The following is a 57,671-nucleotide window of genomic DNA, read 5'->3' as shown; positions in this document are numbered from 1 at the left end:
TCTGACAGGGGATATTAACGCTTATTAACGTATGGCCGTCGCAGCCTGGCTGCGATGGCGCATTGTTATGCCATTGTCAGGTGAAAAGGAGAATGACTGATGAGTATTTTTATCCTTGGTAGCTATGCCAAAGCGCTGGTCATGACGGCTGAACGTATTCCGCTGGCGGGCGAGACATTAATCGGCACCGACTTCCGCCAGACCTGGGGTGGAAAGGGGTCGGATATGGCCGTACAGGCGGCCCGACTCGGAGCCCACGTGGCCTATGCAGGTGTGGTCGGCGACGATACGTTTGGCCATGAATTCGTCGCGTTAATGCGTGAAGAAGGCGTCAATATTGAGGCGCTGACCTTAACGCCCGAGCTGCCCACCGGCGCTGGATTGATCATTAAAGATAATCAGGCCCGTAACGTGATCGTCGTGGATATGGGGGCCAATAAGCTTTTCACTCCGGCGCGGGTGGACGAAGCGCAAGTGCAAATGGCGCAGAGTAAAGTTGTGCTGGCACAACTGGAAATCCCGCTAGAAACCGCACTCTATGGCCTGACACTCGCCAAACAGCTTGGAAAGATTACCATTTTGAATCCGGCGCCCGCCTGTGACCTGCGCGGCGTGAATCTTCGCCATATCGATTACCTGACGCCGAATGAAACCGAAGCGCGCGTTGCGCTAGGACTGGCTCCGGACGATGGGCGCAGTAACCGTGAAATTGCCGATCTGTTGTTGGAAACCGGCTGCAGCCATGTGGTGATGACGCTGGGGGATGCCGGTAGCGCGGTGTTTACCCGTACCGACACCCTGAAAATCCCGTCCTGCAAGGTCGACGTGGTGGACAGTAACGGCGCGGGTGACAGCTTTAACGCCGGGTTGGCAGTCGCCTTAAGCGAAGGTCAACTTATTGATAAAGCCGCATATTTCGCCAATGCCACCGCCGCACTGTGCTGCTGTGACTGGGAAACGGTCCCTTCCTACAAAACACGCAAAGACGTTGAAGATTTTCTCGGTTGTTAATTATAAAAATTCCATTCGGAGAGATAACAATGAGACCTGAACGTATCCTACATCCTCAACTGGCAGCAGCGCTGTCTACCCTGGGCCACACCGATATTATTCTGGTGACCGATGCTGGTTTCCCGATCCCGGCGAACGCTAACCGTATCGATCTTGGTTTTTGGCCAGGTATCCCGGACGTGACGGATATTCTCCGCGTCCTGCGCCAGGAGGTTTTTGTCGAAGATATTCAGTTCGCTCGCGAAGTGCGCGACTGTAATCCGGATCTGTACCGTCAGGTACAGGATATTTATACCGGTTCCGGCGCGGACTTTAGCGAAGCCAGCCATGAAAGACTGTGCAGCGAGATTGCCCACCAAGCCAAAGTGATTATCCGTTCGGGATCGTTTAACCCGTGGGCCAATTTCGCGCTGGTGGCCAGTACTGACCCCTTCGCCTGGTTTTCCGAGGGTTCGAACGTGCAGCCGCTACCCGCCTACGTAACACGCCGTCAGCGGATTAAAGAAAATTACGTACCACAACTTAAATAATGTGGCGGCTGTTGCGTTTCGCAACAGCCTGGTCATTAGCGGATTATTGCAGGCACACGACAAGGCGATATGGGCAATGTTCTCTCCTCATTAAGCCCGTATGCTGGTAAGGATTGTGACGATGAAATATCCATTTTATTTGTACTTTAGCTGCTGCACGGCTATTTTTGGCGGGATCATGTTTGGCTTTGATATCGCGATTATTGCCGGTGCTATTCCTTTTATTCAGACTTACTTTAACTGGAATGAACTCCAGCTTGGCTGGGGCGTCAGTTCATTATTAGTTGGCTGTATTATCGGTTCGTTCAGCTCGGGGTATATCACTAATAAATTTGGCCGCAAACGTGTTTTAATTATTTCTGCCATTATCTTTGGTCTTTCCTGTGTGGGCACCGGCATCGCCACGAATGAAACCACATTTATCCTGAACCGCTTGCTGGGTGGGATTAGCGTGGGAGCGATTTCGGTTTTGTCGCCGATGTATGTCGCGGAAATGGCCCCTGCCTCCATGCGTGGGCGGATGACTGCGATATATCAACTGTGCATCATGCTGGGTATTTTACTTTCCTATCTGACCAACTATTTTCTTAAGGATCTGGAAAATAACTGGCGGTTGATGTTTATTTCCGGCGTTGTCCCGGCGGTCGTATTCTTTGTCGGGCTGCTGTTTATCCCAGAGAGCCCACGCTGGCTTACCCTGAAAGGCCAAAAGCAAAAAGCGCTAAATATATTGCAACGTTTTTATTCTGCTGATGAAGCGCAAAGAATGACCGCTGATGTGGAGAAAAACCTCGCGGCCCATCATGCTACTCAGTCCAGCACGCTGTTTCATAAAGACGCGCGCAGCAGCATTATGCTAGGCCTGATTCTGGCTGTGCTGGTGCAGTTGATCGGCTGTAATGCCGCCCTCGATTATGCGCCGAAAATTATGATGGCTGCCGGGTTCTCAATAAGCTCCGCGCTCTATTTCAATATCTTTATGGGCATTATTAACCTGACAGCCACCGTGGTTGGCGTGGTGTTAATTGATCGAGTAGGGCGCCGCCCGCTTTATCTCTATGGCTCGTTGATTATGGGTGTGTCGCTGTTTTTCCTCGGCTTCTCGTTCCATCATGCCTTGCCAGCGGGGGTGACGCTGTTCTTTTTGTTCTCGTATATCGCCTGTTTTTCTGCCTGTATCGGCCCGGTTTTCTGGACGTTGGTTTCGGAGATGTTTCCTAACGCGATCCGCAGCAAAGCGGTGGCGCTGGTCTCCTTTACCCAGTGGATCTTTAATTTCCTGGTGGTCTGGCTGTTTCCTTTTACGCTCGCCACCTTTGGCGGTAACAACACATTCTATTTCTTTGCCGTGATGTGTCTGATCCAACTGATTATCACCAAACGGATGTTGCCGGAAACCAAAGGCAAATCGCTGGAAGAAATTGAACAATTCTGGTTGCAAAAACAGCGGAGTGCTGCACCACAGCGAGAGCGTTCGGTGGTGAAAGGCCGTGCGCTGCACTAAACAACAGCGGCGAGGTGATCCTCGCCGCCAACGCATATCATCATCAACGGGGGCATCATGGATTCGTTAGAACGCTTATTAGAACAGGCGACTCGTCCGGCGTTACCGCAGAGAAAAGATTATAGAATCGGTATTATCGGGGCCGGCTTTATTGTTGAGCACTGCCATCTGGTGGCGTATCAGAAAGCCGGTTTTACGACCTACGGTATCACTTCGCTGGATACCACCCATAGCCAGCGCCTGTCCGACATGTTTGCCATCCCGAAAGTGTATGCATCCTGGAAGGAGATGGTGTGTGATCCGCAGATTGAGATTATTGATATCGCTGTACCGCCGCATATTCAGTTAGAGATCGTGCGCTTTATCTGCGCTAAAGATTCCCCGGCGAAAAACGTGAAAGCCATTCTTTGTCAGAAACCGCTGGCGATGTCGCTGGAGGCCGGGCGTGAAATCGTGCGATTGAGTCAACAGAGCGGTATTCCCATCGCAGTGAACTCCAATATGCGCTATGACCCATCAATGCGGGCGCTGAAGTACATTCTCGATAATCAACTCATCGGCACGCCGGTGATTGCCAGTATTGATATGCGCGCTATACCCGACTGGCAGCACTTCCTGCAGCAATACAAAAAGCTCGAGCTGTATGCGATGGCGATTCACCATATCGATGCCTTCCGCTTTTTATTTGGTCATCCGATAAAAGTGACCGCTGTGTGCCGCACTGATCCGCGAACCACCTTTGAACACACCGATGGTATTACGCAATACACCTTCCAGTATGCCAATGGCCTGATCGCGACCAGCCTGGATGATGTCTGGGCCTGGCCGGGGGAACCCTGTGCCAAAAACAACTACATCAACTGGCGTGTGGAAGGAACCGATGGGCTGGCAGAAGGTGATTTCGGCTGGCACCGCCGACCGCCGGAGTATTGCGGCAGCACGTTGAAACTTGCATCGCGCGACTACCCGGATCGCTGGGTGATGCCGCAATGGGAACGTCAGTGGTTCCCGGATGCGTTTATCGGCACCATGGCGAACCTGATGTGCGCCCTGGAGCACGGCGTCGAACCGGACATCAGCGCAAAAGATAACGTAGGCACGCTGGCCTGTATTGAAGCCTGCTACCTCTCAATACAGGAAGAACGAACGGTTTATCTCAATGAAATCCTTCAGGAGAATACAAAATGATTAACGTCGGCATCTTTACCGGTTATTACCCTTACACGCTGGAAGAGACCATTGCGAAGATTAAGCAGGCGGGCATGGGCTGCGTACAGCTCGACCTCGAATTCACTGATATTGATCTCAGCCGTGGACACATTACCAAACAGAAAGCGCACCAGGTGCGTGACGCGTTTCGTCAGGCGAATCTGCCCATTGTTGCCATTTCAGCTTATACCAATCTCGTGCATCCTGATCCGGTAAAACGCGCGGAGAACATCGCGGCGGTAAAAGAGATCCTTGCGCACGCAAGGGATTTTGGTACGCCGTATGTGATCAGCGAAACAGGGACTTATAACGTCGACAGCGACTGGCTATACGATCCCCAAAACAGCACCGAAGAGGCGTATCAGGAATTCAAAAGTATCGCCCGAGAGCTGGCTACCTTTGCCTGGGAGCATGGGGCGGTTTTCCTGGTGGAAAACTACGTCAACAACATCATCGGTTCGGTAAGCCAGGTTGCGCGGTTGATGCGTGATGTTGAACATCCAGGGCTTGGGCTGGCGTTGGATCCCACCAACTATTTCGACGACAAAAACATTGATGCTATTGATGAAACACTACACAGCATCTTCAACGTGCTCGACGGTAAAATTAAAATTGCCCACGCCAAGGACTGCAAAAAAACTGATGTGGTTATTGAGAAATTCGGTGACGGTGCCGCGGAGCATAATAGCTTCCGTGGGGCCGGTTCGGTGGAACTGCCGGCTGCCGGCCTCGGGTCACTCAACTATCTGCTGTATGTGGAACTACTCGCTAAAAACCATCCGAATATTCCGCTGATTATTGAACATGTGGATGAGTCGGATATTCCGCGCGCCAAAAATTTTGTCGATGACGTACTGATGGTGACCGGGACGTAATGCTTCATCTGCAACCGGTATTCCGCTGTACTGGCGGGGTACCGGCAATCGTTATTTTTTGCGGTTACACGTAATCAACGGAAAAGGATCTAACAAAGTTAATGAATTTTTAACAAAAGCTGGTTATGTTGACGCATCATTGTTTTTACTCAGGAAGTGTTATGGGGAATAAGTATTCTGGCCTGCAAATTGGCATCCACTGGCTGGTTTTTTTATTGGTGATTGTGACCTACTGTGCCATGGAACTCCGCGGATTTTTCCCGCGCAGCTATCGCCCCGGGTTCAACATGGTACACGTGTCCTGCGGCATCACGATTTTAGCGCTGATGGTAACGCGCCTGCTGGTCAGACTTAAATATCCGACGCCGCCGATTGTGCCAAAACCGAAGCCAATGATGACCGGTATGGCGCATCTTGGGCATCTGGTTATTTATCTGTTGTTCATCGTCCTGCCGATAATTGGTCTGGTGATGATGTACAACCGAGGGAATCCGTGGATCGCCTTTGGCATCGTTATGCCACATGCGACAGAAGCCAACTTTGATATTGTGGATATGCTGAAGTCCTGGCATGTGACGCTGGCAAAACTGGGCTATTTTGTCATTGGTCTACATGCCGCCGCCGCCCTGATGCATCACTATTTTTGGCAGGATAATACCCTGCTACGCATGATGCCGCGCAAGCGTTCGTAATGTCGATAATCAACGCCCCGCATTATGCGGGGCGTGTGTTTTGGGCCACTTATTTTTTGATGCTCTGCACCTGAGGGGACCGTTTTTTCAGACTGACGATCGCCAGCGCCACAACAATCAATACAATCCCGCTCCCTTCAACTACGCCGGGCTCTTCACCCAGCAGCCACCAGGAAAACAGGACCCCGCAAACGGGTACCGCCAATGTGCTTAAACTGGCAATACTGGCAGGTAAGTTACGCAGGACAAACAGCCATAAACTCCATGCCAGCGCCGTTGCCAGTATGGCGCTATAGCCTAACGCCCAGAAGACCACCGGCTGCCAGTCAGGGCTGCGCTGAGGGACCAGGAAGGCCACCAGGCTCATTACCAGTGCGGCATACAGCATCTGCCATGAGGTTAGCGCGAGCAGATCGATATTCGGATGACGGGCATACATGCGCTTGGCGACAATGGCGCTCGCCCCCCAACTGATCCCCGACAGGATCGCCAGCAACGCACTTTTCATTGAGGTGAAGTCCATCTGCCACGGCTGTAAAACCAGCAGCAGTCCGGATGCCGCTACCGCAATCGCAGCATACTGTATACGCCGCATGCGTTCGCCCAAAAACATGGCCGCCATAATCACCACCCAGAATGGCATGGTATAGCTCAGGATCGCGACCTTACCAGCCCCGCCGCTGACCAGCGCCCATTGCGACAGCCCAACCATGCCGCAGGTCTGCAACAAAGCAATTGCCAGCGTATAGCGGAAAGGCGTCGGGCGCATCCCTCGGCCTCGAAGTATCAGGACAATAAATAAGACCAGTGCGCCGAAAGTGCAGCGTAGGGCAGTGAAGTCGAACGAGCCGATGTACAGCGTGACCTGTTTCATGGCGATCCAGCTGTAGCTCCAGATGAGCGTCAAGGCGACCAGGCCGCCAATCGCCAGTGGGTTACTTTTCCCTGCAGTGCTCATGGTGTATCCGTTTTAATGATTTTATGGCGCCACTATACCCGGTTTATGACCGCGATACCGTTTATCGAAAAATCATTGTTTTTTATTACCTCCTTTCTAATCAATAGACTACTAATCATGCATGCACTTTTTTATAAACAATATTGATATGTTTAAAATTGTAAAAATATTGTTTTTTTTAACTGCGTCTTTCATCAATTTGTTTCCTATACTTTTTTTTCCGCTAATGAAAGGAGTTCCACCATGCTCAAGACCGTTCCATTTAAGCGGACAGTGTTGGTCAGTATGTTTACACATGCGGGATGGTGAGTATGAACAAGGTACTGCTCATTTTTTTGATGTGTTTTATTAGCGCTCTGGCTTTTCCCTCATTCGCGGCGGAGCCCCGACAGCAGCCATCGGAACAGGAACGTGCGCGGACGGTGTATATCTTTCACCAGCCGATTGTGATGCTGCAGGCAAAATTTGGCTTAACCACGCCAGAAGAGCGGGTGTTGCGCATCCGTAATACGCTGCGTAATTTTACGCAGGCGGACCTGCGTGAACCGCTGAAAATTGTGCCGATAACCCGCTACAACCAGCCGGGAAGGCTGATCGTCATGAACGGCAAACCGCTGCTGCTGCTGGCGCAAGCCGATCTGGATGAAGGCGACGATCTGACCCTCGATCAGGCCGCTCAGCGGGTGCTGGTGCGCATGGAGACCCAGCGGACGGCGTTGCGCGATCAATTTGACGGCGGTTGGCTGGCGCTGTCTGTGGTGAAAACAGCCGCGGGATTGCTGGGGCTGATTCTTTTTTTCTATGGCGCGTACCGTTCATGGCGATGGGTTCGCCGTTATTACCGGCGTCGAATCATTGCCAACAGAAGCTGGCTCCCCCAGCGCTGGCGGCGTTTTACTGGTGCAATCGAGGCACGTTTGTATGCCTTATTGATGATTCTGCTGGGCATAGTCGCGTTGTATGTCTGGCTCAGTTGGGTATTTAGCCTGTTTCCCTGGACGCGTGTCTGGGGGACATCTTTGGGTGATTGGTCGATACGGGTGCTGCGTGAAATCGCGCTGTCGATTGCGTCGGCATTACCGGGGCTGATGATTGTCCTGATTATTGTTCTTATCACCGCGTTTATTCTTAAGCTGCTTAAAGTTGTACTTAATCAGGTAGAAGCAGGGCGCTTACAGCTTCCCGGTATTCACCCTGAAACCGTGGGGGCGACGCGTAAGCTGATTTCCGTGGTGGTGTGGTTGTTCGCCCTTTCAGCAGCCTATCCCTTCCTTCCTGGTGCCAATTCACTGGCGTTCAAAGGGATTAGCGTGTTCTTTGGTCTGATGCTGACACTCGGGTCGGCAGGGGTAATGAATCATGCCATGAGCGGGCTGGTGCTGATCTACTCCCGCGCCCTGCGTAAAGGTGACGTTATTCGCGTTGCGGATAACGAAGGACTGGTGAGCGAGATAGGCATGCTCGCTACCAAAATCATTACCCGTGAAAATTACGTCGTCACGGTGCCGAACGCGGTGGTGGTCAGCGGCAAAATTACCAATCTCAGCGCACAAAACTCGGGGGGCGGTATCAATCTGACCGTCGGTGTCACCATCGGTTATGACACCCCCTGGCGGCAGGTGCATGCCATGCTGGAACTGGCCGCCAAGCGGGCAAAAGGAATCGATCTATCCCAGCCGCCGCTTGTGCGCCAGTTGGCGTTAATGGACTGGTATGTCTCTTATGAATTGCAGGTCAGGTTACTACCGGGGCAGTCATTGGCTGAGGCGCGCAACGCGTTGTACAGCCATATTCAGGATGTGTTCAACGAATTTAACGTACAGATCATGTCGCCGAATTTTGTGTTGCAACCCGATGATGCGGTGAGGGTGCCGAAAGAAAACTGGTATGCCGCGCCTGCTATACCGCCGGAAGGAACCGCACCATGAAAAAAACCTCCCTTTTGCTGCTGATTTTCTGCGGACAAGCGCACGCCGTTGGCCTGATCGATCCTGAAGATGGGATGCTGGATATGAGCCGCTATTTGCAAGAAAACCGGTACGGCTTTTTACCCATCCCTGTGGTGATTACAGAACCTGCCGTGGGCTATGGCGGCGGCGTGTTTGGTTTATTTCTTCATGGAAAAGGCCAGCAGGTTGACGGGCAATTCATTCCCCCGGCCATGACCGCGCTGGGCGGCGGTGCGACGGATAACGGTACCTGGTTTGTGGGGGGCGGCCACCGGCATACCTGGACGGACGATCATATTCGTTACTTTATTGCGGCAGGTTACGCAAATATCGATCTGGATATCTATTCGGGTGACCTCGCGGGTTTCGGCAACAATCGCGCGATTGAAACTGAGACCAAAGGTTATGGCGGGATACAAAAGTTATTGTTTCGTGTCGGTGATTCTCCGGTGTTTTTAGGGGCCTCACAGTTTTGGGCAAAAATGGATATTTCTGCGCGAAACAACCCGGTTATCGACCGCGTCTGGAAACACGTCCTCGGTGACAGCAGCACGTCATCGGGCTTAGGGATTGTCGCAGAATACGACACCACCGATAACTTTTTCTGGCCGGGACACGGTATGTCGCTCAGCGGTGAATATCAGTTTTACGGTCACTACCTTGGGGGCGATTACCGCTACGATTTACTGACGCTTGATGGCAAATTTTTCTTGCCGCTAAGTCGGGACTGGACGCTTTCTCTGGCAACTAATTATCAAATGCTGTCCCGACATGACCAACATCTCCCGCCGATGACGCGTCCTTATATCGCGCTGCGTGGGATCTCCCGTTATCGCTATCAAGGCAATGATGTCAGCACCGTGCAAACACAGCTTGCCTGGCAAATGACGTCGCGCTGGATTGTTCAGGGATTCGTAGGCGCGGGGAGTGCTACCGACAATGCAGGCGATCTTTACTCCAGCACCGAAGTTGGTTGGGGCGCGGGATTCCGCTATTTAATCGCCCGTGAATACGGTCTGCATACCGGCATTGATGTTGCCCTTAGTGATAACGAAGAGGCGGTTTACTTCAATGTGGGCGCTGGCCTGTAACCAATGAAGCGAGACATAAATGAGGATAATAATGAGATGGACTAATACGATGGTGCCGCTTCTGCTGGTTTCTGGTGTGGCGTGTGCCGCGGATACGGAAGAGCGTACCTTTCCCATTTGGGGAGAAGAGGCCAAAGCCCGTGGATACTCGATTCCGTTGCCGTTTGGCGTCAATCTCAGCTATATGAATATGCGCCAGAACATTGACGTCGACAGCATTGGTTTTTCAGGGCTGGCGTTGGGTAACCATGCTATCCCGACCGATATGTTTAATATTGATGCCGGGCATACCCGTGAGCAAAGTAAATCAGAAAACCTGCGTATCGATATGTGGGTGTTTCCGTTTCTCAATATCTACGGGTTAGTGGGACATACGCGCGGTTCATCGGTATCGAACGTTTCCGTCGATGCCGATCCGACACGCTATACCGGTATTGACAGGGTGATTGCCTCGTCGGTGCATCAGCTTTATCAGAGTGGTGAATTGCAGGATATCGATTTTACTCTCGACTTCAAAGGCACGACCTGGGGAACCGGGATCACGCTGGCGGGCGGATATGAAAATTGGTTTGCGTTGGTGGACACCAACTACACCCGTACTGATTTCGACATTCTGGATGGCAAAATTTCGGCGCTAACGGTGTCACCTCGGGTGGGATACCGTTTTCGTTTCCAGGGGCCCGTCGGAGAGTCTCACCTTAGCGTCTGGCTGGGGAGTATGTACCAGAATGTTCAGCAGGAGTTCCGGGGCAGCCTTTCCGACTTGCATATGCCCGCTGCACTGCAACCGCTCATTGACACCGTGAACCAGAATAATGAAGGGCGGTTTGATGTTAAACAGAAGCTAACATCACCCTGGAATATGCTGATTGGTACCCAGTTTGAAATGACGCCGCAATTTAATGTCCTCACAGAATTCGGTTTCAATGAGCGTAACAGTTTCTTCGTGGCGGGAGAGTACCGTTTCTGATGAGACCCCATCGCATCATGCTGACATTGTCACTGACGCTGACCGCCTGGCCTTCGGCGGCAGTAGCGCTGGATCAAAAATCAGTAGATAAACTGCTTTCCGGCCTGGGGGCCGATAACCACTATGATCCGCAGAAGGGCGTTAACTGGAGCGTGTTGCCGGGCCCGTTTTATACCCCTGAACTCAGGCTGGGTCTGGGGATGGCCGTGGCGGGAATTTATCGGGTCGATCCCAATGATAAAACCACCCAGAACTCGTCGCTGTCTTTTACCGGCTATGTCAGTAGCAGCGGTGCACTAGGGATTGGGTTAAGCAGTTACACCTTTTTTACTGACGATCGTTGGCGACTGTTTGTTGACGGTTCGGTGAACAGAGTGCCGACTGGTTTCTGGGGCATTGGCTACGATGCGGCGCAGGGCAATGAGCAGGAGTACACCAATAACGCCATCCGCGTGCATCCGATTATTATGCGGGAGGTCGTTAAAAATCTTTATCTTGGCGCCGGTTGGGACTTTTCAACGTTGCACGCGACTATTGATGATCCCCGCGCGGATGACACCTTTACACGCTATGACGCGCAGTCCTCCTCACTTGCATCGGGTGCCAGTATCAGCCTGAATTACGATTCTCGCGATGCGATCACTCGCCCGCAACGAGGACAGTTCTTTAAAGTGGAATACACCTGGTTCGATCCATCGGTAGGGTCTGACACCCATTTCAACGCAACCGAGTGGCAATACGATTACTACCACTTACTGAATGAAAAAACGGTACTGGCCTTTGATCTCTGGGGCCGTTTTACGCGAGGGGATGTTCCCTGGGATCGGTTGTCGATGGCTGGCGACGATCGGCGGATGCGTGGCTATTATCAGGGCCGCTACCGGGACAACGATGTTGTCAGTGGGCAGGTAGAGTACCGACGAAAGCTGAACTGGCGACACGGATATGTATTGTGGCTGGGTGCCGGGACGCTGGGAAAAAACATCAGCGCGCTGGACGATCATCCGTTGTTACCCACGGCAGGCGTGGGATATCGGTTTGAAGTGAAGCCCGCGATGAACGTGCGTCTGGATCTGGGGTTTGGTAAAGAAAGTGCCGGTTTTTATTTTCAGGTTGCGGAGGCTTTCTGAATGCGTAAAGGGTTAATGTTTTTGTGGTTGGTGGCGGGTTTGGCCTGTGCAGAAGGGGACCTGTTTCCGATAAAGCACGCGCGCCAGGTTTACCCGGTCGTCAGTCAGCTTTCGCCGCCGGAGTCGTTACGTCCTTGCTGTGCGTTTGGCTATGATCTTCACGTCCGAGCGGTTGGGGTCCCGATTCCGGTTTACCAGATTGGCAACGTCCTGACTCTGGATACGCTGGGTAGCCATCATTATAACGATAGTGCGCTGGGTGCCGTGAAGAATATTGTCGGGCTCAGCGCAGAAAAAAGCGGTCTTATTTATACCCATCGCGGTGGGTTTATTGATATCGCCCATGTTCGCGATACGGCGGATAATACGTTCTATATTTTCTCGCGTATTCTTCCCAAACTGGGTCAGCGCTGGCGTTATTTCTACAGTGAAGAGTTGGGCGTTCGCCGAGTGCAGCTCTTGGCATTTACGCCGCCGTCTTCACTGTCCCAGCGCTATACCCTGGCGGCCTGGCTGGCAGGCCATCTGGCGTTTCAGTTGGCACAGTGGCACGAAATTGCACAATGGTACGGTTTTCAGTCTGTTCCCGGATTTTCCGAAGAGATATCTGCATTTTCACCGGAAGATTTATATTCAAATCTTTTGGGGGCACGGCTTGCCATCAACGTGATTTTGCAAGGAAAAGCAGAAACTATCGATGCTTATAACGCCGCGATGGACGGTGAGCTGCGCCATGCGCTATTGCAGCTCGGGGTGGTCACCGGAACCGAAACCGAAAGAAAGTTTCGTGAGTTGGACGGTGACTGGTGGAATAGCAAACGCAGGGTGCCTGATAAATTTCTGGTGCTGAAGCGTAATTATAATCTCGACCACAATCGCTTACCGACCCCGGTCTCTTACGAAAAAACGGCACCTTATATGCTCACAATGCCCGCCGTGGTGTTGGGGTATCAGTTGTCTCGACTGGGGGAATTGCAAATATATCCGGGAACGTCGATGGAATCACTTCCTTTACCAAAAGTATTTTATGGTCCGGCTCAATTCCAGCCGTTGGCAAACCAGGCAGAAGAGGCGGATAAAACACAACGTGAACGGTTTCAGAAATAGTTAAATTCAGCGCAGCGGTGGTGTGGTTGGCTGAAAAAACGTCAACATTTGGGCCTCCCGAAATAATTTACAAAACCGATATTTTTAACCGCAACCCATACTTACACGTGAGGTGGTTAAGCAATAAACAGCGCCCGTCTTCCCATCACTTGATTGCATGCTTCACTACAACTACTGTATATAAAAACAGTATGTGAGGGATGCGTCATGATGTTGTACAGACCTTCAGAACCGCGCGAGGCGATCGCGCTACCCCTTTTCAGTGATGTTGTCGCGTGCGGGTTCCCCAGCCCGGCACAGGACTACGTGGAGCAGCGTATTGATCTGAATGCCTTGTTGATCAAGCACCCCAGCGCGACCTACTTTGTGAAAGCGGCAGGCGATTCGATGGTTGATGCCGGGATCAATGAGGGCGATCTGTTGATTGTTGACAGCGCCAGAACCGCCGCTCACGGGGATATTGTGATTGCCGCGGTGGACGGTGAGTTTACAGTAAAATGTCTCCAGCTCAGACCTACCGTGCAGCTTAATCCGATGAACCGCGCCTGGTCACCGATTCGGATCAGCAGTGAAGATACGCTCGATATCTTTGGTGTTGTGACTTTTATCGTCAAATCGACGGGGTGAGAATGTTTGCGCTCTGTGATGTAAATGCATTCTATGCCAGCTGTGAGACCGTGTTTCGCCCGGATTTGAAAGGCCGCCCGGTGGTGGTTCTATCGAATAACGACGGCTGCGTCATTGCCCGCAGCGCCGAAGCCAAAGGGCTGGTAACAATGGGCGCACCTTATTTCAAACAGAAAGAAATTTTCCGCCGGCACGGGATTGTTACCTTCAGCAGCAACTATGAACTGTACGCCGATATGAGCCAGCGGGTGATGACCACCCTGGAAGAGATCGCGCCACGGGTGGAGATCTACTCAATTGATGAGGCGTTTTGCGATCTCTCTGGAGTCAGGAATTGCTGCAATTTGGCGGCGTTTGGACGTGAAATTCGACACACGCTGCACAAGCGCACACATCTGCTCGTCGGCGTAGGTATTGCGCCCACCAAAACCCTCGCGAAGCTGGCGAACCATGCGGCCAAAAAGTGGCAACAGCAGACGGGCGGCGTAGTGGACCTCTCGAACAGGGAACGCCAGCGTAAGCTGATGGCGGCGCTTCCGGTCGATGATGTTTGGGGCGTTGGTCGCCGTACCAGCAAGAAACTCGACGCGATGGGTATCAAGAGTGCGCTGGATCTGGCGGATACCCACACTGACGTTATCCGCAAGCATTTCAGCGTGGTACTGGAGCGTACCGTACGTGAACTACGCGGTGAACCCTGCCTGGGTTTTGAAGAGTTTGCAGCGGTGAAGCAGGAAATCATCTGCTCAAGATCGTTTGGTGAGAGGCTCACGGATTACAACGCCATGCGGGAGGCGATTTGCGCTTATGCCGCGCGTGCAGCAGAAAAATTGCGCGGGGAACACCAGTATTGTCAGTTTATCTCTGCGTTTATTAAAACCAGTCCATTTGCCCCGAATGAACCTTATTATGCTAATAGCGCGTCGACCAAATTGCTGATCCCCACCCAGGATAGTCGGGATATTATCAATGCGGCAACACGCTGCCTGGACGTTATCTGGCGGGACGGACTGCGCTATCAAAAAGCGGGCGTGATGCTGGGGGATTTTTTCAGTTCAGGCGTGGCACAGTTGAATCTGTTTGATGACAATGGCCCTCGACGCAACAGCGCGGAGTTGATGACCGTGGTGGATCGGCTCAATAAAGAAGGGCGCGGAACGCTCTGGTTTGCCGGGCAGGGAATAGAACAGCAGTGGAAAATGAAACGAGGAATGCTATCCCCACGATATACCACGCGTTTTGCGGATTTGCTGCGGGTGAGTTGATTGTATAAAACAGGGAGATGTTATTTATTTTCTGGAGACGCCTCGCATTTATTTAATTACCCGATACTGGTGGTCAATGGCGCCTCTCCTCATGACCCCATAAATTTCACCGTTTACACGGGGCTATTAAATGAAATACCATACCCCCCTATAGTAGAGGGTGAGTCTCTCAGGTTGCTGATTCTACTCGTTTATTTTTATGATTTTTCTTTCCTGGGGCGTATTGGGGGCAAACCCTAAACGCTGGTTTAGCAGCTCGACCTGTTCGCCGTCGAATTCCTTGATCCAGGCTGAGTACACGCGGTAGACCATTTCTGCATCTTCGTGCCCGAGCTGGCTGGCGATGAACGACGGGTTTGCGCCTGCGGCCAGAGACCAGCATGCAAAAGTATGTCGGGACTGATACGGAGCCCGGCGGCGAATGCCCGCTTTCTCAACGCAAACATCCCATCGGTCTGATATCGACTGCGTGGAAAAAAATTTCCCCGGGTTTTTTGTTTTCAGGCCAGGCAGAAAAACGAAGCGATGTTTCTGAACTTTCGTGCTTCCGTACTCTCTGAAATGTTGTACGATTTCGGTTTCTGGCAAATGGCCTGTGAGCGCATATTGTGCACGCAGCGCATCGAGAGCAGGGGCGATAAGGTTGAGCACCCGGTCGCCTGCTTTTGTTTTGGGTGGGACAAAATCGCCCTGTGCAGTCAGGTTGCGCTGGATATGAACCTTACCTGATTCAAGATCAACATCATCCCATGCGAGCGCAGCAATCTCACCGTGGCGCGGTCCGGCGTTCATCGCGAACTGCCAAAGATTCCGATCCTGTCCACTTATCGCCAGCATCATGGTGGCGTATTCATCCCGCTGCAACGGGTCAGGCTTTTTCCTGTCTTTGTGCAGTTTCGTGATGTGCTCGAAAGGCTTATCGGTAATGAACCGGCTGCGATGAGCAAAGCGCAGCATCTGGCAGACCACAGAGATATAGTCGTTAACTGTATTAACACTGCGGCCCGTTTTTTTCCGTTTGTTTCCTTCCGCGTAAAAGCTCTCTCCCCGTAAAAGTTCCTTCCTGTACCGCAGCATGTCGCTGTGGGTTATGTCTGCAATCAGCGTATTCTCCCCGATAATTCGATTTATCGTTCTGAGCTGGGCAAGCAGTCGCGTCATAGTATTCCTTGAAACGTCCTCCTCTTTGGCGGCCAGCCACATTTCGTTGAGATCGCCCCAGGTATACGCCACGCGGGTAGACGTAAATTTCTGAACGGCTTTCGACTCAGGGAACCGCCGGGAATAGTCAAACTCTCCCATCTGGATTTCGCTGACGATCAGCGCTCGCAGGTTTCCGGCCTTTTTGATGTTTGCAGGGGTGTTCACCCAACCTTTCAGCACCTCGCGACAACGCTTGCCGCGGTAGGTGAAAGTTATACGGATTTTGCCGTTATGGATTTCAACACCAGTTGGAAAAGACATTACAGCTCCTGCACTACCTGAATGCGAAAGCAAGCCAGTAACTCGGTGATGGATAGGTGGGCAGGAGTTATCCAGAAGAACGCAAATAAACGATGCGTAGTGTCACATTTCATAATAGCTAATAATATAGTGACGTGATTTGTTAGCATATAGTTGAAGTTTTATAAATATAGATGATACTTATTTTGAGGATGTTATATCCTCAACAACTATTCACAGCATATATCATAAAATTCTGATAAGAGGGCGTCCTATGCCGAGTATGAAGGATCGTGTTGATAAAATTAACTGGAAAATGATGTATGACCCAAAAAAAGTCACAGAAATTATATCAAGCAAATCAATAACTAATTGGGCAAAATTACACCCATTAACTGTCATACCTAATCGTATTGATAAATCTCTAATCCCGATAGATTTTAAAATGTTTAGATTGCTTTCTGTTACGACTGTGGCTCCAGGTGTGAAGGTCGTACCACACTCACATGATGAGCCTGTATTTCGTTTTTTCTTGAAAGGATCAGTATTATTAAATGGGGTTAAATACGAAGAGGGTGACTGGATACTTATACCTGAAGGCGTTGAGTATGAGTTGACAACTGAAGATGGATATACAGCTTTAGTAGATTATGGTGTGCAATGCGGTGCGCCTCATAATGGCGATGTTCTCTCACCTCTTCGAAGTAAGCCCGAACATGATTAGCTAATAAAGTTAGTGATACTCAACAGATTGTATTTGTAATAATGAATTTTGTGCAGTTCATAGAACACTTGCGGACGTTTGGCTGAATCTGTCCATAATTTTGAACCCGCTTCTGCGGGTTTTTTTGGTGGTAGAGGATATCTGCCGGCAGTTCATATGTGAACTGACTAACCCCTGCATGGGCGAACAGTATAGATTGGCTGTTAGCGATTAATGGGAAGCGATCAACGCGGCAGGTTGCTTCGACCATCCTGCACTTCTCCGCGCCGCCGTATGAGCGTTCACGTAAACACGACTATGTAAAGGAATTACCGATTCGACTGCCAGGCTATGTCCCGCGCACAAAGCTATTCGCCCAAAAAGCTCTCCACGGTTTCGATGCATGGTCTGATCATGTGAATCTCCTGTTGTGGCTCTGAGCCATGCTCGCTCCATAAACACTGATGAAGATTACAAAATGTGATTTTTGTTAACATAATGAATTCTAGTAGTTTTATTTATTTATTTTAGGAGTATTCTGAATTTTTGAACTTTAATGATAGGAAAAGTCGATGTGTGACAATGGTATCACCGATGAAGATCTCATGGGTCAAATTGCAAGCAAACTCACTGACTATCGACATCCGCCACAAAGCGGTATGAATATTGCGCATGTGAGTCGCTGGATCCAACAATTCGATCCAGCCGATAGGCGGTTTGTTTTAGAAGAAACTGATCGGTTATTGGAGCTAGCTTATATTCGCGAGAGCGATTATCACAACGCAGCGAGTCATACAGCTAATAATCATGGAAACGAACAAATTTTCAGCGACGCAGCTTTTCTCGATATCCAAGTGCAGGGCTCAAGTCAGCATGAATACTTGGATTTGCTTCAATCTTATCGAGAAGATGATATCAACATCGTATATAGAAATTCCAACGAACAATGGGTTCACTCTTTTAGCGAATTTGTATATATAGATGACGTTTCCTTCTCAGGAGCAAAAGCGATACATGATTTATCTTGGTTTATAGAGCATTTCAATTTAGAAAATATAAGCATATATGTTTCTTTTATGGCGATGCACACATTTTCCGAATGGAAAATTAAAGATCAACTTGAAAGTGATTTTTCCGATAGGAATATCCGGATTGGTGTCGTTGAAGCGGATTTCGTATGCATAGAGAATCAGCTTCGTAACTCCTATCGGTCGGGAGTTTTTTGGCCAAAAGCAGAAAGTGTTTCTTTGCCTTTATGGGCAACACAAACACAAAATTATACAGGGACCTATCGGAATGGATATGAAGCAAATAATATCTTTCCAGATGAAAACCGACGTGACAGGTTTGAAGCTATTCTAACTAGAATAGGATTTACGATCCTTGGATACAGCCAAAATCCAAGGCCTGTGATAAAACCTTTAGGTTTTTCAACATTTAGAGGTGTTGGGTTTGGCGGCACAATATTTACTTTCAGAAATTGTCCAAACAATGCACCGCTGGCTTTTTGGTGGGGTACTTATCAAGAAACCCGGCAACCAGCATTGGATTGCTGGTATCCACTTATGAGACGTAATGGGTATAATGTGTGACATGAGCTATAGATTATACCCACTGAAGAACACAGTAGCCTTCAGGAAAACCACCGAAAAATGGGGTGGTCTTTCCAACATGGCTAAAGGTTACCCATTGTTAATCAATGGGTTGCCAATCCAATCGAGTGAAATACTGTATCAAGCATGCCGGTACCCAGACTACCCGGAGATCCAAAAAGCCATCATTACTCAAGGCAACCCCTACGAAGCCAAGCAGACTGCCAGATCCTTTGAAGCTAAGACCCGTTTAGGCTGGGAAAAGAATCGAGTTTCGATTATGAAGTGGTGCGTTTGCGTTAAGCTTTGCCAGAACTGGGAAACATTTTTCGCTCTTTTGGATAGCACTGGTGAACATGACATCGTTGAACACTCAGAGAAGGATCAATTTTGGGGGGCGAGTAAAGACTCCGAAGGTAACTTTTATGGCATGAACGTGTTAGGCCGTATCCTTATGGACGCGAGAGACGTTGCAAGAAGGAAGGGGCGCGCAGGTTTTGCTACCATACCGCCGCTCTCCTTGGATAAGTTTCTTCTGCTCGGGGATCAAATTCGCGTCGTCACTTTCACTCCACCACCAGTGGACACTGGGCAAAGCTTATCGCTTTTTTAATATGGCTTTTGTTCCTCTTTTGGTCGCGACTGATCGGCAAACCCGCTTTAGCGGGTTTTTTTGGGTTGCCCCTTCAAAATTCTAATGCTGTGATGAGCTAATGGCCGAGACTAAGTATGTGTAGTCGCTGATGATGACGTTAAAGTTTTCCGGCATATGGTCGATAATTTATCTTGTTAATTTAACTCTACTGAAACGCTGAGGCTATTAATCAAATGAATATTATCAACGATATTGCAACTATCGAAGGTCAAGAGCATGGGTAATCCCCCCATTTTTAACGGAGGCAATAAGTAGAGTCAGGCCATGCGTTGTATATGCTGCATCGGTGTGTAGCCATTCAACGCCATATTTGGTCGTTCGTGATTATAAAACCATTGCCACTGCGTGGCATAGCTCTGCAATTCATCCAGCGATGAAAACAGATGCTGCCCCAGCCAGTCATAACGCACTGTCCGGTTATATCGCTCAATATAGGCATTCTGCTGAGGTTTGCCGGGCTGAATAAAACGAAGGCTTATATTCTGCTGTGCGGCCCATGACATCAGTATCCTCCCTGTATATTCCGGTCCGTTATCACACCGAATGGCTGCGGGCTTTCCCTTCCATGCGATGAGTTGCTCAAGTGTTCTGACTACCCGACTGGTCGGCAGAGAAAAATCGACCTCAATCGCCAGTGCCTCACGGTTAAAATCATCGATAACATTCAGCAGACGGACTGAGCGACCATCCGATAACTGGTCGTGCATGAAGTCCATCGACCAGCATTCGTTGCTGCTTTCAGGCACTGCCAGCGGTTCAGGTTTATCCCGTTTCAGTCTTTTTTTCGGCTTGATGCGCATGTTCAGCGATAGCTCGCAGTAAATCCGGTACACCCTTTTGTGGTTGAAGCGGAAGCCTTTTACGTTGCGCTGACTGCCCGTAATGCGCAGTAGCCAGTCGGCAATGACCTCATTTTCCTCATTCAGTTGAGGCTGATAGCGATAGCAACTTTCGCTGACAACAAACAGGTGACAGGCAAAACGTATGCTGACATTCCGGCTCCTGACCGCATCCTGCGCCATCAGCTTTCGACGCGATGGCTTCACCACTTTTTTGCCATGGCTTCCTGAATGATTTCGGCTTTGAGGCGCTCTTCAGCATACATTTTTTTGAGGCGGCGGTTTTCGTCTTCCAGCTCTTTCAGACGGGTCATCATGGAGGCATCCATCCCGCCAAAACGCGAACGCCACTTATAGAAACTGGCGTTGCTCATGCCATGTTCACGACACAGTTCCGCCACCGGTGTTCCGGCCTCGGCTTGCTTCAGAATGGACATGATCTGGCTGTCAGTAAAACGTGATTTTTTCATAGAGATCTCCCCGGTTCAGATTACGAGAAAATTCTACTTATGAACACACCGGTTTTTCGGGGGGATTACCGTGTCATGCTTAATATATTTAGAGATTTATCTAAAAATAGATATAACTCTATGTTGATTAGTTTACCGCACTTAGCAGGAGGATACCTGATATTATTACAGGGTTAAGGGAAAGCCTCGATTAACTCGGCTCCCTGATTTCTCGGATTTCCAACGGCGCGCGTCACAGCATGCCAGACAAACTTGTCGGCTGGCACTGAGCCGTCGGCTGCTAACTCTTCAGCTTCTTTTCCGCCTATATCCTGCCGCATCCACTCACGTGCCGCTTCTGGCGACAAAACCAGCGGCCGACGATCATGAATGTCAACAAGACCTTTGTCGGCTGCAGACGTCACAATGAGAAAGCCTTCCGCTTCATCGCCGCGTTCGAAAGGCGTGCTGCCGATCGCCGCCATGAATATGGGTTGGCCGTCGGCACGGTGGATGAAGTAGGGCTGTTTCTTGTCGCCTTCCTTTTTCCACTCAAACCATCCATCCGCAAAGCAGATTGCCCGGCCATGATGCCACAGAGCCTTGAGCATTCGGCTGGTAGCCGCCGTCTCGACACGCGCGTTAATCAGTGGGGGTTTATCCCACCACCCGGGCGCGTAGCCCCAGTAAACAGGATCGATGTGCAGTTGCTCATCGCGTTCGCTCAACAGCAAGACTTTTGTTCCGGGCGCTACGTTGTACCGGCCAATTGGTTCCGGGTCATACGCGATATTACGATCGGCTTCGTCGGCTAGATAAGCCAGATATTCTTCGCGGGTTTGGGCTTGTGCAAAACGTCCACACATAGAAACCTCCAGTCGGATGTCAGACTGAAAGTATAGGGTAGAGAGAAAAAGTAGCGCGCGCTGGTTAAGTCTTACAAACGGATTCGTGGTGATTATGCTGATCAGCTTGAGATGCGTAAAGAGGCGTGTTGTGAAACTGGAAGGAGCTACGCAATAGCGTGAATTTTGGGGGCAAATTTGGGGGCAAAATACGGTTTGGGGGCAATTTGGGGGCAGTAAAAAGTCTCTTTATGTCCGATAGTGCCTTTTGTGTATACCGCGTAAATGCCTGATAACCATGTAAAACTTAATGTTTACATAAAGTTGCCTTAAGAGATACAATACCCCCCTATAGTATCCGGAGGGCGTATGCCGCATTCACCTGAAGATAAAAAACGCATTCTCACTCGTGTACGACGTATTCGTGGGCAGGTTGATGCGCTCGAGCGCGCGCTGGAGTCAGGCGAACCCTGTCTGGCGATCCTGCAACAAATTGCCGCCGTACGCGGTGCATCCAACGGCCTGATGGGCGAAATGGTTGAGATCCACCTGAAGGATGAACTGGTCAGTGGGGAGACCACCCCGGACCAGCGTGCCGTGCGTATGGCTGAAATCGGCCATCTTCTGCGCGCTTATCTAAAATAACACCATCACCTCGCAATAATGGGAAGAGACAAATGAAATCACGTGCTGCAGTTGCATTTGGCCCCGGCCAACCGTTAAAAATTGTTGAAATCGACGTCGCGCCGCCAAAAAAAGGGGAAGTGCTGGTTAAAATCACCCACACCGGTGTGTGCCATACAGACGCATTTACGCTCTCGGGCGACGATCCGGAAGGTGTATTCCCGGCAGTACTGGGCCATGAAGGCGGCGGCATTGTGGTTGAAGTGGGCGAAGGCGTCACCAGCCTGCGACCGGGCGACCATGTGATCCCGCTGTACACCGCCGAATGTGGCGAGTGTAAGTTCTGTAAATCGGGCAAAACCAACCTCTGTCAGGCCGTGCGCGCGACCCAGGGTAAAGGTCTGATGCCAGACGGCACAACGCGTTTTTCTTACAACGGCGAGCCGATTTATCACTATATGGGCACCAGCACCTTCAGTGAATATACCGTGTGCGCAGAGATCTCACTGGCGAAGGTCAATCCACAGGCACCGCTGGACAAAGTCTGTCTGCTGGGCTGTGGCGTTACCACCGGGATAGGCGCCGTCCATAACACGGCAAAAGTAAAAGAAGGCGACACCGTGGCGGTGTTTGGTCTGGGCGGTATCGGTCTGGCGGTGATCCAGGGCGCGGTACAGGCGAAAGCCGGGCGCATTTTAGCGGTCGATACCAACCCGGAGAAATTCAAGCTGGCCGGTGAAATGGGTGCGACCGATTTCATCAATCCGAACGATTACGATAAGCCGGTGCAGGACGTGATTGTTGAGCTTACCGACGGCGGCGTGGACTTCAGCTTTGAATGCATCGGTAATGTGAACGTGATGCGTGCTGCGCTGGAGTGCTGCCACAAAGGGTGGGGCGAGAGCATCATCATTGGCGTGGCGGGAGCTGGGCAGGAGATCAAAACACGTCCGTTCCAGCTGGTGACCGGACGCGTCTGGCGCGGCTCCGCATTTGGTGGTGTGAAAGGGCGTACGCAGCTGCCGGGCATGGTCGAAGACGCAATGAGCGGGAAAATTCAGTTAGATCCGTTTATTACGCATCGCCTGCCGCTGGAGCAGATCAACGAGGCGTTCGATTTAATGCATCAGGGTAAGTCTATTCGTACTGTTATCCACTTTGGCGATAACTGATCCATCCGCCAGCGGAACTCTCCGCTGGCACTTTCCTGAATTTTTTAGAATGATGTTGTGAAAGTGTGACGAAACCGGCGCTTTTCGCGGTAAGCAATCCTGGCGGATTGCCGATGACTATCTATCGGGCGTGTTTTCACGCATAAACCCTACAAGAGAGTCGACGGTCATGGACAACACAACATCGATGCAGGCCCAGCATAAACTGGGCTTCCTGCATCAAATCCGACTGGTTCCGCTGTTTTCCTCCATTCTCGGTGGCATCCTTCTGCTGTTCGCCTTAAGTTCCGGGCTGGCGAGCTATTTTCTTATGCAGGCCGACCGCGATCAGCGCGATGTGACTGATGAAATTCAGGTCAGGATGGGGTTATCGAACAGCTCTAACCACTTGCGCACCTCGCGTATCAATATGATCCATGCTGGTGCGGCGAGTCGTATTGCCGAAATGGACGATATGAAGGCCAATATCGCGGAGGCGGAAAAGCGGATTAAGCAGTCGCAGGAGGGCTTTAATGCCTATTTGTCTCGGGCGGTGAAAACGCCGGCAGATGAAGCGCTGGACGCTGAACTGAGCGCCAGTTTCAAAGCCTATATCGACGGTTTGCAGCCGATGCTCAAGTACGCCAAAAACGGCATGTTTGAAGCGATCATTAACCATGAAAATGAACAGGCCAGACCGCTGGATACCGCCTACAACAAAGCGCTGCTGAAGGCCATTGAGATCCGCACCGCAAGGGCAAACCAGCTCAGTGAGCAGGCCCATCATCGGACACAAATTGGCATGGTCTTTATGCTGGGCGCATTCGGTCTGGCACTGGCATTGACGCTGATGACGTTTATGGTGCTGCGTCGTACCGTGATCCATCCGCTGCTGCGCGCCGCCCAACGCATTGAGCAAATCTCAGCGGGCGATCTGACCATGCAGGATGAGCCCACCGGGCGCAGCGAGATTGGTCGTTTGAGCCGTCATTTGCAGACTATGCAGCATTCACTGGTGAAAACCGTGGGAACCGTGCGTCAGGGGGCAGAAGAAATCTATCGCGGGACCAGTGAAATCTCTATGGGGAATACGGACCTGTCATCGCGTACAGAAGAGCAGGCTGCGGCGATTGAACAGACGGCGGCCAGTATGGAAGAGCTGACGGCTACGGTGAAACAGAACGCCGATAATGCACATCATGCCAGTAAACTGGCGGAAGATGCTTCCGGAAAAGCCAGTCGGGGTGGTCAGATGGTTTCTGGCGTGGTGCATACCATGGGCAACATTTCGACCAGCTCGAAGAAAATCTCTGAAATTACCGCCGTCATCAACAGCATTGCTTTCCAGACCAACATCCTGGCGCTGAATGCGGCGGTGGAAGCGGCGCGAGCAGGCGAGCAAGGGCGCGGCTTTGCGGTGGTGGCCAGCGAAGTGCGTACACTGGCAAGCCGTAGTGCCCAGGCAGCAAAAGAGATTGAAGGATTAATCAGCGAATCCGTACGGCTGATTGATCAAGGCTCCGGGGAAGTGGTGGCTGCAGGCAATACCATGACGGATATCGTCGATGCGGTAAAACGCGTGACCGATATTATGCTGGAGATTGCTGCCGCCTCCGATGAGCAAAGTCGGGGCATCGTGCAGGTGAGCCAGGCGATTTCAGAGATGGACAAAGTCACGCAGCAAAACGCTTCGCTGGTCGAAGAAGCGTCTGCTGCCGCGGCCTCGCTGGAGGAGCAGGCTGCACGTTTAACCCAGGCGGTTGGCACCTTTCGCTTGCAGGGCGGCAGCGTGAAAAAACGCGCGCCCCTTGCTGCCACACCGGTTTATTCGTCGCCGCAAACGTCGCCATCCCACGGTGAGAATTGGGAAACGTTTTAACGATAAAGGGACCCGCGGGTCCCTTTATTTTTGGCGGCGGGAAAGATCAAAACGGGACAGTTTTGCGGATCGCGGCGATGAGGATCTGTGCGGCGGTAGAAAGCTGAACGTCACTACGGGTCAAAATGCCAATGGGTTCGCCGGATCCTTGCGACGGTATCGGTAATGACACCAGTGTGGCCTGGCGTAAATCTTCCCGCACCGCGCCTGACGGCACAAACCATACGTAGTCGTAATCCACTGTCAACTGGCGCGACAGCGATGCCGACAGCGTTTCAATACAACCTCGCGGCAGTTCACACCCCTGGCTTAGCAGCAGGGCTTCCGCATGCTGCCTCGGCGCGGTACCTTTTGGCGATACCACGACCGGCCACTCCATCACCCGGCTTAGCGTGATGGTTTCCTGCAACAGCGGGTGGTTAGGGCGTACTACCAGCTTGAGCGACTCGAGAAATAATAATTCGTAGTTTAGCCCGACCATGAGTTCCGCATCGGCCATCCGGCCAATGCCGAGATCGATTTCCCCGGATTTTAACCCAGCGAGGATCATCGGGTTACTCATGGTGGCAACTTGCAGCGTGGTCTCCATTTGCTGCTTGTGGAACGGACCAATGACGGCGGGAAGAATACCCAGTGCAGCCGTCGGTAGTGCCCCGATGCGCACGACATCATTATGTGCTTCTACCCGACGATTTAATGCCTGACCGGCCGTATTGAGTGCGTCCAGCACTCTTACCGCATGGGTAAGAAACTGTTCGCCGGGTAGCGTTAACTGCGCACCAAGGCGACCGCGCTCGAAGAGGCGTGTCCCGGTCAGTTGCTCCAGTTCGTTGAGTGTTTTGGAGAGAGCCGGTTGACTCAGGTTTAGGGTTTCAGCCGCGCGCCCCAGCGTCCCCTGTTGGGCAACGGCGACAAAAGTGTGAAGATGGCGCAAGCGAATACGCTGATTGAACAGAACATTTTTTTCCATAAGCGATGTTAAAAACAGAGCCGTATCGGTAGCAAGTAAAGTTGTTGGTTTTTGATAACCTGATAGCAAAATATTATTAACATTTATCGTATTTTACTTACAACTGATTTATTTTGCTTATGTTTTGTACTGCCTGACTGCGCAGCGGGATCATGGAAGGGAATGTACCCGATCGTTATACTTTGGTTATTGTTCTCTTCACATTACAAGGCACTGATTAATGATACATGTCATAGGGCACCTTAATCCCGATAGCGATGCCATCTGCACCGCCGCGATGACTGCGCGCTGGTTAACCTTACGCGGCCAGCAGGCGACGGCATGGCGCGCGGGTGAACCTAACCGTGAAACACAATTTATCTTTGAGCACGCGGGACTCTCGATGCCCGAACTGCTGACGTTTCCGTTGACCGACAGAGATGTCTGGCTGGTGGATTTTACTGAACCCGCTCAGGGTCCAGACTCTCTGGCTGAGAGTAATGTCGTTGGTATTATCGATCATCACCGCCTCGGGGGTTTGATGACGAGTTTACCGCCGGAAGTGTGGGTGAAACCGGTCGGCAGTAGCGCGACGCTGTTATGGCAACTGATGTCGGAAGAGGAGCGTCGCCAGATCTCTTCCTCCGAGGCCGTGTTGCTGCTGGGGGCCATTTTGAGTGACACTGTCACGCTACGCTCACCTACCACTACGGCAGATGACCGCCAGGCGGTAGACGCGTTGGTCGAAAAAACGGGAGTTGATCGGGAGGCATTCTGCCGCGACCTGCTATCAGCTAAAACCAGCGTGGAGGGGATGAGCGCCCGGCAACTTCTCAATAAAGATTGCAAAACGTTCACGATTCATGGGCACCAGGTCTGCGTGGCGCAGCTCGAGCTTTACGCACTGGATCAGGTGGCGCCGGTGTTGGACGATTTGCGTGCGGAAATGGTGCGCTATGCTGAGGAACGCCACGCTGCGCTGGTCGTGCTGATGCTGACGGATATCAACAAAGGCGACACCAGCCTGTGGTTTGCCGGAAAAGAACTGACAGATATCGCGCAGCCCTGCAAGGTTGAAGGGATGCTGAGTCGTAAAAAACAGATGCTGCCGTGGCTGGAAAACCATTTGAAACCACGCCAGTAAGCACCGTTCATCGTCTACGCGGGTGGGGGGAATTCATGCGGGATCACAGTTTGTAAATTCTTCCCACCGGACTCGGTAGCGTTCTCTACACTCCAGGTAATATTCACTGGAGGCATGACATTATGGCGAACACCATCACGGCAGATGAGATTCGGGAACAATTTTCGCAGGCAATGTCAGCAATGTACCAGCAGGAAGTCCCGCAGTACGGCACGTTGCTGGAACTTGTCGCTGATGTGAATCTGGCGGTACTGGAAAATAACCCGACGCTGCATGAAAAACTGGCCAATGCGGATGAGTTAGCGCGTCTTAACGTTGAGCGCCACGGTGCGATCCGGGTAGGGACCGCGCAGGAATTATCCACGCTGCGGCGGATGTTTGCCATTATGGGCATGTACCCGGTCAGCTATTACGATCTCTCCCAGGCGGGCGTTCCCGTCCATTCCACGGCGTTTCGCCCCATCGATGATGCTTCGCTTTCGCGTAATCCGTTTCGGGTGTTTACCTCGCTATTGCGCCTCGAGTTGATCGATAACGTAACATTACGCCAGCGGGCTGCGGATATTCTCGCAAAACGCGATATTTTTACGCGCCGTTGCCACGAATTACTGGATGAGTTTGATGCGCAGGGTAGTTTTACATCTGCCCAGACTCAGGAATTTGTGCATGAAGCATTGGAAACCTTCCGCTGGCATCAGCACGCTACGGTAGATGAAGAGACCTATCACGCGCTACACAACGAACATCGACTGATTGCTGATGTGGTGTGTTTCCCCGGTTGCCACATTAACCACCTGACGCCACGCACGCTGGATATCGACCGTGTGCAGTCGATGATGCCGGAATGTGGCATTGAACCGAAAATCCTTATTGAAGGGCCGCCGCGGCGCGAGGTGCCTATTCTGCTGCGCCAGACCAGCTTTAAAGCGCTGGAGGAGGCGGTGCTGTTTGCCGGTGAAATGCGTGGTACGCACACCGCACGTTTTGGCGAGATTGAACAGCGTGGCGTGGCGCTGACCCCAAAAGGCAGGCAGTTATATGATGAACTTCTGAGTCACGCGGGAACGGGTAAAGACAACCTGACGCACCAGCTGCATCTTCAAGAGGTGTTTAAAGCCTTCCCTGACAGTGAGTTTTTGCTACGCCAGCAGGGGCTGGCCTGGTTCCGCTATCGACTAACGCCGTCGGGCGAGGCGCATCGTCAGGCGATCCGACCGGAGGATGACCCGCAGCCGCTGATCGAACGAGGCTGGCTGGTGGCTCAACCGATCACCTACGAAGATTTCTTACCGGTGAGCGCTGCGGGCATTTTCCAGTCTAATCTGGGCAATGAAACCCAGGCGCGCAGTCATGGTAACGCCAGTCGGGATGCGTTTGAACAGGCACTGGGCTGTGCGGTTTATGATGAGTTTGTGCTGTATCGGGAGGCTGAAGAGCGCAGTAAACGGCGCTGTGGTTTACTTTAATGGAATTTACACGGGATTCGGTCTGTTCCCATCGACATAATATATTTTCGATTTTGTACAGATAATCGGCGACCAACAATTGGATTATTAATGAATTTTGTCTAGAGTGAGCGGTCAGAAATGTGCACTCTCTTGCCGCAGATTTTGACCGGCGCGGGACCATTCACACGACCAGAAGGACTTACTTTCAGGCATGAATCGTAGACGATTTATTAAAGGTTCAATGGCAATGGCCGCCGTGTGCGGAACCAGTGGTATTGCATCACTCTTTTCCCGTGCTGCCTATGCGGCAGAGTCTGACATTGCAGACGGAAAAACCGTACGTTTTGATTTTTCCGTACTGCAATCAATGGCCCATGATTTGGCACAAAAACCGTGGGGCGGTGCGCCGCGCGCGTTGCCGGATACGCTGGCGAAACTCACGCCTCAGGCTTACAACAGTATTCAGTACGACGCCGAGCAGTCGCTGTGGAATAACGTTGAAAATCGTCAGCTGGACGCGCAGTTTTTCCATGTCGGCATGGGGTTTCGTCGCCGCGTGCGCATGTTCTCGGTTGATGACAGTACGCATCTGGCGCGTGAGATCCACTTCCGCCCTGAACTGTTCAAATACAACGATGCGGGCGTAGATACCAAACAGCTCGAAGGGCAAACCGATCTCGGATTCGCTGGTTTCCGCGTGTTTAAAGCGCCAGAACTGGCCCGTCGTGATGTGGTTTCTTTCCTCGGTGCCAGCTATTTCCGCGCCGTCGATGACACCTATCAGTACGGTTTGTCTGCGCGTGGCCTGGCGGTGGATACCTATACCGACAGCAAAGAAGAGTTTCCTGACTTTACCGCGTTCTGGTTCGAAACGGTCAAACCGGGTGCGACCAGCTTTACGGTGTATGCGCTACTCGACAGCCCAAGCGTAACCGGTGCGTTTAAATTTGTGATCCACTGTGAGAAAACGCAGGTGATCATGGATGTGCAGAACCATGTCTACGCCCGTAAAGACATCAAACAGCTCGGCATTGCGCCGATGACCAGCATGTTTAGCTGCGGTAATAACGAACGTCGGATGTGCGATACCATTCACCCGCAAATCCATGACTCCGACCGCCTGGCAATGTGGCGCGGCAACGGGGAGTGGATCTGCCGTCCGCTGAACAATCCACAAAAACTGCAGTTCAATGCCTACACCGATAACAACCCGCGCGGCTTTGGCCTGTTGCAGTTGGATCGTGACTTCTCCCACTATCAGGACATCATGGGCTGGTACAATAAGCGCCCAAGCCTGTGGGTCGAGCCGCGTAACCAGTGGGGCAAGGGGACCATTGGCTTGATGGAGATCCCAACCACCGGTGAAACGCTGGATAACGTTGTCTGCTTCTGGCAGCCGGAGAAGGCGATCAAAGCTGGTGACGATCTGGAGTTCAAATATCGCCTGTACTGGAGCGCACAGCCACCGGTACGCTCACCGTTGGCGCGTGTGTTGGCAACCCGCACTGGCATGGGAGGATTCCCGGAAGGGTGGGCACCGGGCGAGCATTACCCGGAAAAATGGGCGCGCCGCTTTGCCGTTGACTTCGTCGGTGGCGATCTGAAAGCCGCTGCGCCGAAAGGTATTGAGCCGGTGATTACGCTCTCAAGCGGCGAAGCGAAGCAGATTGAAATCCTCTACGTTGAGCCGATCGATGGCTATCGTATTCAGTTTGACTGGTATCCGACCTCTGACTCAACCGAACCGGTAGATATGCGCATGTTCCTGCGTTGTCAGGGCGATGCGATCAGCGAGACCTGGCTGTATCAGTATTTCCCGCCAGCACCGGATAAACGTCAGTACGTCGACGACCGCGAAATGCGTTAATCGCACGGTCTGTGGCTCTCCTGAAGGGGAGTCACAGACCTCATCTCTGCTGAAACATTCTGTACGCTATTTACTCGATCCTGTTCGCATTTTTCCCTATGTCAAATGGGTAAGCTGAAGGTGTGTATTTCTTATACACGCTTTTTGTCCACTAACAGGGAGAAAGTATGTTTCCAGAATACAGAGACCTCATTTCCCGACTGAAATCCGAGAACCCTCGCTTTCTGTCTTTATTCGAAAAACACAACAGCCTTGATCATGAGATTTCCAGACTGGAAGGTTCGGATGGTCGGGGATACAGTTTGGATATTGTTCGCCTGAAGAAACAGAAACTTCACCTGAAGGAAGATCTGCTCAAAATCCTGCAAAAAGAGAGTGTCAGTGAGAGCTAAATAGTACGGCTCTCACTGTGTAAAAGGGCTTTCCGCAAAAAATGGGAAGCCCTTCCTGTCTAAGACTTAATCGACCATAACCCGTTTGTTCGTCGCGCCCCATAGAATCGACATTTCGGTGAACAGCGCGCCGCTGATTTCTTCCACTTCCTCTGCGCTAACCTGTGCCTTGCCCTGTTTACCGAACAGCACCACCTCATCACCAGAGGTCACCAGCGGCAAATCGGTCACATCGACAATCAGCGTATTCATTGACGTTTTACCCAGCACCGGTACCCGCTGGCCGCGGATCAACACATGTCCTGCGTTGCTGAACACGCGACGATAGCCGTCAGCATAACCTGCCGGAATGTTAGCGAGAACGGAATCGCGTTTGAGTGTATATGTACGGTCATAGCCGACGGTATTACCTTTCGGGTAATGGTTTACCGACGCAATCGAAGATTTAAACGTCATCACGCGTTTGTATTCTGTGCTGGCGATGGTATCACCATAAAAAATCCCGCCAACGCGCACCAGATCCAGCCATGATTCACGCACGGTCAGCGTGGCGAAGGTATTGGCCACATGCAACGTCACGTCTTCGCGCTTCAGCCCGGTAATCTTGAGAACCTGTGCTGATTGGATATTGAAGCGGGCCAAATCGCGCTTGACCACCGCGGCATCTTCTTCCGGGAAATGCGACATGATGCCGACAATTTTCAGTCCGGGTAAGGCCGAAATAGCGCGGGCTTCTTCCAGTCCGGCCGCCGTGCTGACTTCCAGACCGTTGCGCGACATCCCGCCAGAGTTCAACGCCAGATGAATACGGATGGTTTTGCCTTTCTCCTGAGCAATGGCGCTCAGACGTTTCGCCATGTCCAGATTGCCAATCAGCTCCTCAGTATCAAAATCTGCCGCCTGACGCATCTCTTTTTCCGTGGCATTACGCACGCGCATCAGTTGTGATGTAAAACCGGCCTGACGCACGATGCTGATTTCTTCATTACTGGCGACGCCAATACACTGCACGCCGTTTTGCATCATCACCGGCGTGACGAGAGACAGGTCGTGCCCGTACGCGTCGCCTTTGAGAATGGCGCACAAGCGAGTTTTATCTCCCAGCAACTGCTGAACTTTGTGGACATTATATTCCAGCGCGCTGCGGGAGATCTCCAGGGTGGTATTATCCACCACCACCTGCTTGCTGACTGCATAAGGCACGGGACCGGTCTGCGAGGTGGGAACGGGTTGGTGACAGGCGGTGATCAGAAACAGCGGGATAAGTGCTAAACGACCCAAAGGTGCTGCCATGCTTGCTCCTTAGCAAAAAAATAGCGGTATTATTGTCATCATTGCGGATCATCCCCATGAGGATGCCCGGTTAATCAGAGTAGCGGGTTCAGCGCGGTAGATTGTCGCTAAGTGATTGCTGTTACAGCATAAAAGTATGATGTCCGGGGTGATAAATAGATTAATATCTGCGGATGCCAGTCAGAAATGCCCCGTTAACGAAAGTGAAGGAGATAAACATGCCAGAAGTCATCCCCGTCAGCGACACGCTGGAACTGCGGGCAGTCGAAGAGCAACACGTCACGCCATTGCATCAACTGGTACTCAAAAATAAGCGCTGGCTGCAGCAGTCGCTGAACTGGCCACAGTTTGTCGAATCCGAGGATGACACACGCAAGAACGTGCAGGGCAATATGATGCTGCACCAGCGCGGCTACGCCAAAATGTTCCTTATTTTTGAACAGCAGAACGTGGTGGGGGTGATCTCGTTTAACCAGATCGAACCGTTGAACAAAGCTGCCTATATTGGTTACTGGCTGGATGAAGAACATCAGGGGAAAGGCATACTGTCCCGGGCGCTACAGGCGTTTATTCAACATTACGCGCAGCGCGGTGAGATCCGCCGTTTTATCATTAAATGCCGGGTAGATAACCGTGAAAGCAATCAGGTCGCACAGCGCAATGGTTTCCTGCTGGAAGGTTGTCTGAAGCAGGCAGAGTTCCTCAACGGTGAGTACCATGATGTGAATCTCTACGCCCGTATCATTGATTGCGCCTCAGAATAAGCCTGCCAGAGGCGTGCGGGTAATACGTTGCTCGCCGTTGATCACTTTCGGGCCGCGCAGGTGAATCGCGTCGCCCTCAAAGGCCTCGATGCAAGCCTGGCCGGTTACCTCAATGTGATGTTCGATCAGCACTTCGCCCTGGATACAGGCGTGGCCTTCAATGAGAATGCGATCGTCAAGCAGGATTGGGCCACCGCGTAGGCGCGCATGCCCCCCAACCAGCACGTGATGCTTCAGGACGCAGTTACCCTCGATCACGGCGTGCTCCGCCACCTGTGAGCTGTAGCGCAGGGTAGGAATGGCATCTTCATCAGTTCCGGAGGTAACCCGAGCATGGCCGTAAACTTTCGCGCAATCGCAGATCCAGACGTTATTTTCTTCATTGCCTTCTATTCGCGCAAAATCAAAAACTTCGGCGCGGTGTTCGATAAAGGCATAATTGACGACAGCGTCGCCATAGATTTGCGCCTGATGCACAACGCGCGAGTTGCTGACGGTTGCGCGGTCGTAAATGTGCAAAATCTGGTCGCTTTCACGGGTTAATCCTTTGGCGGCAATGATTTCTGAACCACTCAACACGCGAGCCTCACCGGAAAGGAGGCATTCCCCACGGACAGTCGAATCTTTGACCGTGACGTTGTCACGTATTTCTGCGCCATGGCTGATTTCTGCCTGGTCAATCCATGCGTTATCGCCAACTTGCGTCCCCTCTCTGATCACGCTTGCACGGGTAATGCGGGCGTTGCCGGAGATAGCCGCCCCGGCAAAGGCGATGGCATTCTCATCGTAAATCCAGCAATCACCGTTTTGCGCCAGCACGCTTTCGTCGTCAATCCAGCCGCCTGGCGTACCGGCTTGCACATCATTAAAGTCGGTGAGGGCGATGACCTGGTGTAGCAATACGTTTTTTTTGTGGCCATTATCCTGATAACTGAAGGAACGTGGCTCATCGCTCAGACGGTATTTGGTCATAAAGAATTTCCCAGTTGCGCACCTTAGTTAAACGTAGCAAAGTTTTCAGCACTGGCTAAACAGCCGTAAATTCCATAAAATGTATTTCAAATATACTTTAAAAAATAAACAAAATGAGTAATAACAAATACAGTGAGCGAGTTCTTAATCTTCCGGCCGGTTATTTTGGCATGGTACTGGGAACCATCGGGATGGGTTTTGCCTGGCGATATGCCAGTCAGATATGGCCGGTGAGTCACTGGATAGGTGACGGTCTGGTGATCCTCGCGATGGTCATCTGGGGGCTGTTGACGCTGGCATTTATGACCCGTCTGGTGCGTTTTCCCCACAGCGTGCTGGCGGAAATACGCCACCCGGTGATGAGCAGCTTTGTCAGTCTTTTCCCTGCCACCACCATGCTGGTGGCGATTGGTTTTGTTCCCTGGTGCCGGCCCTTAGCCGTGGTCTTGTTTGGTATTGGGGTGGTGATCCAGCTGTCGTACGCAGCCTGGCAAACGGCAGGGCTGTGGCGGGGTTCTCATCCGGAAGAAGCTACCACGCCGGGTTTGTATCTGCCGACCGTGGCCAATAACTTTATCAGCGCCATGGCCTGCGGCGCGCTTGGTTACACTGATGCCGGGCTGGTGTTTCTCGGGGCGGGCGTCTTTTCCTGGTTAAGTCTTGAGCCGGTTATTCTGCAGCGTTTACGCAGTTCTGGTGAACTGCCGGCGGTATTACGTACCTCGCTGGGTATTCAACTGGCTCCGGCGCTGGTGGCCTGTAGTGCCTGGCTCAGCGTCAACGGTGGCGAAGGCGATACGCTGGCAAAAATGTTGTTCGGCTATGGCCTGCTGCAACTGCTGTTCATGTTGCGCCTCATGCCGTGGTATCTGTCTCAGCCGTTTAATGCATCATTCTGGAGCTTCTCGTTCGGTGTCTCGGCGCTGGCAACGACGGGGCTGCATTTAGGCCACGGCAGCGAGTCAGGTTTTTTTCATACGCTGGCGATCCCGCTGTTTATTTTTACCAATTTTATCATTGCGCTATTACTGATACGCACGTTTGCATTGCTGATGCAGGGAAAACTGCTTATTCGCACGGAGCGTGCAGCATTACTGAAATCTGAGGATAAATAATGACCCGTTGTGACGAAAACTACTTTACTGAGAAATATGATTTAACCCGCACGCATTCCGATGTTGTCGAGGCGGCAAAAATTGTTACGCCAGGCAAAACATTAGATTTAGGCTGTGGGAATGGTCGTAATAGCTTGTACCTGGCGGCTAACGGTTATGACGTGACGGCGTGGGATAAAAACCCAATGAGCATTGCCAACCTTGAGCGCATTAAAGACGCGGAAGGGCTGACCAATCTGCACGCTGAGGTAGCGGACCTCAATGCGTTACGCTTTGACGGTGAATATGATTTTATTCTTTCAACCGTGGTGATGATGTTCCTCGAAGCAAAAACTATCCCGGGCTTGATTGAAAATATGCAACGCTGCACCAAACCGGGTGGATATAACCTGATCGTCGCGGCAATGGATACCGATGATTTTCCGTGCACCGTTGGGTTCCCGTTTGCGTTTAAAGCCGGAGAATTACGCCGCTATTACACCGGATGGGATCTGCTGAAATATAACGAAGATGTGGGTGAACTTCATCGTACGGATGAGAACGGCAACCGTATTAAACTGCGCTTTGCAACAATGTTGGCGCGTAAAGCTGGTTAACCTACCCATTTGTGATAAGCCTTTCTACGTTCAGCATTTTTTTTGTGCTGAACGTTAAGATAACGTTAAGATAAAATTGTGCGGTCCTTACCATTTTTAGTGCATCCAAAATGATTCTGATTTGCTATTCTTTTCAGGCACCATTGCGAAAACTAAAGGGACCGTTTCATGCGTACTCAAACTTTATTTAAAGTTGCAGTGCTTACTGGCCTGTTGGCATTATCTGGCTGTGCATCAAAAGTGACTCAGCCGGAGAAATACTCTGGGTTTTTAAAAGACTATACTGGCCTGAAGGAAACTAAATCAGCAACGGGGCAACCGGTGCTTCGTTGGGTTGACCCTAGCTTTAATGAATCTAAATACGACAATATCGTTTATAACCCGATTACGTATTATCCGGTTCCTAAACCAACCACTCAGGTTGGACAACAGGTTCTTGATAGGCTGCTGAGCTATACCAATACTCAAATGAAAACCTCCATTGGTAAGCGTAAGCCGCTGGTGACAACGCCTGGCCCACGTACTTTGATTTTCCGCGGGGCGATCACTGGTGTTGATACCAGTAAAGAAGGGCTGCAATTCTATGAAGTGGTTCCGGTTGCACTGGTTGTTGCCGGTACACAAATGGCAACAGGGCACCGTACCATGGATACCCACCTCTATTTTGAGGGTGAGTTGATCGATGCGGCAACCAATAAGCCGGTAATTAAAGTTGTCCGTAAGGGCGAAGGCAAAGATCTGAATAACGAGAGTACGCCGATGGCGTTCGAAACGTTGAAGAAAGTTGTTGATGACATGGCGACCGATGCCTCCATGTTTGACGTAAATAAAAAGCAATAATGAAAAACGCACCGTCTGCTTTCTGCGGATGGTGCGATTTTTTTCAGGCGACCCGGCGGCGGTACAGCAGTTTCCCCATCAGCATTTCCGGGCGGGTGAACATCACCAAATTCCCCAGTAAAATCAGCACTAATCCGGCAATGGCATTAATCTGCCAGACATACCCCTCATACAGCGTAGACAGCGTCAGTGCCACCAGTGGAAAAAGCAGCGTGCTGTAGGCCGCCTTGCTGGGACCGATACGTCCGACCAGCGTGAAATAGGCGCCAAAGGCAATCACCGAACCAAAAATTGCCAGATACAACAGCGCGCTAAGATAACTGAAGGTCCACTGAGGTGTGAAGTTGTCGCCGCGCACCAGCGCAATGATAGCAATCAACACGGTGCCGTATAACATCGCCCAGCTGTTGGTGGTCATCACCTCGAGGCCATTTTTCTGATGGCGCAGGCTTATCATGTTGCCCAGTGAGAAACCAAACGTGCCGAGGGCGCTCAAGCCAATGCCCAGAAGCAGTGAATGATTTAACCCGCTGTTGACTAAATCTTGCCAGAACAAGGTGACGATGCCTGTCAGGCCCAGTCCGGCGGCGACATAAAAACGTCGCGGCGGTTTTTGACCAAAAAACAAGTAGCTATTAACCGCGTTGAACAGGACTGCCATTGAGAAAATAACCGATTCGAGTCCGGTATTGATCCATGCGGCGGCAGTGTAAAAACACCAGAAGTTAAAACAAAAAACGCAGCCGCCTTGTAACAAACAAAACAGATGGTCACGTGCGGAAAGCTTACGCAATTTTCCGCTGACCAGCAGAATGACTATCATCACCGTGCTGGCAACGGCAAAGCGCCAGAAGATAGAAACAGGGGCGGCAACCGGGCCTTGTTGCAGGTAAATGGCAATCCATGTCGTGCCCCATATCACCACTACCAGACTGTACAACAGTGCGTTCATACATCGCTCTCATTTTGCCTATTCAAAGGCAGACTGTGCCACGCCACTTCCGAGGGCGCTTTCATCCGATTGCGGGAGACTTGCAAAATCTTGCGCTTTTTTTATGCAAAGCGGAAAAGAGAGCTGTTAACACCCTGTTGCTGAGATAGACTGAAAGTCTGCTCACAACGTCTTTGAAAGTGATGGTATGCCTCAGCCCTACGATGCCTTTGAAAACTTACGCAAACATAATGCCGTGCTGCATGAATCGGTTGCGTTACATTCTGGGATCCAGCTGGCGGCGTGGTCGAACAAACGCGATACCATCACCCAATATTGCGATCACCATACGCTCAGTTTGTATGTGGCAGATGGCTATGAGAGTTACCACAAAACGGCGGGCGGCTGGAAGAACGGCGGTGGCCCGGACCGCTTCTGCCTGATGCCCAAAGAGAGTGAATCCAGTTGGGATATCCGCGACGATCTGTCGTTTGTGCATCTCTACTGCACCGACGCGCATTTGCGTGATGTGGGGGAGAAAGTCTGGGATAAGAGCCCTTATAGCGTCACGCTGGACGAACATACTTTCGGCAGCGATCCGGGGATCACCGCTGTGTACCGCCAGTTTCTGCTTGGTAATGACTGGCAACAGCCTGCTAACCATCTCACGCTGAGCGCCGCATCTTCGCTGTTATTAACGCACCTGATCCAGCATTACAGTAACGTACAATGGCGACCGCCGGTGGTGACGGGCGGACTCGCGCCTGTCACCTTGCGTAATGTGCTGGCCTATATCGACGCGCATTTGGCATACCCCATCACCCTGAGCGATTTGGCAGGTGAAGCGGCGTTGAGCGATTTTCACTTCGCCCGAATGTTCCGCCAGTCGATGAACATGGCGCCCCATCAATATGTAATGCAGCGCCGTATGGCGCTGGCGCAGCAGCTGGTTTGTTACTCTTCCCGCAGCTTGTCTGATATCGCGATGGCCTGCGGGTTTAGCTCCGCCAGCCACTTCAGCAACCGTTTTAAGCAGGTGACGGGCAAAACGCCCTCGCAGCTACGTGCGGCGCGCTAATCTCAGCACCGTGTAGCACACCCCTCCGGCAATTAATCCCCAAAATGCAGATCCAATCCCCAGCAGCGTCAAACCACTGGCGGTGACCAGAAAGGTGATTATCGCCGCGTCACGCTCGGCTTCTTGATGCAGCGCCTGATACAGGCTGCCGCTAATCGTCCCCAGCAGCGCCAGACCGGCCAGCATCTGGATCCAGCTCACCGGCAGGGCCGCCATTAACCCGGTCACTGAACCGCCGAATACGCCTGCCAGCAGATAGAAAACCCCCGCGGCAGCGGCCGCTAACCAGCGTCGCTGGGCGTCCGGGTGCGCTTCCGGGCTTTGGCATATCGCGGCGGTGATGGCGGCAATACAGATGGAGTAGACGCCAAACGGGGAAAACAACAGCGCCAGCAGGCCGGTGAACACGATCAACGGCGAAACGGGTAATGAATAGCCGGAGGCCTTCATGGTGGCAATGCCGGGAGCATTTTGCGAGGCCATGGTGACCAGAAACAGCGGCAGAGCAATACTGATGCTGTGGGCGAGGGAAAAGTGGGGGGCGATAAATTCCGGCATCACCGGTGAGAGAGTGATGTTGTTAGTGACAACGTCACCTTTTATCAAGGCAATCATTATTCCTACCAACATCGCAGCAATGACCGCGTAGCGCGGGGCGACAACTTTGAGCACCAACCACGCCAGCAGCATGCTGCCGCACAGGAGCAGCTCGTTGTTCAAACTATTAAATGCCTGTAGGCCAAAACGCAGCAGGATCCCAGCCAGCATCGCTGACGCCAGCGAGTGAGGGATGACTTGCATCAGTCGGGCGAACAATCCCGTCACGCCGCACAGGACAATCAGCGCATTGGCGACAATAAATACGCCAATTGCCTCCTGAATAGTGACACCCTGCAGACCGGTGACCAGCAGCGCTGCACCGGGCGTTGACCACGCGGTTAATATCGGCGCACGGTACCATAACGTTAATGCCAGCGTACTGACGCCCATGGCGATGCCCAGCGCGGTCATCCAGCCGGCAATTTGCCCGGTAGTTGCCCCGGCGGCTATCGCCGCTTGCCAGATAATCGCCGCTGAACTGGCGTAGCCGACCAGCACAGCAACAAAACCAGACAGTACGGTAGGCAGAGGGAGTGAATATGTGCGCATAGCGACTCCGCGTGCGTTATAACGGTCGGTCACTGTAGCACTGTGCGCTATAGCGTACAAGTGATAGTCTAGTGCTTTGCCACATGAGATCGAGGGAGATAACGAATGGACAATGTTACCCACTATCTGGCGACCACGCTCAGGGCGTTACGTCAGCAGCGGGAATGGAGCCTTGCACGTCTGGCGCAGGAGACCGGCGTGTCAAAAGCCATGCTGGGGCAGATTGAACGCAACGAATCCAGCCCAACGGTGGCGACATTATGGAAAATCGCCACCGGACTGAACGTTCCCTTTTCGAGCTTTATCACGCCGCCGGAAGCGGAGAGCACGCCCGCATTCGACCCGCAGCAGCAGGCGATGATCGTCACGCCGCTGTTCCCGTGGGATCCACAGCTCTGCTTTGACCATTTTTCGATACTGCTGGCACCGGGAGCGCTTAGCGAATCTACCCCGCATGAGACCGGCGTTATTGAACATGTGGTGGTGATTAATGGCCTGCTGGATATGGACATTGACGGCAAATGGCGAACGTTAAAAACCGGTGAGGGAGTGCGTTTTGCCGGGGATACCGCACACAGTTATCGGAACAGCAGTGAACTGCCGGTTCACTTTCATTCGCTCATCCATTACCCACGGAGTTAATAGGGAAAACTATTTCGCAACGTCGCGCTTCTGACTACAATAGCCGCCATTTTACCGCTTTTGGATGGTAACAACCGTATGCCTCAGCAACCTCATCGTCTTGAATTGTTAAGCCCGGCCCGTGACACCGCGATTGCGCGCGAAGCCATTTTGCACGGCGCAGATGCCGTTTACATTGGTGGACCGGGGTTTGGTGCACGTCATAATGCCAGTAACAGCCTGAAGGATATTGCTGAACTGGTGCCTTTCGCCCATCGCTATGGGGCAAAAATCTTTGTGACGTTGAACACGATTTTACACGATGATGAGCTGGAACCCGCTCAGCGGTTGATTACCGACCTGTATCAGACCGGCGTTGATGCCCTGATTGTACAGGATATGGGGATTCTGGAGCTGGATATTCCGCCCATTGAGCTGCATGCCAGCACCCAGTGTGATATTCGCAGCGTCGAGAAGGCTAAGTTTCTCGGCGATGTGGGGTTTACCCAGATTGTACTAGCGCGCGAGCTGAGTCTGGAACAGATTAGCGCCATCCATCAGGCTACCGACGCGACCCTTGAGTTTTTTATTCACGGTGCGTTGTGTGTGGCGTATTCCGGCCAATGCTATATTTCCCACGCCCAGACCGGGCGCAGCGCTAACCGTGGTGACTGCTCTCAGGCTTGTCGCCTGCCGTATACCCTGAAAGACGATCAGGGGCGGGTGGTGTCATACGAAAAACACCTGCTGTCGATGAAAGATAACGATCAGACCGCTAATCTGGGCGCGTTGATCGACGCAGGCGTGCGGTCCTTCAAAATTGAAGGCCGCTACAAAGACATGAGCTACGTGAAAAATATCACCGCCCATTATCGCCAGATGTTGGATGCGATTATCGAACAGCGCGGTGATTTGGCCCGTGTCTCAGCCGGTCGTACAGAACATTTCTTTACCCCCTCAACGGACAAAACGTTCCACCGTGGCAGCACAGATTACTTTGTCACCGCCCGCAAAGGGGATATCGGTGCATTTGACTCGCCGAAGTTTATCGGCTTGCCGGTAGGCGAAGTGCTGAAAGTAGGTAAAGATTACCTTGATGTTGAAGTGACGGAGCCGCTGGCTAACGGCGATGGCCTGAACGTGTTGATCAAACGCGATGTGGTTGGATTTCGCGCCAATACCGTCGAGAAAACGGGGAACAACCACTATCGGGTCTGGCCGAATGAAATGCCGGCCGATCTGCATAAAGTGCGTCCGCATCATCCGTTGAATCGTAACCTCGATCATAACTGGCAGCAGGCGTTGACCAAAACGTCCAGCGAACGTCGCGTGGCGGTCGATATTGAACTGGGCGGCTGGCAGGAACAGCTGATCCTGACGCTCACCAGCGAAGAGGGCGTGAGCATCACCCACACGCTGGACGGCCAGTTTGAGGAAGCGAACAACGCGGAAAAAGCGCTGAGCAATTTGCAGGAGGGGCTGGCAAAGCTTGGGCAGACGCTGTATTACGCCCGTGATATTCAGGTGAATCTGCCGGGCGCACTGTTTGTGCCGAACGGTCAGCTTAATCAGCTGCGTCGTGACGCCGTTGAAATGCTGGACGCAGCGCGACTGGCCAGTTACCAGCGTGGCCGCCGCAAACCGGTAGCCGACCCGGCCCCGGTTTACCCGCAAACGCATCTGAGTTTTCTGGCAAACGTCTATAACCATAAAGCGCGCGCGTTTTATCACCGTTATGGTGTTCAGCTGATTGATGCTGCTTATGAAGCGCATGAGGAAAAAGGCGAGGTGCCGGTGATGATCACCAAGCACTGCCTGCGTTTTGCCTTTAATCTATGCCCAAAACAGGCTAAAGGTAACATCAAAAGCTGGAAAGCGACGCCAATGCAGTTGGTCAACGGTGACGATGTGCTGACGCTGAAATTTGATTGCCGACCGTGCGAAATGCACGTCATCGGCAAGATGAAACATCACATTCTGAAAATGCCGTTGCCGGGCAGCATCGTGGCTTCCGTCAGTCCGGATGAACTGATGAAAACGCTGCCGAAGCGTAAAGGCTAAGCGTTAACTTTGATGGGTATCGGGTTTGCGTGATTTTTGCCAGTGATGGTGTTCGCGGAGATCGGCGGCGGATTCTTCCGCCGTCATACGCAGTTCATCGCTGTCAGCCGTGTGACGTAATAAGTGATCGGCATCCTGCACCTGAAGATATTCATGTCCCTGATTAGTAGCGAAAAGCTGGCCAGAAAAAAGCGCACTGCTCAGCAATAACACCGTTAACCCTTTCTTAAACATCATTCACCCTCTGGTACGTTTTAACAAAAATTGCGGTAATTTCGTCTTGTGACTATTTCATTATTTAATCGAGTTAAAGGCAATCGATGTTTCATCAATTCGCCGGTTATTGCATTTTTGTTTATATAACGTTGGGATTTTAGCTGTCGGGTAACGCTACGCTACCCGACCAATATGAATGCAGACTCAGGACTTAAAACCTGCTGCCGTCATCAGCACACGGAAGACCATGCCAACAGCGGCCAGGGCCAGCACGCTGCCGCCCCACAAGATCACCAGCCACATCAGGCGTTTCCAGATTGATTGTTGCATCAATGATACCCCTCACCAGGTTGAACTTTGCCGCGAAAAACGTAATAGCTCCAGAAGGTGTAGACGAGGATTATTGGGATAATCAACAAGGCACCTACCAGCATAAAGCCCTGACTTTGTGGCGGGGCTGCCGCCTGCCAGAGGGTGATGGACGGTGGAATGATATGCGGCCAGATGCTGATCCCCAGTCCGCTGAAACCGAGGAAAATTAGCCCCAGCGTCAGGATAAACGCCAGTGCATGGCTGTGCTGCTGGCCCAGCGAACGCCACAACCACAGGCTGATCAGTGCGACCAGGAGTGGAACCGGCATCAGGAACCACAGGTTTGGCAGGCTAAACCAGCGATCGGCAATGGCGCTGTGCGCCAGCGGTGTCCACAGGCTGATAATGGCAATGACGACCAGCAACGCCAGCAGCAGTTTTTTGGCGGCGTTGCGCATTTTATCCTGCAGTGGATTTTCGCTTTTCATCACCAGCCATGTCGCACCCAGCAGCGCATAGGCCACCACCAGGCCCACGCCGCAAAACAGCGTGAAAGGGGTGAGCCAGTCGAAAGGTCCGCCGCTGTAGCTGCGTCCGCTGACTGAAAATCCATTAAGCACCGCACCGACGACAACGCCCTGGGTAAAGGTGGCGAGGATTGAACCGCATATAAACGCTTTATCCCAGAATGGCCGGTGTGCGGGCGTTGCTTTGAAACGAAACTCAAAGGCCACACCGCGAAAAATCAGGCCGATTAGCATCAGGGTTAAGGGGATGGTCAGCGCATCGACGATCACCGCGTAGGCCAGCGGAAAGGCACCAAACAAGCCTGCGCCCCCCAGCACCAGCCAGGTTTCATTGCCGTCCCAGACCGGCGCGACGCTGTTGACCATCACATCGCGATCGTCGGGGTCCTGAATGGCCGGAAATAAAATGCCAATCCCAAGGTCGAAACCATCCATCACGATATACATCAGGGTGGCGAACACGATGATAACGAACCAGATAACTGATAAATCAATACCCATTAGCGATGTGCCTCCGGTTGAGAATCGAGGACCGCAGCGGAAAGCGGTCGTGCAGGAGTACCCGTTGGCGGACTCGTCGGGTCATCTTCCTGCGGTCCTTTACGGATCAGGCGGATCATGTAGCTGTAGCCCACACCGAAGACCGAACTGTAAACCACAAAGAAGGCCATCAGGCTGATGCTCATGTGCAAATCGCCATGTGCGGAAACCGCATCCGCCGTCCGTTGCAGGCCGTAAACAACCCACGGCTGACGACCAACTTCGGTGGTCACCCATCCGGCCAGAATGGCAATCAGACCGGAGGGTCCCATCCATAGTGCGAAGCGCAGGAAAGGACGCGAGGTATACAGGCGTTGTTTGTAGCGCAGCCACAGGGCAAATGTGCCGAGCAAGATCATCAACATCCCCAGCCCCGCCATAATGCGAAACGACCAGAACACCATGGTGGAGTTAGGACGATCTTCTTTCGGAAATTCTTTCAGAGCCGGAACTTGTTTATCCAGACTGTGGGTCAAAATCAGGCTGCCCAGCGCGGGTATTGCCAGCCCGTAGCGGGTACGCTCCTGTTCCATATCCGGCCAGCCGAACAGCAACAGCGGGGTCGGTTCACCGGACACGTTTTCCCAGTGGCCTTCAATGGCGGCAATCTTGGCGGGTTGATGCTTCAGGGTGTTAAGTCCATGCATATCACCAATCAACGCCTGTAATGGGGCGACGATCAGCATCATCCACAGGGCCATTGAAAACATGGCACGAATTGCCGGCGTATTATTTCCACGTAATAGATGCCAGGCCGCCGACGCCGCGACAAACAGGGCGCTGCTCAAGAATGCGGCGACGGACATATGCAGTAGACGATAGGGGAAGGACGGATTGAAGATGACGGCAAACCAGTCCACCGGCACGACTTGTCCGTTGATAATTTCGTAACCCTGCGGTGTTTGCATCCAGCTGTTGGAGGCGAGGATCCAGAAAGTTGAAATAATGGTGCCCAGCGCGACCATACAGGTGGCGAAGAAGTGCAGACCTGGACCTACGCGCTGCCAGCCAAACAGCATCACGCCAAGGAATCCTGCCTCGAGGAAGAAGGCGGTCAGTACTTCATAGGTCAGCAGCGGCCCGGTGATACTCCCGGCGAACTCGGAAAAACCGCTCCAGTTGGTACCGAACTGGTAGGCCATTACCAGGCCCGAAACCACGCCCATACCAAAGTTGACGGCGAATATTTTAGACCAGAAATGATACAGCGAACGCCAGGTGGGATTTTTGGTTTTCAGCCACAGACCTTCAAGCACCGCCAGATAGCTGGCAAGACCGATAGTAATGGCCGGAAAGATGATGTGAAACGACACCGTAAACGCGAACTGGATGCGCGCCAGGTGAAACGCGTCAAGACCGAACATGCTTAACTCCGCAGGCAAAATTGATTTAGCGCAATTCTATGCCTGAGGAACAGTGGGGGGCAGAAACAGAACAGTTCTTTTTAACCATAACAGTTGCTGTGCTGTTATTTGTTAGTGGTACTGATATGAAAACTTCATTTTTTAAACACCCATAAAATCAATTATTTATTCTATTTAAAGCACGCGACGAAAATTGATGCTGTGCAGGCTCGCGGTGTGAGCATGTGGTTAACCGCTTTCGTTCACAATGCAGTAAAAACACAATCCCATAACAGTTGTCAGAATGTTGTTAATTTTATTGACTGATATACACTGCGAGCGTCACCTGCATCTGACTCCCGAGAATCATCATGAAAAAATATCAACGGCTGGCGGAACAAATTCGCGATCAAATCGCCTCTGGCGTCTGGCAACCCGGCGATCGTCTACCTTCTTTACGTGAACAGGTGGCGACCAGTGGGATGAGTTTTATGACCGTCGGCCATGCTTATCAGTTGCTGGAAAGTCAGGGGCGGATCATTGCGCGGCCGCAATCCGGCTATTATGTTGCCGCGCGGCCCGAACGTGAGTCGGCAACCCCGCAATCGCAGGTTGTGCGCGATGAAGCGGTCGATATCAACACGTATATTTTTGACATGCTGCAGGCCAGCCGGGATGCTTCGGTGATGCCGTTTGCGTCCGCATTTCCCGACCCCCGTTTATTTCCCCTGCAGCAGCTTAACCGTTCGTTGGCGCAGGTGAGCAAAACGGCGACGGCAATGAGCGTGATTGAAAACCTGCCGCCGGGTAATGCCGAATTGCGTAATGCCATTGCACGTCGCTATGCACAGCAGGGGATCACTATTTCGCCGGATGACATTGTGATTACCGCCGGGGCGCTGGAAGCCCTCAACCTGAGCCTGCAAGCGGTGACCGAACCTGGCGACTGGGTGATTGTCGAAAATCCCTGTTTTTACGGCGCCTTGCAGGCGCTTGAAAGGCTACGTTTAAAAGCGCTGTCTGTTGCCACCGACGTCAAGGACGGGATCGATCTCGTTGCACTGGAGCAGGCTTTACAAGAGTATCCGGTGAAGGCTTGCTGGCTGATGACCAACAGCCAAAACCCGTTGGGGTTTACGCTCAGCGCAGAGAAAAAGGCCCATCTGGTCGCGTTGCTGGAAAAATACAACGTGATGCTGATCGAGGATGATGTTTACAGCGAGCTGTATTTTGGCCGTGAAAAACCGCTGCCCGCCAAAGCCTGGGATCGTGGCGACAGAGTGCTACACTGTTCGTCGTTTTCAAAATGCCTGGTACCCGGATTTCGCGTTGGCTGGGTGGCGGCGGGGAAGCATGCGCGGCGCATTCAGCGGCTTCAGTTGATGAGCACCTTATCAACCAGTTCCCCGATGCAACTCGCATTGGTGGATTACCTCTCTACCCGGCGTTATGACGCGCATTTGCGTCGGCTACGTCGTCAACTGGCAGAACGCAAACAGCAAGCCTGGCAAACGCTGCTGCGCCATCTTCCGGCGGAAGTCAAAATTCATCATAGCGATAGCGGCTATTTTCTGTGGCTCGAACTGCCTGAACCGCTTGATGCGGGCGAGCTCAGCACGCAGGCACTGGCGCACCATATCAGCATTGCACCGGGGAAAATGTTCTCGACGTCAGGAACCTGGACACGCTTCTTTCGCTTCAATACCGCATGGCACTGGGGAGAACGCGAAGAGCAGGCCGTGAAACAACTTGGGAAATTAATTCGCGAGATGATGAAATAATAATGAATGGGCTATTCAATATAAAAGAATAGCCCATTCTTATTTTTGAAATAGCACCAGTAAAATCACGATGTTATTTCTTCAGGTGCAACCATACAAAATATCAATACCTCTAATTATTCCCCTCAGTGCATCTAACTCGTTGTCTATACTCCAGAAGATTAAATAACGTTGCAATAACTGACAGCGTAATGAGCGTTAGCTCACAACCTGATTAAATTTCCTTGCGCCAGCAGGAACGCTGCCAACACCCCGACTACTTTTAGGAAAGGACATATATTTACGGCAAGGCTGCCGCTCATTATTTTTTTTCGACAGGAGTAAGACGTTATGAGCAAGCAATTTGCCCTCACGAGCCTGTGTGCGCTCAGTATGACACTGATGACCGCCCACGCAGCTGAACCCCCAACATCATTAGATAAACCAGAAGGACGCCTGGATATTATTGCCTGGCCGGGGTATATCGAACGTGGCCAAACGGATAAACAATATGACTGGGTCTCACAGTTTGAGAAGGAAACGGGCTGCGCGGTGAATGTGAAAACGGCGGCCACCTCAGACGAAATGGTTAGCCTGATGGCAAAAGGCGGATATGACCTGGTCACGGCATCCGGTGACGCGTCACTGCGTTTAATTATGGGGAAACGTGTTCAACCTATTAATACTGCACTTATTCCGAACTGGAAAATCATCGATCCGCGTGTAGTCAACGGCGAATGGTTTAATGTCGGGGGAAAAGTGTACGGCACACCGTATCAGTGGGGGCCAAACCTGCTGATGTACAACACCAAGACCTTCCCAACGCCGCCGGATAGCTGGAAAGTGGTGTTTGTAGCGCAAACCCTGGAAGACGGCAAAAGCAATAAAGGGCGCGTCCAGGCTTACGACGGTCCGATTTATATCGCCGATGCGGCGTTATTTGTTAAAGCCACCCAACCACAACTGGGCATTACCGACCCCTATCAGCTGACCGAGAAACAGTATCAGGCCGTCATTAAGGTCCTGAGAGATCAGCATAGTCTGATCCATCGCTACTGGCATGACACCACCGTGCAAATGAGTGATTTTAAAAACGAAGGTGTTGTCGCTTCCAGCGCATGGCCTTATCAAGCTAACGCCCTGAAGGCTGAAGGGCAACCTGTCGCCACCGTCTTCCCAAAAGAAGGGGTTACCGGCTGGGCGGATACCACCATGTTGCACAGCGAAGCAAAACATCCGGTCTGTGCTTACAAATGGATGAACTGGTCATTAACCCCGAAAGTGCAGGGCGACGTTGCCGCCTGGTTTGGATCGCTGCCGGTCGTGCCTGAGGGATGCAAAGCCAGCCCGCTGCTGGGTGAAAAAGGATGTGAAACCAATGGCTATAGCTATTTCGACAAAATCGCCTTCTGGAAAACGCCGATCGCCGAAGGGGGCAAGTTCGTTCCTTACAGTCGCTGGACGCAAGATTACATAGCCATTATGGGCGGTCGCTGATTCCGCTGGGGGTTTTATGACGTACGCAGTGGAATTTAACAATGTCTCGCGATTGTACGGGGACGTTCGTGCCGTCGATGGGGTCAGTATTGCGATTAACGATGGTGAGTTTTTCTCTATGCTGGGGCCATCCGGCTCTGGCAAAACTACCTGTCTGCGCCTGATAGCTGGTTTTGAACAGCTGTCAGGCGGTGCAATTAGCATTTTTGGCAAGCAGGCCAGCGAGTTGCCGCCCTGGGAGCGGGACGTCAACACGGTATTTCAGGATTACGCGTTGTTTCCGCATATGTCGATCCTCGATAACGTGGCCTATGGGTTGATGGTCAAAGGGATGGATAAAAAACAGCGCCATGCCAAAGCGCGAGAAGCGCTGGAGAAGGTGGCGCTCGGCTTCGTTTATGAGCGTAAACCGTCGCAGCTTTCCGGTGGACAGCGCCAGCGCGTGGCGATCGCTCGCGCGCTGGTTAATGAACCACGCGTGCTGCTGCTGGATGAACCGCTTGGGGCGCTGGATCTTAAACTGCGTGAACAGATGCAGTTGGAATTGAAAAAACTACAGCAGGCGCTGGGCATCACCTTCATTTTTGTTACCCACGATCAGGGTGAGGCGCTGTCGATGTCCGATCGCGTGGCGGTGTTTAATAACGGCCGCATTGAGCAAGTGGACTCTCCCCGTGAACTCTATATGCGCCCACGCACGCCGTTTGTGGCGAGCTTTGTCGGGACATCCAACGTCTTTGATACCGCCATGTCGGCGAATGTCTGCGGCCTGCAGGGAATGTTCTCTCTGCGCCCGGAACACATTCGCTTGAATGATCCTGGCGCGGAAGTGCAGGCGCCGGGCGTTATTCAGGCGGTGCAGTATCAGGGGGCCGCGACGCGGTTTGAGCTAAAACTGGCTGGTGGCGAAAAGTTGCTGGTCAGCCAGGCGAACCTGACGGGAGAAACGCTGCCGTCAACGCTGTCGCCGGGGCAGCAGGTCATGGCCTCGTGGTCACGTGACGTGATGGTCCCGCTGGTTGAGGAGAGGTGAATGGCGATGAACGTTTTACATTCACCTCCCCAGACCACCAGGTTGAACAAAATCTCAGGTTATTTCTGGCGTAATCCGGGGCTGGGGCTGTTTTTACTGCTGCTCGGACCGCTGATGTGGTTTGGTGTTGTCTACTTTGGCTCATTGTTGACGCTATTGTGGCAAGGGTTTTATACCTTTGACGATTTCACCATGTCCGTTACGCCAGATCTGACGCTGGCGAACCTGCAGGCGCTGTTTAACCCGGCGAATTACGACATCATTTTACGCACGTTGACCATGGCAATAGCGGTGACTATTGCCAGCGCCATTCTGGCGTTTCCGATGGCGTGGTATATGGCGCGTTACACCAGCGGCAAGATGAAAGCCTTTTTTTACATCGCCGTCATGTTGCCAATGTGGGCCAGCTATATCGTCAAAGCCTACGCGTGGACGTTGCTGTTGGCTAAAGACGGCGTGGCGCAGTGGTTTTTAACCCATCTCGGGCTGGAGCCGATCCTGACCGCGTTTCTGACGCTGCCAGCCGTGGGCGGGAATACGCTGTCGACTTCAGGATTAGGGCGTTTTCTGGTTTTCGTCTACATCTGGCTACCTTTTATGATCCTGCCGGTACAGGCTGCGCTGGAACGGTTACCGCCGTCATTGCTGCAGGCTTCGGCGGATTTGGGTGCCCGCCCGCGTCAGACCTTCCGCTATGTAGTGCTGCCGCTGGCTATCCCCGGTATTGCTGCGGGTTCAATCTTTACCTTCTCGCTGACGCTGGGTGATTTTATTGTGCCGCAACTGGTGGGGCCGCCGGGTTTTTTCATCGGCAACATGGTCTATTCGCAACAAGGGGCTATCGGCAACATGCCAATGGCGGCGGCATTCACCCTGGTGCCGATTGTATTAATCGCACTGTATCTGGCGTTCGTGAAGCGTCTGGGAGCGTTTGATGCACTCTGAACGCGCACCGTTTTTACTCAAACTGGCCGCATGGGGTGGCGTGATTTTCCTGCACTTTCCCATCCTCATCATCGCCGCCTATGCGTTTAATACCGAGGAAGCCGCTTTTAGCTTTCCACCGCAGGGGCTTACGCTGCGGTGGTTTAGCGTGGCGGCACAGCGTAGCGATATTTTGGAATCAGTGACACTGTCACTTAAGATCGCCGCGCTGTCGACGGCCATCGCACTGGTGCTAGGAACGCTGGCGGCGGCGGCCCTGTGGCGGCGGGATTTCTTTGGCAAGAACGCAATATCGCTGTTGTTGCTTTTGCCTATTGCGCTACCGGGCATTATCACCGGTCTGGCACTGCTGACTGCATTTAAAACCATCAATCTGGAACCCGGCTTCCTGACCATCGTGGTGGGGCATGCGACGTTTTGTGTGGTAGTGGTATTTAACAACGTTGTGGCCCGTTTTCGTCGCACATCATGGAGTCTGGTTGAAGCGTCAATGGACTTGGGTGCAAACGGCTGGCAAACCTTCCGCTATGTGGTGCTGCCGAATCTTGCGTCGGCGCTGTTGGCCGGAGGCATGCTGGCGTTTGCGTTGTCGTTTGATGAAATCATCGTAACAACGTTCACGGCCGGACACGAAAGAACACTTCCGCTGTGGCTACTCAATCAACTCGGACGTCCGCGTGATGTCCCGGTGACCAACGTAGTGGCATTGCTGGTGATGGCGGTCACAACACTGCCGATTTTAGGGGCCTGGTGGCTGACGCGTGAAGGCGACACTCTCGCCGGAAACGGTAAATAAACGACAATATGGGAAATTGCTATGCAACATCAATTACTGATTAACGGCGAACTGGTCAACGGTGAAGGTGAAAAGCAGCCGGTCTATAACCCTGCTACCGGTGACGTGATCCTGGAAATTGCCGAGGCGTCAACCGTGCAGGTTGATGCAGCCGTCCGTGCCGCCGATGAGGCTTTTGCCAGCTGGGGGCAAACCACACCGAAAGTGCGTTCAGAGCTGTTACTGAAGCTGGCGGACACTATCGCCGAAAACGCGCAGACATTTGCTGAGCTGGAATCCTTGAATTGCGGTAAGCCTTTTCACTGCGTGCTAAATGATGAAATTCCGGCGATTGTGGATGTTTTCCGCTTCTTTGCCGGTGCCGCACGTACGGTCAACGGCCTGGCGGCCGGGGAGTATCTGGAAGGGCATACGTCCATGATCCGTCGCGATCCGCTGGGGGTGGTGGCGTCTATCGCACCGTGGAACTATCCGCTGATGATGGCCGCGTGGAAACTGGCACCGGCGCTGGCGGCAGGTAACTGCGTGGTGATTAAACCATCCGAAATTACCCCATTAACGGCACTGAAGCTGGCGGAGTTGGCGAAAGATATTTTCCCGGCAGGCGTGATTAACGTGCTGTTTGGTCGTGGTAAAACCGTGGGCGATCCGCTGACCGGTCATGAAAAAGTGCGCATGGTTTCACTGACCGGCTCTATTGCTACCGGTGAACACATCATTGGGCATACTGCGCCATCGATTAAGCGCACGCATATGGAGTTGGGCGGCAAGGCCCCGGTTATTATTTTTGATGATGCCGATCTCGATGCGGTGGTGAGCGGCGTACGCACGTTCGGTTATTACAACGCCGGGCAGGATTGCACCGCAGCCTGTCGCATTTACGCGCAGAAAGGCATTTACGACGCGCTGGTCGAAAAATTGGGTGCGGCGGTCGCCAGCCTGAAAACCGGTTCACCGAATGATGAATCAACAGAGTTGGGGCCGGTAAGCTCTCAGGCTCATTTGGATCGCATCACCAAAGCGGTGGATGAGGCCAAAGCGCTCGGGCACATCAAAGTCATCACCGGCGGTAAAAAAGTAGAGGGTGCAGGCTACTATTTTGCCCCAACGCTGCTGGCGGGCGCGAAGCAGGACGATGCTATCGTTCAGCGGGAAGTCTTCGGCCCGGTGGTCAGCATCACCCAGTTTGATGATGAGGCTCAGGTCCTGGCATGGGCTAACGATTCAAAATACGGGCTGGCATCTTCGGTCTGGACGCGAGACGTCGGTCGTGCCCATCGCCTCAGCGCCCGCTTGCAGTATGGCTGTACCTGGGTCAACACCCACTTCACGTTGGTGAGCGAAATGCCGCACGGCGGGCAAAAACTCTCCGGTTACGGTAAGGACATGTCGGTTTATGGACTCGAGGATTACACCGTTATCCGCCATGTGATGATTAAACACGAGTAAAATCAGTACCCGCGCATGGCCATAGACGCACGGATAGCTAATTACTAGTAGAAGGGTGTCTATACTATGCGCGGCACTGGCCTCGTCGCCATCGGACGGCGGTAAGTTGGAAATATCCGCGAGGTCAGGCTAATTTACATACATTGGAGTCGCGTTCCGTTCTCTTAATGAACATCACTTCGCTGATGCCCGGTATCTGGGTTTCATGGCAACATCCCTTCGATTAAGGATAGCGTTGCATCTACCCCTTGAACTCACAGCGTGAATCGGTCACCGCCTTACCTACATGGGCTCCGTTTGGGAAACGGAAAATATTGTACGTTAAGACTATTTTTTAACCATTCCAGTCATTGAAAAAGCTACTTTGCAATCGTAGGTTCGTTAAGGATGTTTCTTGTACTTTTCAACTTTAGCTGGTCGCTAGCGGCGAAACTTACCTGAACCTGGCTGGCATCCAGTTTCAATGGTAAATATAATCAAGAGCCTGATTGATATATCCATGACCTAATGGCGATAAATTCATCAGTATTCTGAAAAAACGTTTGTTTTACATAGGAAGGAATAAGTTTTGGGCGACAGTGAGATTATTCTTCAAGGAGGTGGGCGATCTTTGGTAACAAAGAAGGGAGATGTGGTTTTCCGCGCCTCTACTCCTTGGTCAACGACAACCATTGCACTCCTCAGACATCTGGAAAAAGTTGGCTTCAAATACTCACCAAGGATTGTCGGTACTGGGTTCGATCCAGAAGGGCGAGAAATGGTTTCGTTTTTGAAGGGTGATTTTGTCCATCCTCAGCCGTGGAAAAACGAGGCTCTACCGTTACTGGGGCAGATATTGAAAGAGTTGCATCAGGCAACCAGTTCTTTTTTACCGCCAGAAAACGCTCAATGGCGTCCATGGTTCGGTCGAGATTTAGGGACAGCTTCAGTGATAGGCCATTGCGACATGGGGCCTTGGAATATAGTCTGCCATAATCAATTACCCTTTGCCCTCATTGATTGGGAAGAGGCCGGCCCTGTTGACCCATTGATCGAACTTGCACAAACCTGCTGGCTAAATGCTCAGTTAGTCGATGATGATATTGCTGAAAAGCAAGGACTCCCTTCTGTTGAGGTTCGTGCACATCAAATGCGTATGTTACTTGATGGATATGGCGTCCCACGCTTTCAGCGCGTTGGCTTTATTGAGAAAGTGAGGGATTTTGTGATTTTCAGTGCTGCGAATGAAGCTATTTCGGCGCGAGTGACGATGGATAGCAAAGAAATTGCTCCGCTTTGGGGGATATCGTGGAGAACTCGCAGTGCAGCCTGGATCATAAGACACCAGGCAGCGCTAAATCGGATAATCATGGCGGGCTGATCGTCCAGATATAAATATACGTCTGGATTATCTATGGACACGCTATGCGTCTTCGCTATCTAAATAACCAAGAGATTGGAAAATTTTTCTATAAATATCATGAACCACTCTCTTTTTATTTTCATGATATTTTTGAATGTCAAAGCTGCAATCTTTAATTGCCTCAAGCTTGGCGTCAGCATATAGTTTGCGGTCATTTTCTGACAGTCTAAGCCAATCTCGGAAAAGCAAATGCCGTGCTGTTTCAGGGGTATGCTGAGTAAAAACATGTAGGTTAACTCTAGGATTTTCATAATGGAAAAGACGATGACCATGGAAGCGGGGTTCACGCACAATTAATCTATACCCAAGGCTTTCAAGCGCTAATACATATATTTCTTCATCCTCAGCATCGGCAACCGTTACATCAATATCAATCACGGGTTTAGCGGCCAGACCAGGTACTGCCGTAGAACCCACATGATCAATTTTTAGTAGATTCGAACCTAATTTATTCTTAATTTTAGATTCTAGGGCTGAGTATATTTGCGGCCATGAGTGATCATAAGCAACAACCTCTATATTCTCAATCGGCGGTACACCATTAACAAAATAGCTATCCTGAGGATCGATGACATAATACTCCATCATCTCTTTTGTGCTAACCATAAACTGATACCCCTAAGTCATTCAAATTATGAACGATAGTGTACAGGAAGGGCTCCGTTTGAGAAACGGAAAACATTGTACGTTAAGGCTCAATAATAATCACAAAATGTAACCTTAACTTCCCGTACAGTTGTTTAGTTCAGATATTGCAAGTTCTGCTATTCTTGTTGTAACAGAGATCGTGCCGTTACTTTTCAACGTCCATGCCGCGGATAATCCACACCATGCACAGATCCACATCAGGAGCCTCTCTCTGTCCAAGCCAGCAGTTTCGGTCACGATATTAAGTCGTTGTTTAAATATTTCAGGAATAACGGCTATTTCAGAAGCTGAATTACCAAGATTCGGATTTGTGAAAATATTGGCATAATCGAATTCTCGCTCACCTTTCAATCCTTTTGGGTCAATTGCCAGCCAACCTGATGACCCAAAATCAAGGACGTTAGCATGATGCAAATCGCCATGTAGAGTGGTTACATTATGTGGTGAAGATAGCAGTTCTTCAGATATTTCTGCGCACCGCTTTAGAATCCCCCCATATATCCGGGCGGCTGGTTTAAGATCGTGGAACCAGACGTGAAGGGAAGTTAGTTGTGGTATTGGCTGCTTCTGACATATGTGCAGTCGGTTTGCTGTAAGGCACAGAATACGGCAAGCCTCTGCGTCCTGACCTTCTCTTGACATCGTGGACAGAGATGCGGGCCCCGTGGCACTCTCAAGAAGAGTTGCCTCATTTTCATGGGAAAGAACCTGCGCAGCTCCATTCCCTCCCCACCATGCCATAAGTGCATTACCTCTTTGTTCTTCTTGGTCATCGGTAATTTTTAGCATCGCATTTATGCCATCGATTGACGTTTTAACAGGGAGGAGTTGCGATGTATGTGTTAATAATGGTGAGCCGTCTGGAATGAGTTTCCAGCGACTCAGCCAGGGTTCGAACTTGTATTTATTCATAATTCTTTATCTTCCTGTCGGTAAAGGGACTGTATACGGCAGACTTGTGAGCGGCTATAGCCCGTAGCTTCAGCTGTTTCCTGTCGGTCACCGCCTTACCTACATACGCTATCGGTTTGACTGATAATTCAAATTCATGGATACATACTTTCATCATCTGAGGGTACGCGGCTTTTTTCTTTTAGTATGTGTACATTAGCCTTACAGAATTCTATGTAGGCTCTGGCCGCCGTGGAAACATGTCGGTGTTTTTTATAAACCAGATGCAATGATGAGTAGGGCAAACGTGTCTGGGGTAAAACCTCAATCAGTTTTCCACTATTAATGTATTCCGCAGCAAAAAAAGCAGGTAACTCAGTAATGTAGTCGCCAGCAAGGGCTCCAGAGCGCAAATGAAGATAATCATTGACGATGAAGGTTGCTGGAACATCGTAGGTATGTTCACCGAGCATCCACACCGGACGCGCGCCTATCACCGAACCCCAGGCGGCACAGGGATACTTCATCAGGTCTGATGGCTCTTTGGGGGGCTCACTGCCCTGAAAAAGCGCCGGGCTGGCGACCAGAATATGCCTGAAATCCATGAGATGGCTCGCAACGACATCATCATCAGAGATGCTTCCAACTCTCAGCGCGACATCAATACCTTCAGAAACTAAATCCACTCGACGTTCAGTCGTATAAACGTTAATGGCAATACCCGGATATATACGCTGAAACTGTCTGATGATTTCCCACCACGGTTCAAGTGATTGAGGCATTGTCAGGCGTAATCGGCCTGTAATGCGGGAATCGGCAGTGGTGAGGAACTGCTCGGCATCATTAAGCGTATCAATAGCCGAACTGGCCTGATCCAGCAATTTTTTACCCGCCTCTGTTGCTCTGCAACCTTTCACAGTGCGTTCTAGCAGAACAACATCCAGCTCATGCTCAAGTTCAGCGATCCTACGGCTTAGCGTCGGAAGCGGTATGTTGTTTTCCCGCGCTGCTGCAGAAAGGCTACCGCAGCGGGCTGTCAGAACAAACATCTTTAAGGCATTTAAGTCCATCGACTCCTCTCAAATATGAAAACATTATTCTCAATTTAGACGCTACACAGTACTGAATGTGGGTAATAAAATACAGCCACTTTCAGTTAGAAATGCCCGTAATTATAGAGAAAATGTATTGCCTGGAGCAGATTTAGAATCTATCTGACGCCATCAGTCCTTTTTAAAGCTCCAAACCTTCCCTCTGATAAACTCTCAAAAATGAAACATGTACAGACTTAGGAATATGACATTAACATGAACGATTTAGTAAAAGCCTATCTGGCTCGCCTTGGCCTTGACGCAGAAAAACCCTCCATTGAGGCACTTACCCGTTTACATCAAGCTCATGTAGAGCGGATCCCTTACGAAACATTCTGGATCCACCTTGGTCAGGATTGGGGAATTGACGCCATGGAAAGTTTCAGAAGAGCGGCAACAACCCGACGAGGTGGTTATTGTTTTCAGCTCAATGGCGGCTTACATACGCTACTCACCCACCTTGGTTATCGTGTGAGTATTCACCCAGCAAACGTCCACGGCGCTGAAGGCCCTGAGCATATAAAACTGGAAAACCATGCAGCTATCATCGCTGAGGGGTTGCCGAGTGAAAATAATCCCAACGGGAGATGGTGGGTGGATGTCGGTCTTGGCGATGCGCTTCATGAGCAAATGCCTCTGATGAATACTACCGTTAACCAAGACTCGATGCAGTTTGGCATGGAAGCCATGGACAAGGACGGCGTGGGCGATTGGCATCTCATTGCCGATCCATCGTGCTGGATCGCAGGCGTGAATATGGCTGAGCAACCCGCTTCTATGAGTGATTTCGTAGACCGTCATCACTTTAATATGCATTCCCCTGAATCCGGATATGCAAAAGTTGTTACTGCACAACTCCGGAAGCCACACGGCAAAACGATACTGCGAGGTTGCGTTTTAACA

Annotated in this window: 55 protein-coding genes (2 of these 55 running past the window's edge); 39 read left to right on the top strand and 16 right to left on the bottom strand. The window is 51.6% G+C overall.

Translation table 11 applies throughout. The annotated features are described in order from the left end of the window. The 7 genes from deoC to cybB form a co-directional block, all read left to right on the top strand. Positions 1-28, top strand: the 3' portion of a protein-coding gene (gene deoC, locus FCH32_RS11140) for a deoxyribose-phosphate aldolase (protein ID WP_115258376.1). Its footprint begins 674 nt before the window's first position; the window shows 28 of its 702 coding nt (coding positions 675-702); the start codon falls outside the window, past its left edge; it ends in the stop codon at positions 26-28. 71 nt (positions 29-99) lie between these two features. Beyond that, positions 100-1,011, top strand: coding sequence for a ribokinase (locus FCH32_RS11135; protein ID WP_161959025.1), 912 nt, complete (start codon positions 100-102; stop codon positions 1,009-1,011). A gap of 29 nt (positions 1,012-1,040) precedes the next feature. After that, a complete protein-coding gene (gene rbsD, locus FCH32_RS11130) occupies positions 1,041-1,541 on the top strand; it encodes a D-ribose pyranase (protein WP_115258378.1) in 501 nt (166 codons plus the stop codon). A gap of 121 nt (positions 1,542-1,662) precedes the next feature. Beyond that, positions 1,663-3,045, top strand: coding sequence for a sugar porter family MFS transporter (locus tag FCH32_RS11125; protein ID WP_161959024.1), 1,383 nt, complete (start codon positions 1,663-1,665; stop codon positions 3,043-3,045). A gap of 57 nt (positions 3,046-3,102) precedes the next feature. After that, on the top strand, positions 3,103-4,233 hold the full coding sequence (locus FCH32_RS11120) for a Gfo/Idh/MocA family protein (protein ID WP_146716871.1): 1,131 nt from the start codon (positions 3,103-3,105) through the stop codon (positions 4,231-4,233). Further along, complete coding sequence (locus FCH32_RS11115) at positions 4,230-5,129, top strand: sugar phosphate isomerase/epimerase family protein (protein WP_115258382.1); 900 nt, start codon at positions 4,230-4,232, stop codon at positions 5,127-5,129. Before FCH32_RS11120 ends, FCH32_RS11115 begins: the two co-directional genes overlap by 4 nt. A gap of 161 nt (positions 5,130-5,290) precedes the next feature. After that, on the top strand, positions 5,291-5,821 hold the full coding sequence (gene cybB, locus FCH32_RS11110; protein WP_137399057.1) for a cytochrome b561: 531 nt from the start codon (positions 5,291-5,293) through the stop codon (positions 5,819-5,821). 49 nt (positions 5,822-5,870) lie between these two features. Here the strand turns inward: cybB and FCH32_RS11105 are convergent, their stop codons facing one another. Beyond that, positions 5,871-6,779: a DMT family transporter gene (locus FCH32_RS11105; protein ID WP_174360901.1), complete on the bottom strand. Its 909-nt coding sequence runs from the start codon at positions 6,777-6,779 to the stop codon at positions 5,871-5,873. A gap of 311 nt (positions 6,780-7,090) precedes the next feature. Between FCH32_RS11105 and FCH32_RS11100 the strand changes: the two genes are divergently transcribed. From FCH32_RS11100 to FCH32_RS11070, 7 genes are all read left to right on the top strand, one after another. Continuing rightward, positions 7,091-8,707: a mechanosensitive ion channel family protein gene (locus tag FCH32_RS11100; RefSeq protein WP_174360900.1), complete on the top strand. Its 1,617-nt coding sequence runs from the start codon at positions 7,091-7,093 to the stop codon at positions 8,705-8,707. Then, positions 8,704-9,819: a BamA/TamA family outer membrane protein gene (locus FCH32_RS11095; RefSeq protein WP_174360899.1), complete on the top strand. Its 1,116-nt coding sequence runs from the start codon at positions 8,704-8,706 to the stop codon at positions 9,817-9,819. Before FCH32_RS11100 ends, FCH32_RS11095 begins: the two co-directional genes overlap by 4 nt. Before the next feature lie 31 nt (positions 9,820-9,850). Then, positions 9,851-10,789, top strand: coding sequence for a porin family protein (locus FCH32_RS11090; RefSeq protein ID WP_174360898.1), 939 nt, complete (start codon positions 9,851-9,853; stop codon positions 10,787-10,789). Then, positions 10,789-11,919 (top strand): BamA/TamA family outer membrane protein, encoded by a 1,131-nt coding sequence (locus FCH32_RS11085; protein ID WP_117342849.1) that lies wholly within the window; start codon positions 10,789-10,791, stop codon positions 11,917-11,919. Before FCH32_RS11090 ends, FCH32_RS11085 begins: the two co-directional genes overlap by 1 nt. Continuing rightward, the gene (locus FCH32_RS11080) at positions 11,920-13,026 is read left to right on the top strand and encodes a DUF4056 domain-containing protein (protein WP_137399060.1); all 1,107 of its coding nucleotides are present in this window, start codon (positions 11,920-11,922) and stop codon (positions 13,024-13,026) included. 207 nt (positions 13,027-13,233) lie between these two features. Continuing rightward, entirely contained in the window at positions 13,234-13,653 is a 420-nt protein-coding gene (locus FCH32_RS11075; protein WP_117342847.1) for a translesion error-prone DNA polymerase V autoproteolytic subunit, read from the top strand. A gap of 2 nt (positions 13,654-13,655) precedes the next feature. Continuing rightward, the gene (locus tag FCH32_RS11070; protein ID WP_135911994.1) at positions 13,656-14,918 is read left to right on the top strand and encodes a Y-family DNA polymerase; all 1,263 of its coding nucleotides are present in this window, start codon (positions 13,656-13,658) and stop codon (positions 14,916-14,918) included. A 183-nt stretch (positions 14,919-15,101) separates the two neighbouring features. On the opposite strand, the gene FCH32_RS11065 is transcribed toward FCH32_RS11070, so the two are convergent. Continuing rightward, positions 15,102-16,382, bottom strand: coding sequence for a site-specific integrase (locus FCH32_RS11065; protein WP_174360897.1), 1,281 nt, complete (start codon positions 16,380-16,382; stop codon positions 15,102-15,104). 253 nt (positions 16,383-16,635) lie between these two features. On the opposite strand from FCH32_RS11065, the gene FCH32_RS11060 reads away from it, so the two are divergent. The 3 genes from FCH32_RS11060 (at position 16,636) to FCH32_RS11050 (ending at position 19,269) form a co-directional block, all read left to right on the top strand. Then, entirely contained in the window at positions 16,636-17,085 is a 450-nt protein-coding gene (locus tag FCH32_RS11060; protein ID WP_174360896.1) for a cupin domain-containing protein, read from the top strand. 584 nt (positions 17,086-17,669) lie between these two features. Then, complete coding sequence (locus FCH32_RS11055) at positions 17,670-18,656, top strand: phosphoribosyltransferase-like protein (RefSeq protein WP_244958403.1); 987 nt, start codon at positions 17,670-17,672, stop codon at positions 18,654-18,656. A gap of 1 nt (position 18,657) precedes the next feature. Further along, positions 18,658-19,269 carry an NADAR family protein gene (locus FCH32_RS11050; protein ID WP_174360894.1) on the top strand — a complete coding sequence of 204 codons (612 nt, stop codon included), beginning with the start codon at positions 18,658-18,660 and terminating at the stop codon, positions 19,267-19,269. Positions 19,270-19,568: 299 nt separating this feature from the next. On the opposite strand, the gene FCH32_RS11045 is transcribed toward FCH32_RS11050, so the two are convergent. Then, positions 19,569-20,620 (bottom strand): IS3 family transposase gene (locus tag FCH32_RS11045; RefSeq protein ID WP_174360893.1). Its coding sequence is split into 2 segments (ribosomal slippage): positions 19,569-20,368 and positions 20,368-20,620, totalling 1,053 coding nucleotides; the frame shifts between segments, so codons are not numbered across the junction. Positions 20,621-20,793: 173 nt separating this feature from the next. Next, entirely contained in the window at positions 20,794-21,465 is a 672-nt protein-coding gene (locus tag FCH32_RS11040) for an SOS response-associated peptidase (RefSeq protein WP_174360892.1), read from the bottom strand. Positions 21,466-21,813: 348 nt separating this feature from the next. Here FCH32_RS11040 and FCH32_RS11035 point away from each other — a divergent pair, with 348 nt between their 5' ends. From FCH32_RS11035 to FCH32_RS11025, 3 genes are all read left to right on the top strand, one after another. Further along, on the top strand, positions 21,814-22,089 hold the full coding sequence (locus tag FCH32_RS11035; RefSeq protein WP_003833178.1) for a metal/formaldehyde-sensitive transcriptional repressor: 276 nt from the start codon (positions 21,814-21,816) through the stop codon (positions 22,087-22,089). A 32-nt stretch (positions 22,090-22,121) separates the two neighbouring features. Further along, on the top strand, positions 22,122-23,240 hold the full coding sequence (locus tag FCH32_RS11030; protein WP_117342845.1) for an S-(hydroxymethyl)glutathione dehydrogenase/class III alcohol dehydrogenase: 1,119 nt from the start codon (positions 22,122-22,124) through the stop codon (positions 23,238-23,240). Between the two features lie 169 nt (positions 23,241-23,409). After that, positions 23,410-25,098: a methyl-accepting chemotaxis protein gene (locus tag FCH32_RS11025; protein WP_153879607.1), complete on the top strand. Its 1,689-nt coding sequence runs from the start codon at positions 23,410-23,412 to the stop codon at positions 25,096-25,098. A gap of 46 nt (positions 25,099-25,144) precedes the next feature. Here the strand turns inward: FCH32_RS11025 and FCH32_RS11020 are convergent, their stop codons facing one another. Next, a complete protein-coding gene (locus tag FCH32_RS11020; RefSeq protein WP_217438990.1) occupies positions 25,145-26,068 on the bottom strand; it encodes a LysR substrate-binding domain-containing protein in 924 nt (307 codons plus the stop codon). A gap of 220 nt (positions 26,069-26,288) precedes the next feature. Between FCH32_RS11020 and FCH32_RS11015 the strand changes: the two genes are divergently transcribed. The 4 genes from FCH32_RS11015 (at position 26,289) to FCH32_RS11000 (ending at position 30,898) form a co-directional block, all read left to right on the top strand. Beyond that, positions 26,289-27,191 (top strand): manganese-dependent inorganic pyrophosphatase, encoded by a 903-nt coding sequence (locus tag FCH32_RS11015; RefSeq protein WP_174360891.1) that lies wholly within the window; start codon positions 26,289-26,291, stop codon positions 27,189-27,191. A 122-nt stretch (positions 27,192-27,313) separates the two neighbouring features. Continuing rightward, positions 27,314-28,657, top strand: coding sequence for a 2-oxoadipate dioxygenase/decarboxylase HglS (hglS, locus tag FCH32_RS11010; RefSeq protein WP_135912002.1), 1,344 nt, complete (start codon positions 27,314-27,316; stop codon positions 28,655-28,657). A gap of 193 nt (positions 28,658-28,850) precedes the next feature. Continuing rightward, positions 28,851-30,506: a glucan biosynthesis protein D gene (locus tag FCH32_RS11005; protein ID WP_117342838.1), complete on the top strand. Its 1,656-nt coding sequence runs from the start codon at positions 28,851-28,853 to the stop codon at positions 30,504-30,506. 167 nt (positions 30,507-30,673) lie between these two features. Further along, a complete protein-coding gene (locus FCH32_RS11000; RefSeq protein WP_003833168.1) occupies positions 30,674-30,898 on the top strand; it encodes an HP1242/YdcH family protein in 225 nt (74 codons plus the stop codon). Positions 30,899-30,964: 66 nt separating this feature from the next. Here the strand turns inward: FCH32_RS11000 and alr are convergent, their stop codons facing one another. Further along, complete coding sequence (alr, locus tag FCH32_RS10995) at positions 30,965-32,191, bottom strand: alanine racemase (protein ID WP_135912003.1); 1,227 nt, start codon at positions 32,189-32,191, stop codon at positions 30,965-30,967. A 218-nt stretch (positions 32,192-32,409) separates the two neighbouring features. On the opposite strand from alr, the gene rimL reads away from it, so the two are divergent. Then, a complete protein-coding gene (gene rimL, locus FCH32_RS10990; RefSeq protein ID WP_117342836.1) occupies positions 32,410-32,955 on the top strand; it encodes a 50S ribosomal protein L7/L12-serine acetyltransferase in 546 nt (181 codons plus the stop codon). On the opposite strand, the gene ydcK is transcribed toward rimL, so the two are convergent. Beyond that, complete coding sequence (ydcK, locus tag FCH32_RS10985; RefSeq protein WP_174360890.1) at positions 32,947-33,927, bottom strand: YdcK family protein; 981 nt, start codon at positions 33,925-33,927, stop codon at positions 32,947-32,949. The genes rimL and ydcK overlap by 9 nt on opposite strands. A 113-nt stretch (positions 33,928-34,040) precedes the next feature. Between ydcK and tehA the strand changes: the two genes are divergently transcribed. From tehA to FCH32_RS10970, 3 genes are all read left to right on the top strand, one after another. Next, positions 34,041-35,042 carry a dicarboxylate transporter/tellurite-resistance protein TehA gene (gene tehA, locus FCH32_RS10980; RefSeq protein WP_115258443.1) on the top strand — a complete coding sequence of 334 codons (1,002 nt, stop codon included), beginning with the start codon at positions 34,041-34,043 and terminating at the stop codon, positions 35,040-35,042. Further along, positions 35,042-35,638 (top strand): tellurite resistance methyltransferase TehB, encoded by a 597-nt coding sequence (gene tehB, locus FCH32_RS10975; RefSeq protein ID WP_117342834.1) that lies wholly within the window; start codon positions 35,042-35,044, stop codon positions 35,636-35,638. The genes tehA and tehB overlap by 1 nt, the downstream gene beginning before the upstream one ends. 168 nt (positions 35,639-35,806) lie before the next feature. After that, positions 35,807-36,478, top strand: coding sequence for a DUF3313 domain-containing protein (locus FCH32_RS10970; protein WP_174360889.1), 672 nt, complete (start codon positions 35,807-35,809; stop codon positions 36,476-36,478). A 43-nt stretch (positions 36,479-36,521) separates the two neighbouring features. Here the strand turns inward: FCH32_RS10970 and FCH32_RS10965 are convergent, their stop codons facing one another. Further along, a complete protein-coding gene (locus FCH32_RS10965) occupies positions 36,522-37,430 on the bottom strand; it encodes a DMT family transporter (protein WP_174360888.1) in 909 nt (302 codons plus the stop codon). Positions 37,431-37,617: 187 nt separating this feature from the next. On the opposite strand from FCH32_RS10965, the gene FCH32_RS10960 reads away from it, so the two are divergent. After that, on the top strand, positions 37,618-38,487 hold the full coding sequence (locus FCH32_RS10960) for a helix-turn-helix domain-containing protein (RefSeq protein ID WP_117342832.1): 870 nt from the start codon (positions 37,618-37,620) through the stop codon (positions 38,485-38,487). Here the strand turns inward: FCH32_RS10960 and FCH32_RS10955 are convergent. Continuing rightward, positions 38,470-39,636, bottom strand: a complete 1,167-nt coding sequence (locus FCH32_RS10955) for a benzoate/H(+) symporter BenE family transporter (protein WP_172625555.1) — start codon at positions 39,634-39,636, stop codon at positions 38,470-38,472. The two genes, FCH32_RS10960 and FCH32_RS10955, sit on opposite strands and share 18 nt — an antisense overlap. Before the next feature lie 105 nt (positions 39,637-39,741). Here FCH32_RS10955 and FCH32_RS10950 point away from each other — a divergent pair, with 105 nt between their 5' ends. Both FCH32_RS10950 and FCH32_RS10945 read left to right on the top strand, forming a co-directional pair. Beyond that, positions 39,742-40,278 (top strand): helix-turn-helix domain-containing protein, encoded by a 537-nt coding sequence (locus FCH32_RS10950; RefSeq protein ID WP_174360887.1) that lies wholly within the window; start codon positions 39,742-39,744, stop codon positions 40,276-40,278. A gap of 78 nt (positions 40,279-40,356) precedes the next feature. After that, entirely contained in the window at positions 40,357-42,318 is a 1,962-nt protein-coding gene (locus FCH32_RS10945; RefSeq protein ID WP_174360886.1) for a peptidase U32 family protein, read from the top strand. 3 nt (positions 42,319-42,321) lie between these two features. Here FCH32_RS10945 and FCH32_RS10940 read toward each other — a convergent pair whose 3' ends face one another. The 4 genes from FCH32_RS10940 to FCH32_RS10925 form a co-directional block, all read right to left on the bottom strand. Then, a complete protein-coding gene (locus FCH32_RS10940; RefSeq protein ID WP_117342828.1) occupies positions 42,322-42,552 on the bottom strand; it encodes a DUF2554 family protein in 231 nt (76 codons plus the stop codon). A gap of 186 nt (positions 42,553-42,738) precedes the next feature. Next, the gene (locus tag FCH32_RS10935; protein ID WP_096756972.1) at positions 42,739-42,864 is read right to left on the bottom strand and encodes a DUF2474 domain-containing protein; all 126 of its coding nucleotides are present in this window, start codon (positions 42,862-42,864) and stop codon (positions 42,739-42,741) included. Next, positions 42,864-43,874 (bottom strand): cytochrome d ubiquinol oxidase subunit II, encoded by a 1,011-nt coding sequence (gene cydB, locus FCH32_RS10930; protein ID WP_115258450.1) that lies wholly within the window; start codon positions 43,872-43,874, stop codon positions 42,864-42,866. The genes FCH32_RS10935 and cydB overlap by 1 nt, the downstream gene beginning before the upstream one ends. Next, positions 43,874-45,277 (bottom strand): cytochrome ubiquinol oxidase subunit I, encoded by a 1,404-nt coding sequence (locus tag FCH32_RS10925; RefSeq protein ID WP_117342827.1) that lies wholly within the window; start codon positions 45,275-45,277, stop codon positions 43,874-43,876. The genes cydB and FCH32_RS10925 overlap by 1 nt, the downstream gene beginning before the upstream one ends. A gap of 350 nt (positions 45,278-45,627) precedes the next feature. Here FCH32_RS10925 and FCH32_RS10920 point away from each other — a divergent pair, with 350 nt between their 5' ends. From FCH32_RS10920 to FCH32_RS10890, 7 genes are all read left to right on the top strand, one after another. Further along, the gene (locus FCH32_RS10920; RefSeq protein WP_096756977.1) at positions 45,628-47,037 is read left to right on the top strand and encodes an aminotransferase-like domain-containing protein; all 1,410 of its coding nucleotides are present in this window, start codon (positions 45,628-45,630) and stop codon (positions 47,035-47,037) included. Positions 47,038-47,367: 330 nt separating this feature from the next. Further along, entirely contained in the window at positions 47,368-48,513 is a 1,146-nt protein-coding gene (gene ydcS, locus FCH32_RS10915) for a putative ABC transporter substrate-binding protein YdcS (protein ID WP_117342825.1), read from the top strand. A gap of 16 nt (positions 48,514-48,529) precedes the next feature. Beyond that, entirely contained in the window at positions 48,530-49,546 is a 1,017-nt protein-coding gene (locus FCH32_RS10910) for an ABC transporter ATP-binding protein (protein ID WP_096756979.1), read from the top strand. Continuing rightward, positions 49,547-50,491 (top strand): ABC transporter permease, encoded by a 945-nt coding sequence (locus tag FCH32_RS10905; protein ID WP_096756980.1) that lies wholly within the window; start codon positions 49,547-49,549, stop codon positions 50,489-50,491. Beyond that, a complete protein-coding gene (locus FCH32_RS10900; protein ID WP_096756981.1) occupies positions 50,481-51,287 on the top strand; it encodes an ABC transporter permease in 807 nt (268 codons plus the stop codon). The genes FCH32_RS10905 and FCH32_RS10900 overlap by 11 nt, the downstream gene beginning before the upstream one ends. A 21-nt stretch (positions 51,288-51,308) precedes the next feature. Then, entirely contained in the window at positions 51,309-52,736 is a 1,428-nt protein-coding gene (patD, locus tag FCH32_RS10895; protein WP_146716855.1) for an aminobutyraldehyde dehydrogenase, read from the top strand. Positions 52,737-53,304: 568 nt separating this feature from the next. Next, positions 53,305-54,096, top strand: a complete 792-nt coding sequence (locus tag FCH32_RS10890; protein WP_174360885.1) for an aminoglycoside phosphotransferase family protein — start codon at positions 53,305-53,307, stop codon at positions 54,094-54,096. Between the two features lie 42 nt (positions 54,097-54,138). Here FCH32_RS10890 and FCH32_RS10885 read toward each other — a convergent pair whose 3' ends face one another. The 3 genes from FCH32_RS10885 to FCH32_RS10875 form a co-directional block, all read right to left on the bottom strand. After that, the gene (locus tag FCH32_RS10885; RefSeq protein ID WP_174360884.1) at positions 54,139-54,744 is read right to left on the bottom strand and encodes a GrpB family protein; all 606 of its coding nucleotides are present in this window, start codon (positions 54,742-54,744) and stop codon (positions 54,139-54,141) included. Positions 54,745-54,858: 114 nt separating this feature from the next. Continuing rightward, entirely contained in the window at positions 54,859-55,698 is an 840-nt protein-coding gene (locus tag FCH32_RS10880; RefSeq protein WP_174360883.1) for an aminoglycoside phosphotransferase family protein, read from the bottom strand. A 134-nt stretch (positions 55,699-55,832) separates the two neighbouring features. Next, positions 55,833-56,747 (bottom strand): LysR family transcriptional regulator, encoded by a 915-nt coding sequence (locus FCH32_RS10875; RefSeq protein ID WP_115258456.1) that lies wholly within the window; start codon positions 56,745-56,747, stop codon positions 55,833-55,835. A gap of 237 nt (positions 56,748-56,984) precedes the next feature. On the opposite strand from FCH32_RS10875, the gene FCH32_RS10870 reads away from it, so the two are divergent. Further along, a protein-coding gene (locus FCH32_RS10870) for an arylamine N-acetyltransferase family protein (RefSeq protein WP_115258457.1) crosses the window boundary here: on the top strand, positions 56,985-57,671 show its 5' portion. The gene runs 180 nt beyond the window's last position; 687 of the gene's 867 nt are visible here — the first part of the coding sequence; it begins with the start codon at positions 56,985-56,987; the stop codon falls past the right edge of the window.

Origin of the sequence: Citrobacter gillenii (genome assembly GCF_013337685.1) — a bacterium.
GTDB lineage: Bacteria > Pseudomonadota > Gammaproteobacteria > Enterobacterales > Enterobacteriaceae > Citrobacter > Citrobacter gillenii.
This window is presented reverse-complemented; position numbering and strand designations above follow the sequence as displayed.

Coding starts and splice junctions, on each gene's coding strand:
- FCH32_RS11000 (WP_003833168.1), top strand. CDS start 30,674: ATGTTTCCAGAATACAGAGACCTCATTTCCCGACTGAAATCCGAGAAC.
- FCH32_RS11025 (WP_153879607.1), top strand. CDS start 23,410: ATGGACAACACAACATCGATGCAGGCCCAGCATAAACTGGGCTTCCTG.
- FCH32_RS10940 (WP_117342828.1), bottom strand. CDS start 42,552: ATGTTTAAGAAAGGGTTAACGGTGTTATTGCTGAGCAGTGCGCTTTTT.
- FCH32_RS11125 (WP_161959024.1), top strand. CDS start 1,663: ATGAAATATCCATTTTATTTGTACTTTAGCTGCTGCACGGCTATTTTT.
- FCH32_RS11115 (WP_115258382.1), top strand. CDS start 4,230: ATGATTAACGTCGGCATCTTTACCGGTTATTACCCTTACACGCTGGAA.
- FCH32_RS10905 (WP_096756980.1), top strand. CDS start 49,547: ATGGCGATGAACGTTTTACATTCACCTCCCCAGACCACCAGGTTGAAC.
- FCH32_RS11050 (WP_174360894.1), top strand. CDS start 18,658: ATGAGCTATAGATTATACCCACTGAAGAACACAGTAGCCTTCAGGAAA.
- FCH32_RS11095 (WP_174360899.1), top strand. CDS start 8,704: ATGAAAAAAACCTCCCTTTTGCTGCTGATTTTCTGCGGACAAGCGCAC.
- FCH32_RS11060 (WP_174360896.1), top strand. CDS start 16,636: ATGCCGAGTATGAAGGATCGTGTTGATAAAATTAACTGGAAAATGATG.
- rbsD (WP_115258378.1), top strand. CDS start 1,041: ATGAGACCTGAACGTATCCTACATCCTCAACTGGCAGCAGCGCTGTCT.
- FCH32_RS11075 (WP_117342847.1), top strand. CDS start 13,234: ATGATGTTGTACAGACCTTCAGAACCGCGCGAGGCGATCGCGCTACCC.
- FCH32_RS10920 (WP_096756977.1), top strand. CDS start 45,628: ATGAAAAAATATCAACGGCTGGCGGAACAAATTCGCGATCAAATCGCC.
- FCH32_RS11015 (WP_174360891.1), top strand. CDS start 26,289: ATGATACATGTCATAGGGCACCTTAATCCCGATAGCGATGCCATCTGC.
- FCH32_RS10885 (WP_174360884.1), bottom strand. CDS start 54,744: ATGGTTAGCACAAAAGAGATGATGGAGTATTATGTCATCGATCCTCAG.
- patD (WP_146716855.1), top strand. CDS start 51,309: ATGCAACATCAATTACTGATTAACGGCGAACTGGTCAACGGTGAAGGT.
- ydcK (WP_174360890.1), bottom strand. CDS start 33,927: ATGACCAAATACCGTCTGAGCGATGAGCCACGTTCCTTCAGTTATCAG.
- FCH32_RS11105 (WP_174360901.1), bottom strand. CDS start 6,779: ATGAGCACTGCAGGGAAAAGTAACCCACTGGCGATTGGCGGCCTGGTC.
- FCH32_RS11070 (WP_135911994.1), top strand. CDS start 13,656: ATGTTTGCGCTCTGTGATGTAAATGCATTCTATGCCAGCTGTGAGACC.
- FCH32_RS11040 (WP_174360892.1), bottom strand. CDS start 21,465: ATGTGTGGACGTTTTGCACAAGCCCAAACCCGCGAAGAATATCTGGCT.
- FCH32_RS11020 (WP_217438990.1), bottom strand. CDS start 26,068: ATGGAAAAAAATGTTCTGTTCAATCAGCGTATTCGCTTGCGCCATCTT.
- FCH32_RS11005 (WP_117342838.1), top strand. CDS start 28,851: ATGAATCGTAGACGATTTATTAAAGGTTCAATGGCAATGGCCGCCGTG.
- FCH32_RS10960 (WP_117342832.1), top strand. CDS start 37,618: ATGCCTCAGCCCTACGATGCCTTTGAAAACTTACGCAAACATAATGCC.
- FCH32_RS10925 (WP_117342827.1), bottom strand. CDS start 45,277: ATGTTCGGTCTTGACGCGTTTCACCTGGCGCGCATCCAGTTCGCGTTT.
- tehA (WP_115258443.1), top strand. CDS start 34,041: ATGAGTAATAACAAATACAGTGAGCGAGTTCTTAATCTTCCGGCCGGT.
- FCH32_RS10955 (WP_172625555.1), bottom strand. CDS start 39,636: ATGCGCACATATTCACTCCCTCTGCCTACCGTACTGTCTGGTTTTGTT.
- FCH32_RS11080 (WP_137399060.1), top strand. CDS start 11,920: ATGCGTAAAGGGTTAATGTTTTTGTGGTTGGTGGCGGGTTTGGCCTGT.
- FCH32_RS10880 (WP_174360883.1), bottom strand. CDS start 55,698: ATGAATAAATACAAGTTCGAACCCTGGCTGAGTCGCTGGAAACTCATT.
- FCH32_RS11085 (WP_117342849.1), top strand. CDS start 10,789: ATGAGACCCCATCGCATCATGCTGACATTGTCACTGACGCTGACCGCC.
- hglS (WP_135912002.1), top strand. CDS start 27,314: ATGGCGAACACCATCACGGCAGATGAGATTCGGGAACAATTTTCGCAG.
- cydB (WP_115258450.1), bottom strand. CDS start 43,874: ATGGGTATTGATTTATCAGTTATCTGGTTCGTTATCATCGTGTTCGCC.
- FCH32_RS11030 (WP_117342845.1), top strand. CDS start 22,122: ATGAAATCACGTGCTGCAGTTGCATTTGGCCCCGGCCAACCGTTAAAA.
- cybB (WP_137399057.1), top strand. CDS start 5,291: ATGGGGAATAAGTATTCTGGCCTGCAAATTGGCATCCACTGGCTGGTT.
- FCH32_RS10970 (WP_174360889.1), top strand. CDS start 35,807: ATGCGTACTCAAACTTTATTTAAAGTTGCAGTGCTTACTGGCCTGTTG.
- FCH32_RS10935 (WP_096756972.1), bottom strand. CDS start 42,864: ATGCAACAATCAATCTGGAAACGCCTGATGTGGCTGGTGATCTTGTGG.
- rimL (WP_117342836.1), top strand. CDS start 32,410: ATGCCAGAAGTCATCCCCGTCAGCGACACGCTGGAACTGCGGGCAGTC.
- FCH32_RS10965 (WP_174360888.1), bottom strand. CDS start 37,430: ATGAACGCACTGTTGTACAGTCTGGTAGTGGTGATATGGGGCACGACA.
- FCH32_RS11055 (WP_244958403.1), top strand. CDS start 17,670: ATGGGTCAAATTGCAAGCAAACTCACTGACTATCGACATCCGCCACAA.
- FCH32_RS10875 (WP_115258456.1), bottom strand. CDS start 56,747: ATGGACTTAAATGCCTTAAAGATGTTTGTTCTGACAGCCCGCTGCGGT.
- FCH32_RS11135 (WP_161959025.1), top strand. CDS start 100: ATGAGTATTTTTATCCTTGGTAGCTATGCCAAAGCGCTGGTCATGACG.
- FCH32_RS11035 (WP_003833178.1), top strand. CDS start 21,814: ATGCCGCATTCACCTGAAGATAAAAAACGCATTCTCACTCGTGTACGA.
- alr (WP_135912003.1), bottom strand. CDS start 32,191: ATGGCAGCACCTTTGGGTCGTTTAGCACTTATCCCGCTGTTTCTGATC.
- FCH32_RS11065 (WP_174360897.1), bottom strand. CDS start 16,382: ATGTCTTTTCCAACTGGTGTTGAAATCCATAACGGCAAAATCCGTATA.
- tehB (WP_117342834.1), top strand. CDS start 35,042: ATGACCCGTTGTGACGAAAACTACTTTACTGAGAAATATGATTTAACC.
- FCH32_RS10950 (WP_174360887.1), top strand. CDS start 39,742: ATGGACAATGTTACCCACTATCTGGCGACCACGCTCAGGGCGTTACGT.
- FCH32_RS11100 (WP_174360900.1), top strand. CDS start 7,091: ATGAACAAGGTACTGCTCATTTTTTTGATGTGTTTTATTAGCGCTCTG.
- FCH32_RS10945 (WP_174360886.1), top strand. CDS start 40,357: ATGCCTCAGCAACCTCATCGTCTTGAATTGTTAAGCCCGGCCCGTGAC.
- ydcS (WP_117342825.1), top strand. CDS start 47,368: ATGAGCAAGCAATTTGCCCTCACGAGCCTGTGTGCGCTCAGTATGACA.
- FCH32_RS11090 (WP_174360898.1), top strand. CDS start 9,851: ATGAGATGGACTAATACGATGGTGCCGCTTCTGCTGGTTTCTGGTGTG.
- FCH32_RS11120 (WP_146716871.1), top strand. CDS start 3,103: ATGGATTCGTTAGAACGCTTATTAGAACAGGCGACTCGTCCGGCGTTA.
- FCH32_RS10910 (WP_096756979.1), top strand. CDS start 48,530: ATGACGTACGCAGTGGAATTTAACAATGTCTCGCGATTGTACGGGGAC.
- FCH32_RS10900 (WP_096756981.1), top strand. CDS start 50,481: ATGCACTCTGAACGCGCACCGTTTTTACTCAAACTGGCCGCATGGGGT.